General features: G+C 69.6%; 55 protein-coding genes (2 of these 55 cut by a window edge). 38 read left to right on the top strand and 17 right to left on the bottom strand.

The features are described 5' to 3' along the window. The 3 genes in view from FB475_RS33905 to FB475_RS33895 are tightly spaced (at most 25 nt apart) and all read right to left on the bottom strand, a layout consistent with a single transcriptional unit that may run on beyond the window. A protein-coding gene (locus tag FB475_RS33905) for an RNA polymerase sigma factor (protein ID WP_141862174.1) crosses the window boundary here: on the bottom strand, window positions 1-653 show its 5' portion. Its footprint begins 583 nt before the window's first position; 653 of the gene's 1,236 nt are visible here — the first part of the coding sequence; its start codon is at window positions 651-653; its stop codon lies beyond the left edge, outside the window. After that, entirely contained in the window at window positions 650-1,039 is a 390-nt protein-coding gene (locus FB475_RS33900; RefSeq protein ID WP_185759558.1) for a YciI family protein, read from the bottom strand. The genes FB475_RS33905 and FB475_RS33900 overlap by 4 nt, the downstream gene beginning before the upstream one ends. Window positions 1,040-1,064: 25 nt before the next feature. Then, complete coding sequence (locus FB475_RS33895) at window positions 1,065-1,865, bottom strand: hypothetical protein (protein WP_141862170.1); 801 nt, start codon at window positions 1,863-1,865, stop codon at window positions 1,065-1,067. A 92-nt stretch (window positions 1,866-1,957) separates the two neighbouring features. Between FB475_RS33895 and FB475_RS33890 the strand changes: the two genes are divergently transcribed. The 3 genes from FB475_RS33890 (at window position 1,958) to FB475_RS33885 (ending at window position 3,965) form a co-directional block, all read left to right on the top strand. Next, the gene (locus tag FB475_RS33890) at window positions 1,958-2,734 is read left to right on the top strand and encodes a sulfite exporter TauE/SafE family protein (protein WP_141862168.1); all 777 of its coding nucleotides are present in this window, start codon (window positions 1,958-1,960) and stop codon (window positions 2,732-2,734) included. 66 nt (window positions 2,735-2,800) lie between these two features. Continuing rightward, window positions 2,801-3,205 (top strand): hypothetical protein, encoded by a 405-nt coding sequence (locus FB475_RS37060; RefSeq protein ID WP_185759557.1) that lies wholly within the window; start codon window positions 2,801-2,803, stop codon window positions 3,203-3,205. Between the two features lie 28 nt (window positions 3,206-3,233). Further along, window positions 3,234-3,965, top strand: coding sequence for a class I SAM-dependent methyltransferase (locus FB475_RS33885; protein WP_185759556.1), 732 nt, complete (start codon window positions 3,234-3,236; stop codon window positions 3,963-3,965). On the opposite strand, the gene FB475_RS33880 is transcribed toward FB475_RS33885, so the two are convergent. Further along, window positions 3,949-5,217, bottom strand: coding sequence for a cytochrome P450 (locus tag FB475_RS33880; RefSeq protein WP_238332612.1), 1,269 nt, complete (start codon window positions 5,215-5,217; stop codon window positions 3,949-3,951). The two genes, FB475_RS33885 and FB475_RS33880, sit on opposite strands and share 17 nt — an antisense overlap. Before the next feature lie 121 nt (window positions 5,218-5,338). Between FB475_RS33880 and priA the strand changes: the two genes are divergently transcribed. The 9 genes from priA to FB475_RS33835 all read left to right on the top strand — a co-directional run bounded on the left by priA (window position 5,339) and on the right by FB475_RS33835 (window position 15,670). After that, window positions 5,339-6,076 carry a bifunctional 1-(5-phosphoribosyl)-5-((5-phosphoribosylamino)methylideneamino)imidazole-4-carboxamide isomerase/phosphoribosylanthranilate isomerase PriA gene (priA, locus tag FB475_RS33875; RefSeq protein WP_141862164.1) on the top strand — a complete coding sequence of 246 codons (738 nt, stop codon included), beginning with the start codon at window positions 5,339-5,341 and terminating at the stop codon, window positions 6,074-6,076. After that, window positions 6,073-8,361: an HAD-IB family hydrolase gene (locus tag FB475_RS33870; RefSeq protein WP_141862163.1), complete on the top strand. Its 2,289-nt coding sequence runs from the start codon at window positions 6,073-6,075 to the stop codon at window positions 8,359-8,361. Before priA ends, FB475_RS33870 begins: the two co-directional genes overlap by 4 nt. Further along, the gene (locus tag FB475_RS33865) at window positions 8,358-9,557 is read left to right on the top strand and encodes a zinc-dependent alcohol dehydrogenase (protein WP_141862161.1); all 1,200 of its coding nucleotides are present in this window, start codon (window positions 8,358-8,360) and stop codon (window positions 9,555-9,557) included. Before FB475_RS33870 ends, FB475_RS33865 begins: the two co-directional genes overlap by 4 nt. Before the next feature lie 34 nt (window positions 9,558-9,591). After that, the gene (larAH, locus tag FB475_RS33860) at window positions 9,592-11,172 is read left to right on the top strand and encodes an NPN-dependent hydroxyacid isomerase, LarAH14/15/16 family (protein ID WP_141862159.1); all 1,581 of its coding nucleotides are present in this window, start codon (window positions 9,592-9,594) and stop codon (window positions 11,170-11,172) included. Further along, entirely contained in the window at window positions 11,172-12,104 is a 933-nt protein-coding gene (locus FB475_RS33855; RefSeq protein WP_141862156.1) for a lysophospholipid acyltransferase family protein, read from the top strand. Before larAH ends, FB475_RS33855 begins: the two co-directional genes overlap by 1 nt. Before the next feature lie 99 nt (window positions 12,105-12,203). Continuing rightward, complete coding sequence (hisF, locus tag FB475_RS33850) at window positions 12,204-12,965, top strand: imidazole glycerol phosphate synthase subunit HisF (protein ID WP_141862154.1); 762 nt, start codon at window positions 12,204-12,206, stop codon at window positions 12,963-12,965. A gap of 76 nt (window positions 12,966-13,041) precedes the next feature. Beyond that, the gene (locus tag FB475_RS33845) at window positions 13,042-13,497 is read left to right on the top strand and encodes a MarR family winged helix-turn-helix transcriptional regulator (protein WP_141862152.1); all 456 of its coding nucleotides are present in this window, start codon (window positions 13,042-13,044) and stop codon (window positions 13,495-13,497) included. Window positions 13,498-13,577: 80 nt separating this feature from the next. Beyond that, complete coding sequence (locus FB475_RS33840; protein ID WP_141862151.1) at window positions 13,578-14,087, top strand: MarR family winged helix-turn-helix transcriptional regulator; 510 nt, start codon at window positions 13,578-13,580, stop codon at window positions 14,085-14,087. Then, window positions 14,087-15,670, top strand: a complete 1,584-nt coding sequence (locus FB475_RS33835; protein WP_141862149.1) for an MDR family MFS transporter — start codon at window positions 14,087-14,089, stop codon at window positions 15,668-15,670. Before FB475_RS33840 ends, FB475_RS33835 begins: the two co-directional genes overlap by 1 nt. On the opposite strand, the gene FB475_RS33830 is transcribed toward FB475_RS33835, so the two are convergent. Together FB475_RS33830 and FB475_RS33825 are read right to left on the bottom strand one after the other, a co-directional pair. After that, complete coding sequence (locus FB475_RS33830; RefSeq protein ID WP_141862147.1) at window positions 15,667-16,920, bottom strand: MFS transporter; 1,254 nt, start codon at window positions 16,918-16,920, stop codon at window positions 15,667-15,669. The genes FB475_RS33835 and FB475_RS33830 overlap by 4 nt on opposite strands. Beyond that, complete coding sequence (locus FB475_RS33825; protein WP_141862143.1) at window positions 16,917-17,510, bottom strand: winged helix-turn-helix domain-containing protein; 594 nt, start codon at window positions 17,508-17,510, stop codon at window positions 16,917-16,919. Before FB475_RS33825 ends, FB475_RS33830 begins: the two co-directional genes overlap by 4 nt. 76 nt (window positions 17,511-17,586) lie before the next feature. Between FB475_RS33825 and FB475_RS33820 the strand changes: the two genes are divergently transcribed. Beyond that, a complete protein-coding gene (locus tag FB475_RS33820; protein WP_141862141.1) occupies window positions 17,587-18,219 on the top strand; it encodes a hypothetical protein in 633 nt (210 codons plus the stop codon). Here FB475_RS33820 and FB475_RS33815 read toward each other — a convergent pair. Genes FB475_RS33815 through dacB form a run of 3 tightly spaced genes read right to left on the bottom strand, consistent with a single transcriptional unit; the run spans window position 18,182 to window position 21,630 of the window. Beyond that, window positions 18,182-19,105 (bottom strand): GNAT family N-acetyltransferase, encoded by a 924-nt coding sequence (locus FB475_RS33815; protein WP_238332611.1) that lies wholly within the window; start codon window positions 19,103-19,105, stop codon window positions 18,182-18,184. The genes FB475_RS33820 and FB475_RS33815 overlap by 38 nt on opposite strands. Next, a complete protein-coding gene (locus FB475_RS33810) occupies window positions 19,102-20,052 on the bottom strand; it encodes a GNAT family N-acetyltransferase (RefSeq protein WP_141862139.1) in 951 nt (316 codons plus the stop codon). The genes FB475_RS33815 and FB475_RS33810 overlap by 4 nt, the downstream gene beginning before the upstream one ends. Before the next feature lie 39 nt (window positions 20,053-20,091). Then, window positions 20,092-21,630: a D-alanyl-D-alanine carboxypeptidase/D-alanyl-D-alanine endopeptidase gene (dacB, locus tag FB475_RS33805; protein ID WP_238332610.1), complete on the bottom strand. Its 1,539-nt coding sequence runs from the start codon at window positions 21,628-21,630 to the stop codon at window positions 20,092-20,094. A gap of 179 nt (window positions 21,631-21,809) precedes the next feature. Between dacB and FB475_RS33800 the strand changes: the two genes are divergently transcribed. The 4 genes from FB475_RS33800 (at window position 21,810) to FB475_RS33785 (ending at window position 26,711) form a co-directional block, all read left to right on the top strand. After that, window positions 21,810-23,108 (top strand): family 43 glycosylhydrolase, encoded by a 1,299-nt coding sequence (locus tag FB475_RS33800; RefSeq protein ID WP_141862135.1) that lies wholly within the window; start codon window positions 21,810-21,812, stop codon window positions 23,106-23,108. A 70-nt stretch (window positions 23,109-23,178) separates the two neighbouring features. Further along, window positions 23,179-25,278, top strand: coding sequence for an alkaline phosphatase family protein (locus tag FB475_RS33795; RefSeq protein WP_141862133.1), 2,100 nt, complete (start codon window positions 23,179-23,181; stop codon window positions 25,276-25,278). 10 nt (window positions 25,279-25,288) lie between these two features. Beyond that, complete coding sequence (locus FB475_RS33790; RefSeq protein ID WP_238332609.1) at window positions 25,289-26,047, top strand: MBL fold metallo-hydrolase; 759 nt, start codon at window positions 25,289-25,291, stop codon at window positions 26,045-26,047. 76 nt (window positions 26,048-26,123) lie between these two features. Beyond that, window positions 26,124-26,711 (top strand): DedA family protein, encoded by a 588-nt coding sequence (locus FB475_RS33785; protein WP_141862129.1) that lies wholly within the window; start codon window positions 26,124-26,126, stop codon window positions 26,709-26,711. Here the strand turns inward: FB475_RS33785 and FB475_RS33780 are convergent. Further along, window positions 26,706-27,347: a TIGR03085 family metal-binding protein gene (locus FB475_RS33780; protein WP_141862127.1), complete on the bottom strand. Its 642-nt coding sequence runs from the start codon at window positions 27,345-27,347 to the stop codon at window positions 26,706-26,708. The two genes, FB475_RS33785 and FB475_RS33780, sit on opposite strands and share 6 nt — an antisense overlap. A 94-nt stretch (window positions 27,348-27,441) precedes the next feature. Between FB475_RS33780 and FB475_RS33775 the strand changes: the two genes are divergently transcribed. Then, window positions 27,442-29,274: an ABC transporter ATP-binding protein gene (locus FB475_RS33775; RefSeq protein ID WP_141862125.1), complete on the top strand. Its 1,833-nt coding sequence runs from the start codon at window positions 27,442-27,444 to the stop codon at window positions 29,272-29,274. Beyond that, window positions 29,271-31,067, top strand: a complete 1,797-nt coding sequence (locus FB475_RS33770; RefSeq protein ID WP_141862123.1) for an ABC transporter ATP-binding protein — start codon at window positions 29,271-29,273, stop codon at window positions 31,065-31,067. Before FB475_RS33775 ends, FB475_RS33770 begins: the two co-directional genes overlap by 4 nt. A gap of 60 nt (window positions 31,068-31,127) precedes the next feature. Here the strand turns inward: FB475_RS33770 and FB475_RS33765 are convergent, their stop codons facing one another. Next, window positions 31,128-31,442, bottom strand: coding sequence for a Fe-S cluster assembly protein HesB (locus FB475_RS33765; protein WP_141862121.1), 315 nt, complete (start codon window positions 31,440-31,442; stop codon window positions 31,128-31,130). Window positions 31,443-31,559: 117 nt separating this feature from the next. On the opposite strand from FB475_RS33765, the gene FB475_RS33760 reads away from it, so the two are divergent. After that, a complete protein-coding gene (locus FB475_RS33760; protein WP_141862119.1) occupies window positions 31,560-32,414 on the top strand; it encodes a GNAT family N-acetyltransferase in 855 nt (284 codons plus the stop codon). Here the strand turns inward: FB475_RS33760 and FB475_RS33755 are convergent. Continuing rightward, window positions 32,411-33,556: a dipeptidase gene (locus FB475_RS33755; RefSeq protein WP_141862117.1), complete on the bottom strand. Its 1,146-nt coding sequence runs from the start codon at window positions 33,554-33,556 to the stop codon at window positions 32,411-32,413. The two genes, FB475_RS33760 and FB475_RS33755, sit on opposite strands and share 4 nt — an antisense overlap. Before the next feature lie 12 nt (window positions 33,557-33,568). After that, entirely contained in the window at window positions 33,569-34,045 is a 477-nt protein-coding gene (locus FB475_RS33750) for a hypothetical protein (protein WP_141862115.1), read from the bottom strand. Here FB475_RS33750 and hisI point away from each other — a divergent pair. From hisI to FB475_RS33685, 13 genes are all read left to right on the top strand, one after another. Then, window positions 34,044-34,406 (top strand): phosphoribosyl-AMP cyclohydrolase, encoded by a 363-nt coding sequence (gene hisI / locus FB475_RS33745; RefSeq protein WP_420359240.1) that lies wholly within the window; start codon window positions 34,044-34,046, stop codon window positions 34,404-34,406. The genes FB475_RS33750 and hisI overlap by 2 nt on opposite strands. Beyond that, the gene (locus FB475_RS33740) at window positions 34,403-35,893 is read left to right on the top strand and encodes an anthranilate synthase component I (protein WP_141862114.1); all 1,491 of its coding nucleotides are present in this window, start codon (window positions 34,403-34,405) and stop codon (window positions 35,891-35,893) included. The genes hisI and FB475_RS33740 overlap by 4 nt, the downstream gene beginning before the upstream one ends. A gap of 7 nt (window positions 35,894-35,900) precedes the next feature. Further along, window positions 35,901-36,443: a Trp biosynthesis-associated membrane protein gene (locus FB475_RS33735; protein ID WP_141862112.1), complete on the top strand. Its 543-nt coding sequence runs from the start codon at window positions 35,901-35,903 to the stop codon at window positions 36,441-36,443. A 56-nt stretch (window positions 36,444-36,499) separates the two neighbouring features. Continuing rightward, window positions 36,500-36,772 (top strand): HGxxPAAW family protein, encoded by a 273-nt coding sequence (locus FB475_RS33730; RefSeq protein WP_202878675.1) that lies wholly within the window; start codon window positions 36,500-36,502, stop codon window positions 36,770-36,772. Window positions 36,773-36,785: 13 nt separating this feature from the next. Further along, a complete protein-coding gene (trpC, locus tag FB475_RS33725; RefSeq protein WP_141862110.1) occupies window positions 36,786-37,592 on the top strand; it encodes an indole-3-glycerol phosphate synthase TrpC in 807 nt (268 codons plus the stop codon). Window positions 37,593-37,670: 78 nt separating this feature from the next. Continuing rightward, the gene (gene trpB / locus FB475_RS33720; RefSeq protein WP_141862108.1) at window positions 37,671-38,879 is read left to right on the top strand and encodes a tryptophan synthase subunit beta; all 1,209 of its coding nucleotides are present in this window, start codon (window positions 37,671-37,673) and stop codon (window positions 38,877-38,879) included. Next, window positions 38,876-39,697: a tryptophan synthase subunit alpha gene (trpA, locus tag FB475_RS33715; protein ID WP_141862105.1), complete on the top strand. Its 822-nt coding sequence runs from the start codon at window positions 38,876-38,878 to the stop codon at window positions 39,695-39,697. Before trpB ends, trpA begins: the two co-directional genes overlap by 4 nt. A gap of 7 nt (window positions 39,698-39,704) precedes the next feature. Beyond that, window positions 39,705-40,361, top strand: a complete 657-nt coding sequence (locus FB475_RS33710) for an SCO family protein (RefSeq protein WP_238332608.1) — start codon at window positions 39,705-39,707, stop codon at window positions 40,359-40,361. Beyond that, complete coding sequence (locus tag FB475_RS33705) at window positions 40,358-40,828, top strand: MauE/DoxX family redox-associated membrane protein (protein ID WP_141862103.1); 471 nt, start codon at window positions 40,358-40,360, stop codon at window positions 40,826-40,828. Before FB475_RS33710 ends, FB475_RS33705 begins: the two co-directional genes overlap by 4 nt. Then, entirely contained in the window at window positions 40,825-41,514 is a 690-nt protein-coding gene (locus FB475_RS33700) for a DsbA family protein (protein WP_238332607.1), read from the top strand. Before FB475_RS33705 ends, FB475_RS33700 begins: the two co-directional genes overlap by 4 nt. Before the next feature lie 51 nt (window positions 41,515-41,565). Then, on the top strand, window positions 41,566-42,900 hold the full coding sequence (lgt, locus tag FB475_RS33695; RefSeq protein ID WP_141862099.1) for a prolipoprotein diacylglyceryl transferase: 1,335 nt from the start codon (window positions 41,566-41,568) through the stop codon (window positions 42,898-42,900). A gap of 53 nt (window positions 42,901-42,953) precedes the next feature. Beyond that, entirely contained in the window at window positions 42,954-43,622 is a 669-nt protein-coding gene (locus FB475_RS33690; RefSeq protein WP_141862097.1) for a VIT1/CCC1 transporter family protein, read from the top strand. Window positions 43,623-43,692: 70 nt separating this feature from the next. Beyond that, window positions 43,693-44,457, top strand: coding sequence for a hypothetical protein (locus FB475_RS33685; protein WP_141862095.1), 765 nt, complete (start codon window positions 43,693-43,695; stop codon window positions 44,455-44,457). On the opposite strand, the gene FB475_RS33680 is transcribed toward FB475_RS33685, so the two are convergent. Further along, complete coding sequence (locus FB475_RS33680) at window positions 44,458-45,480, bottom strand: 1-aminocyclopropane-1-carboxylate deaminase (protein ID WP_141862092.1); 1,023 nt, start codon at window positions 45,478-45,480, stop codon at window positions 44,458-44,460. 25 nt (window positions 45,481-45,505) lie between these two features. On the opposite strand from FB475_RS33680, the gene FB475_RS33675 reads away from it, so the two are divergent. After that, window positions 45,506-45,763: a hypothetical protein gene (locus FB475_RS33675; protein WP_141862090.1), complete on the top strand. Its 258-nt coding sequence runs from the start codon at window positions 45,506-45,508 to the stop codon at window positions 45,761-45,763. On the opposite strand, the gene FB475_RS33670 is transcribed toward FB475_RS33675, so the two are convergent. Both FB475_RS33670 and FB475_RS33665 read right to left on the bottom strand, forming a co-directional pair. Beyond that, window positions 45,721-46,569, bottom strand: a complete 849-nt coding sequence (locus FB475_RS33670; protein WP_185759554.1) for a phosphotransferase — start codon at window positions 46,567-46,569, stop codon at window positions 45,721-45,723. The two genes, FB475_RS33675 and FB475_RS33670, sit on opposite strands and share 43 nt — an antisense overlap. A 45-nt stretch (window positions 46,570-46,614) precedes the next feature. Further along, window positions 46,615-47,439, bottom strand: coding sequence for a phosphotransferase (locus FB475_RS33665; RefSeq protein WP_141862087.1), 825 nt, complete (start codon window positions 47,437-47,439; stop codon window positions 46,615-46,617). 242 nt (window positions 47,440-47,681) lie between these two features. On the opposite strand from FB475_RS33665, the gene gltB reads away from it, so the two are divergent. The 4 genes from gltB to pyk all read left to right on the top strand — a co-directional run bounded on the left by gltB (window position 47,682) and on the right by pyk (window position 56,849). Beyond that, on the top strand, window positions 47,682-52,205 hold the full coding sequence (gene gltB, locus FB475_RS33660) for a glutamate synthase large subunit (protein WP_141862085.1): 4,524 nt from the start codon (window positions 47,682-47,684) through the stop codon (window positions 52,203-52,205). Further along, window positions 52,205-53,671: a glutamate synthase subunit beta gene (locus FB475_RS33655; RefSeq protein WP_141862083.1), complete on the top strand. Its 1,467-nt coding sequence runs from the start codon at window positions 52,205-52,207 to the stop codon at window positions 53,669-53,671. Before gltB ends, FB475_RS33655 begins: the two co-directional genes overlap by 1 nt. Window positions 53,672-53,762: 91 nt before the next feature. Beyond that, window positions 53,763-55,298 carry a metallophosphoesterase family protein gene (locus FB475_RS33650; RefSeq protein WP_141862080.1) on the top strand — a complete coding sequence of 512 codons (1,536 nt, stop codon included), beginning with the start codon at window positions 53,763-53,765 and terminating at the stop codon, window positions 55,296-55,298. 99 nt (window positions 55,299-55,397) lie between these two features. Further along, window positions 55,398-56,849, top strand: coding sequence for a pyruvate kinase (gene pyk, locus FB475_RS33645; RefSeq protein WP_141862078.1), 1,452 nt, complete (start codon window positions 55,398-55,400; stop codon window positions 56,847-56,849). 146 nt (window positions 56,850-56,995) lie between these two features. On the opposite strand, the gene FB475_RS33640 is transcribed toward pyk, so the two are convergent. Next, window positions 56,996-57,055, bottom strand: the final stretch of a protein-coding gene (locus FB475_RS33640; protein ID WP_141862076.1) for a transcriptional regulator. The gene runs 690 nt beyond the window's last position; only the last 60 of its 750 coding nucleotides appear in the window; its start codon lies beyond the right edge, outside the window — the gene reads right to left on this strand; it ends in the stop codon at window positions 56,996-56,998.

Here is a 57,055-nt window from a genome sequence, read left to right as displayed (position 1 = left end):
TGCTCCAGCAGCCGGGTGATCCGGAGCGCTTCCGCTGCAAGATCCACCCGCTGCAGCGAGGCGCCCGCGCTGGCGGTGTGGCCTTCGTTGAAGATCAGGTAGAGAACCTGGAGGACAGCGCGCAGGCGTACGTCGTACTCCTCGGCGGTCGGTAGCTCGAAGCGGGCGCCGGCGATCATCCGCTTGGCTCGGCTGATCCGCTGCGCCACGGTCGTCTCGCTGACGAGTAACGCGGCGGCGACCTCGGCCGTGGTGAGACCGCCGACCGAGCGCAGTGTGAGAGCGATCTGCGAGGCCGGGGTCAGCGCCGGATGACAACACAGTACGAGCAGCCGGACCGTGTCGTCGGAGTCCTCGTGGTAGTCCTCCGGATCCGGATCGGCGGCGCGCAGGAAGTCGTTCAGCTCGCGCTGCCGCCGGGCGTTGTCCCGCCGCCAGCCGTCCATCAGCCGTCGCGTCGCGACGCTGATCAGCCACCCGGTCGGCTGCTCCGGTACGCCGTTCTCGCGCCATCGCACGAGCGCCTCGAGGAGTGCCTCCTGGATGGCGTCCTCGCACTGGTCGAACACGTCGTACCGCCGGACCAGCGCGGCCAGCGCCCGTGGCGCGGCGGCCCGGATGGCGGTCTCGACGTTGGTCTCGACGTCGGTCACGACTCGGTGAGCTCCGTTAGGAAGTCGTCCTGGTCGAGCCGGATCTCGCGCAGTTCGACGCGGCGGAACTGCGCCAGCGGGATCAGCGCGGCGATTTCGAGCGCCCGCTCCACCGACGCGCAGTGCAGCACCATTGCGCCGGCCAGGTACTCCTTGGTCTCGAGGAACGGCCGGTCCGAGATCACCGGCGTACCGGCGACGAGCTGGATGTCCCGCTCCTGGCCGGGCTCGTTCAGCCCGAGCACCGACACGAGTTCGCCGGTCTTCAACAGCTCGCGCGCGGTCGCGGCGACCTGCTCGCGCCCACCGGCCAGCTCCGTCAGCTCGTGCTCGCTGAGCCCTTTGAGCGCCTCGAGGTTGTTGTGGATCAGCAGTAGGAACTTCACCCGGCCCATTCTCCCGGACGAGGTGTCACGGCTTGACCCAGACCGTCCACCGCTCGACGCGCAGATAACCCAGCCGTTCGTACACGGGCTGCCCGTCGTCCGACGCGATCAGCACCGCCGGTTGGTCGTCGTACGTCGTCGTCGCTGCCCAGGTGATCGCCGCGCCGGCCCGGCGACCGCGCGCGGCGGGCATCACCGCGACGTTCTCGACCAGGGTGAGCCCGGCCGCGCTGTACGCCACCGCTGTCGCGAGCGGTACGCCGGCGTCGTACCCGACCCAGACCGCGGACCCGTCGAGGAAGGCCGGGACGTAGATGGCGCGGGGCTTGAAGGGCAGGAGCTCCGGCAGCGGATAGCCCTCGACCAGCACCCGCTCGGCGTCGGCCAGGCCGTCGGCGTCGGTCACCCGACGGATCTCGAGATCGGTCACCGGAGGAGTGGTTGCCGTCTGCGGGAGCCGGAGCATCAGCGGCGGGTGCCCGGCCAGCCCGAGCCCCGACGGGCGCAGGTCCCCGGTGGGCCACGGGCTGACGAACAGGTACGGCGCGTCGCCCGGCAGTTCACGGGCGACCTCGGCGACGACCCCGGCCGGGTCGACGGGCTGCTTCAGGACGACCCAGTTCGTCAACGCGCCGCGTTCGCCGAGGATGCCGCCGGCCCAGGCGTCACCGTCGTACCAGGGCTTGCCGGCCCGGCGGGCGGCATCGACCGCCCAGGACGCGTGCGCGAGCACGGCCTGGCGGATCAGCGAGTCGGCCGGCGCGAGGTCCGGCTCCCAGCCGGTGGCGAGTTGCTCGCCTTCCGGCGGCAGGATCGAGGACGCCATGGCCTCAGGGTGGCACCGGTTGAGTGGTTTGTCTCTCACTGGCCGGCGTAAGGGTTGAGCGGTACTGCGCCCTTACCGGATCATCGGGCTCTGTGCCTGATGTTTCATTGCTGACGTTGCTGTTCCTGGTGATCGCGGCCTTCGCGGCCGGCTGGATCGATGCCGTCGTCGGCGGTGGCGGCCTGCTGCAACTGCCGGCGATGCTGCTCGGGCTGCCGAACGCGTCGCCGGCGCAGATCCTGTCCACCAACAAGATCTCGTCGCTGTTCGGTACGACGACCAGCGCGGTCACGTTCGGTGTCAAGGTGCGTCCGGACCGTAGAACCGTGTTGCCGTTGGCGATTCTCGCCGGTCTGGGCGCGGCCGGCGGCGCGCTGGTCGCGACGAGGATCCCGATGTCGTGGTTCAAGCCGATCGTGCTGGTGCTGCTCGTCCTCGTCGCGATCTACACCGCGCTCAAGCCGTCGCTCGGAGCGCGGACCGCCCTGCGCTTCGACGGTCGCGACCACTACCTCGCGGCGAGCGGGGTCGGTGTACTGATCGGGTTCTACGACGGCGCGGTCGGTCCGGGGACGGGCTCGTTCCTGATCTTCGCGCTGGTCGGGCTGCTCGGGTACAACTTCCTGCAGGCCAGTGCGAAGGCCAAGATCGCCAACGTGGCCACGAACCTGGGCGCGATCCTGGTCTTCGCCGTGCATGGCGCGCCGCTCTGGGGACTCGGGTTGATCATGGGGGCCGCCAACATGCTCGGCGGCCTGCTCGGTGCGCGCACCGCCGTCGCCCGAGGTAGCCGGTTCGTTCGCGTCATCTTCCTGGTGGTGGTCTCGGCCCTGATCCTGCGGCTCGCGTACGACGTGTTCTTCGCCTGACAGGCTGTACAGCGCGGTCTCGGCGACCTTTACTGGCGGTAGCTGGGCCGATCAGTGGGGGGAAGCGTGCCCGATCAGCGAGGCGATGTCGCGTTGTGGTCGTTCGTCGGGTTGGTCGTGATCGGCCTGGCGGCGTTGATCGCCGTGAGTCTACGGCGGGTCCCGGCTGCCCCGGCCGCTGTGTTGCTCGCGATGTCCACGCCGCTCGCGCTCTGGGGTGGCTTCTCGACGATGGCAGAGCTGGTGAACTCGGACCCGTCGTTCGATGTCTCCGGATTCCTGCTCCAACCGGTGCCCGGTCTGCTCGTCGCCGTCGCAGCGGTTGTCGCCGCGCACGCCGTACGCGCGAGTCGTCAGTCGAACAGCCGCCGCGTCGTACTGTCGACGACTGTGCTTTCGTACGTCGCCGCTGTCCTTGCAGTCCTCGCCGCGTTGTTTTCGGTCGCGGCCATGCTCGGGCAAGGGGGATAGGGTCGGCATGGTCGACTACAACGGTCGGATGGGCAGTGTTTACGTCGCGGGCCGGGGGATCTCGGCGGCCGAGGTGGTGCGCTGGACCAAGGCGTTCGCGGAGTACGTACCGCAGCGGCGGCCGCTGGATGTGCTCGATCTGGGGAGTGGTACCGGGCGGTTGACGCCGGGGCTGGCGGCCGAGTTCCAGGGGCGGGTGTACGGCGTGGAGCCGTCGGACCGGATGCGTGCGGAGGCTCCGGCGGCGCCGGGGGTGACCTACCTGGCGGGCAGCGCGGAGGCGATTCCGTTGCCCGAGGCATCGGTTGACGTGGTGCTGATGTTCCTCACGTTCCACCACTGGACCGATCGGTTGCAGGGGCTGCGTGAGGTGCGGCGGGTGTTACGGCCCGGGGGAGTGGCGTTGCTGCGGACGCAGTTCGCGGACCTGATGCCGGACCTGTTCTGGTACGAGTACTTTCCGTCGGCGCGGGCGGTCGACGCGGGGATGTATCAGTCGGTGGCGGAGGTTCGGGAGCTGGCGATGGCGGCGGGGCTGGCGCCGGGGGCGGACGTCGTACAGCTGGTTGCTGAGGAGCCGCGGACGTTGCGGGAGCGGTACGAGCGGCTGCGTCATCGCGCTTTGTCGACGTTCGAGCATTTGCCGGCGGCTGAGCTGGACGCCGGGTTCGCGCGGTTCGCGGCTGATGCGGAAGGGGATCCGGAGCGGGTGATGCCCGTCTACTCGGCGTCGATGCTGGTGCTCACGCGTCCCAGCTGACATTGAGGGCCGGCGGCTTGCGGAAGACCAGGCCGTACGGCGGGGGTGAGTCGGGGTCGAGGTGGAGTCCGGGTAGGTCGAGGACCGCTTCGAGAGCGGCGAGTGTTTCGAGGCGGGTCAGGTGCATGCCGAGACAGATGTGTGGACCGCTCGCGAAGGCGAGGTGCCGGCGGGCGTTGGTACGGCGTACGTCGAAGGTGTCGGGGTCCTCGAACACCTCAGGGTCGCGCCCGGCGCCCGCGAGTGAGACGGTCACCATGTCGCCGCGACGGATCAGATGGCCGGCGAGCTCGACGTCGCGGGTCGCATACCGATCGACCACCGCGGCGGCCGGTTCCAGTCGCAGCGATTCCTCGACCGCGTTCGCCAGCAACTCCGGCTCGTCCCGCACGATCGCCAGCTGGTCCGGGTGGTTGAGCAGATACCAGAGCGCGTTCGTGATCATCCCCTCGGTCGTCTCGATCCCCCCGAACATCAGCACCGCCGCATTGGCCACCACCTCGTCCACCCCCAGCCCGGCGTGCGCAGCCGCCGCCAGCAACGAGTCCGACCCGTCGATGCCAGAAGCAACATGTTTGTGCAGTTCAGCGAACGCCGCACTCCCGGCCTCCGTCACCGGCAGTCCCGCCGACACCCCAGACACCGACTCGGAGATCGCCGAGTACCAACCCAGGACCGTAGGCGCCGAAGCCGGTGGCAGCCCCAACGAGTAGGCAACCACAGCAACAGCCAACGGCCCCGCCAACCCCGTCCGCAAGTCAGCCGCCCCCCGCCGCCCCCGCCCGGCCCCCGCCGCACCGCTCACCCCGGCGGCTCCGCCGCCTGCCGCGCCGACCACCCCGGCGGCTCCGCCGCCTGCCGCGCCGACCAACCCGGCGGCTCCGCTGCCCACCGCGCCGGTCTGGCCGCCTGCCGCGACGGATGGCTGGATCGCTCCTATCAACTCCGCCACTGTGTGCTGGACCGGCGCCGTGAAGCGGCGGCGGGTTTCGGCGAGGCTGAAGGGGGACTCGAAGGGATCGCGGTGGGTTTTGTGGTGGGGACCGTCGAGGGAGAGCATCGACGGGCCTACTACCTGGGCGGTGGAGAAGCGTGGGTCGTCGACGGTGAAGGTTTCCGGGTCGCGGAGGACGTGGATCGCGAGCGAACGGCTCGTGACCACCCAGCTGCTGAGGGCGTCCAGCCAGCCGATCGGACGGATGCTCGCGAGGATCGGATGAGGGTCGCTCGCGAGCTGCTCGACGGTGGTCACCGGACCAGCGTAAACACCAGACCATTCACCCTACTGGTATTGCTGAGACAGATCGATTTCAAACGACTCAGGTGGCCTCCGGGTTACAGATCTCTCAGCTGGGCCCTCTAGGGTGTGCCCCATGTCTGACCATTTGGTGCTGCTGCCTGCCGTCGACGTGGCGGACGGGCAGGCGGTTCGGCTGGTGCAGGGCGAGGCCGGGAGCGAGACGTCGTACGGTGACCCGCTGGCGGCGGCGATGGCGTGGCAGCAGGCAGGTGCGGAGTGGATCCACCTCGTCGACCTGGACGCCGCGTTCGGTCGTGGTAGCAACCGCGAACTGCTCGCCGAGGTGACCGGCAAACTCGACGTACAGGTCGAGCTGTCCGGCGGCATCCGCGACGACGACTCCCTGGAAGCCGCACTGGCCACCGGTGCCCGCCGGGTAAACATCGGCACCGCCGCGCTCGAGAACCCGCAGTGGTGCGACCGGATCATCCAGCAGTACGGAGACCGGGTCGCGATCGGCCTGGACGTCCGCGGCCGCACCCTGGCCGCCCGCGGCTGGACCAAGGAAGGCGGCGACCTGTACGAGGTGCTCGCCCGGCTCGAAGCGGCCGGCTGCGAGCGGTACGTCGTCACCGACGTCACCAAGGACGGCATGCTCCAGGGCCCGAACCTGGACCTGTACCGCGAGCTGTGCGCCCGCACCGACAAGCCGATCATCGCCTCCGGCGGCGTCTCCAGCCTCGACGACCTCGAGGCCCTGAGCACGCTCGTCCCCGACGGCGTCGAAGGAGTCATCGTCGGCAAGGCGCTGTACGCCGGTGCGTTCACCCTGACCGAGGCACTCGAGCTCACGCGTGGAGGCGACAAGTGAGTCTGGCCGACAAGCTCAAGGACAAGAAGGTCCTCGTCACCGGTGTCACCGGCTTCGTCGGTGAGGCGCTGCTGCACCGGATCCTCGGGGACCTGCCCGGCACCACGGTGGCCGCGATCATCCGGCCGAAGGGTTCGCTGACCGGTGTCGACCGGATGGCGCAGCTGCTGAAGAAGGACATCTTCAAGCCGTTCTACGGCGAGGGCACGCCGTACGCCGACGCCGAGGCGCTGACCGCGGCCCGGATCCAGGTCGTCGAGGGCGACCTGTCCGACGTACCGGAGCTGCCGAAGGATCTCGACATCGTCGTGCACTGCGCCGGTGACGTGAGCTTCGACCCGCCGATCCACGAGGCGTTCACGACCAACGTTCTCGGTACCAAGAGCCTGCTCGAGCGCATCGTCGAGACGGGCCGCCCGGTGCACTACGTCCACATCTCCACCGCGTACACGGCCGGCCGCCGGCGCGGCGCCATCCCCGAGGCCCCGGTCGAGCACTTCGTCGACTGGCGCACCGAGGCCGAGGCCGGGATGGCGATGAAGGCCCGGGTCGAGGAGCAGTCCCGGTCCGCGCCGATGCTGGCGAAGTTCCGCAAGGAGGCCGAGAAGCTGCACCGCCGCGCGGGTCACCTGACCGCGGCGGCCGACACCGAACGGCGCCGGATCGAATGGGTCGCGAAGCGGCTGGTCGAGACCGGCACCGAGCGCGCCCGCAGCCTCGGCTGGACCGACTGCTACACGTTCACGAAGGCGCTCGGCGAGCGCGTCGTCGAGGAGTTCTCGGCGAAGCTGCCGACGTCGATCGTCCGGCCGGCGATCATCGAGTCCGCGGTCCAGTCCCCGCACCCGGGCTGGATCGAGGGCTTCAAGATGGCCGAGCCGCTGATCCTGGCGTACGGCCGCGGCGAGCTGCCGGAGTTCCCGGCGTCACCGGACTCGGTGATCGAGATCATCCCGGTCGACCACGTGGTCGGCGCGATCTGCGCGGTGATGGCGACCGAGCCCGAGCTGAGCAAGCCGGAGTACTACCACATCGGCTCCGGCGCCCGGAACCCGCTGACGTTCGAGCAGCTGTACGCCGGTGTCCGCGCGTACTTCTCCAAGCACCCGTTCGACCTGGGCGAGCGTGGCGCGGTCCGGCTGCCGGTGTGGAAGTTCCCCGGCGGCGACTCGGTCGAGACGATGCTGCGGTACGGCGAGAAGGCACACAAGATCGCCGACGCCGTGATCACCCGGGTCCCGCGCGGCGAGCGGACCCGCAAGTACGCGCGCGAACTCGACGTACAGAAGCGCCGGCTGGACTTCCTCCGCCGCTACATGGACCTGTACGCCGAGTACGCACAAGCCGAGCTGCAGTTCATCGACGACAACGTGCTGGCCCTGCACAACGCGCTCGAGGGTGACGACAAGGAGAAGTTCGCCTGCGACACCGCGGTCGTCGACTGGCAGCACTACTTGCAAGAAGTGCACTGCCCGAGCGTCACCGACTCGATGCGCCGCCTCGACGTCGTCCGGAAGAAGCGGAACAAGGCGCTCGCCGCGTCGGCCGGCGTCCTCAAGAAGGTCGAGCCCTCCGAGGCGAAGGTGATCGCCGCGTTCGACATGGACGGCACGCTGCTGTCCTCGAACGTGATCGAGACCTACCTGTGGATGCGGCTGCCCGAGCTCGACGGTCCGCAGCGGGCCGGCGAGATCGGCGCGATGCTGCGCAAACTGCCGAAGCTGATCGCCGCCGAACGCAAGGACCGCGGCACGTTCCTCCGCACGATCTACCGCCGCTACGCCGGCGCGGACCTGGAGGAGCTGAACCGGATCGTCGACGAGATCCTCGCCGAGCACGTGCTCGAACGCCTCAGCGGTGCCGCCGTACGACGGATCCGCGAGCACCGCGCCGCCGGGCACAAGACGATCCTGATCACCGGCGCCGTCCGGCCGCTGACCCGCCCACTGGAGCCGCTGTTCGACGAGATCGTCGCGGCCGAGCTGGCCGTGGACGACCGCGGCCGCTGCACCGGGTTCCTGTCCGGGCCGCCGCTGGTCGGCGAGTCCCGGGCCGCGTGGATCAAACACCACGCGCGGCAGCACAACGTCGACCTGTCGAAGTCCTTCGCCTACGCCGACAGCCACTCGGACCTGCCGATGCTGACGACCGTCGGCAACCCGGTCGCGGTCTCGCCGGACGTGTCGCTGTTCCGGGCCGCCCGGGCCGCGCGCTGGCAGATCGTCGACTGGAAGACTCCGTCCACCTCGTCCCGTCTGGAGCTCCCAGGGGTGAACGCCCGATGATGCTCGCGCTGGAGATGTACCGGTCGCCGGCCAAGTACCTGGCGGCCAAGGCGGTCCGCGGCCGGATCCCCGGCATGCTGACCGGCCCGGCCGCGCCGCTGCGGCTCGTCACGATCAACGAGCCGAAGGCCGAGCGGGACGGCTGGGCGCGGATCCGCCCGATCCTGTCCGGTATCTGCGGCTCCGACCTCGGCATGGTCACCGGCTCCACCAAGCTGTACTTCTCCGCCGTCGTGTCGCTGCCGTTCGTTCCCGGTCACGAGATCGTCGGCGAGCTGCTCGACGACTGCGAGGACCTGCCGAGGGGCACGCGGGTCGTGATGGACAGCGTCCTGACCTGTGCGGCGCGTGGTGTCGAACCGTGCGACGGCTGCTCGTCCGGCAACACCAACCGCTGCGACCGGATCACCGTCGGCCACGTCGCGCCGGGTCTGCAGACCGGGTTCTGCCAGGACACCGGCGGCGGCTGGGGCAACCTGCTCGTCGCCCACCGGAGCCAGTTGTACGCCGTACCGGACGGCATGTCCGACGAGCGCGCCGTCCTCGTGGAGCCGCTCGCCGGTGCGGTCCATGCCGCGCTGCGCGCCAACGTCCAGCCCGGGCAGTCGGTGCTGGTCAGCGGTGCGGGCGCGGTCGGCCTGTTCGCGACGCTCGCGCTGCGCGAACTGACCCAGGCCGGCCGGATCACGGTCGTCGCGAAGCACGCCAAGCAGCGGGAACTCGCGCGGGCCTTCGGCGCCAGCGACGTGGTGGCACCCGACGAGGTGTTCCGCGGCGTCCGGCGCTCGACCGGGGCGTTCCGGTTGAAGCCCGAGTTCGGGGCGCCGGAGTTCCTGCTCGGTGGTGTCGACGTCGCCGTCGACGCGGTCGGCAGCAAGGACTCGATCGACACCGTGCTGCGGGTCACCAAGGCCGGCGGTCGCGTCGTACTGTCCGGGATGCCGGCCGGCGGCGCCGACCTGTCGCCGGTCTGGTTCCGCGAGCTCGAGGTGACCGGCACGTACGCCTCCGCGCGGCAGGAACCGAACGGCCTGCCGGCGTTCGAGACCGCGCTGGAGCTCGCCGGCCGCGCCCCGCTGGACGGGATCGTCGGCGCCCGGTATCCGCTCTACCGTTGGCGCGAGGCGTTGGATCACGCACATTCCGCCGGGCGGCTCGGCACAGTCAAGGTCGCATTCGATGTGAGGGCCTCATGAAGGCGCTGAACGTACGACGAGAGAGGTTCTGAACATGTCTCGGCCAGGTTTCGTGCTTGAGGTGGACGACCGCACGCCGCCGCTGCTCGTGCACAACGGCGAGGGCTTCCTGCTGGAGCGCTTCCCGCAGGGCACCCGGGTGGTGTACCCGCCGGAGGCGCTGCCCGCGGTGCGCGACGTCGACGAGGCGATCCAGAACGCGCTGCTGAACCCGATCGACTCCGAGCCGCTGCCCGAATTGCTCCGCGCGGGCATGCGGCTGACGATCGCGTTCGACGACATCTCGCTGCCGCTGCCGCCGATGAAGAAGCCGGACATCCGGCAGCGGGTGATCGAGGCCGTGCTGGAGCTGGCCGCGCAGGCCGGTGTCGACGACGTCGAGCTGATCTCGGCGAACGCCCTGCACCGCCGGCTGACCCCGAACGAGCTGCGTGAGATCGTCGGCGAGCGGGTCTTCCGGTCGTTCTTCCCCGACGGCAAGCTCTACAACTTCGACGCCGAGGACACCGCGAACCTGACCCACCTGGGGCTGACCCGGCACGGCGAGGACGTCGAGATCTCCAAGCGGGCCGCCGAGTCCGACCTGCTCGTCTACGTGAACGTGAACCTGGTCGCGATGGACGGCGGCCACAAGTCCACGTCGATCGGGCTGGCGTCGTACAAGTCGCTGAAGCACCACCACAACAGCCACACGATGATCCACTCCCGGTCGTTCATGGACCACAAGGCGTCCAAGATGCACCACTCCGCCTGGCGGATGGGCGAGGTGCTGACCCAGCACGTCAAGGTGTTCCAGATCGAGACCACGCTGAACAACGACATCTTCGGCGGGCCGCTGGAGTTCCTGCAGAAGCGTGAGTGGGAGTGGTCGATCAAGGACCAGGCCTCGATGCTCGGCACCAAGCGGGCGCTCGCCGCCGCACCGGCCAAGCTGCGGCACAAGATCTTCACCGACGTCCGCTCGAACTACGGCCTGACCGGCATCAACGCCGGCGCGATCGAGCCGGTGCACGAGAAGACCATCGAGGCGGTGCACCGTCAGCACCTGGTCGAGGTGCAGGGTCAGTCCGACGTCGCGATCATGGGCGTGCCGTTCGTCGGCCCGTACAACGTGAACTCGGTGATGAACCCGATCCTGGCCGCCTGCATGGGCCTGGGCTACTACTTCAACTCGTACCGCGGCAACCCGGTCGTCCGCAAGGACGGCGCGGTGATCCTGTACCACCCGGTCGACTACGAGTTCAGCCAGCTGCACCACCCGTCGTACGTCGACTTCTTCGAGGAAGTGCTTGCCGAGAGCACCGATCCGGCGACGATCGAGGCGAAGTTCGAGAAGCAGTACGCCGAGGACCCGTGGTACATCCACCTGTACCGGACGTCGTACGCGTACCACGGCGTGCACCCGTTCTACATGTGGTACTGGATCTCGCACGCGCTGGACCACTGCGGCGACATCGTCTGGGTCGGCGGGAACCGCAGGACCGTCGAGCGGATGGGCTTCCGGTCCGCGTCCACGCTGCAGGACGCGCTCGAGATGGTCAGCCACTCGGTCGGCCGGTCGCCCTCGATCACGTACCTGCACAACCCGCCGCACCTGCTCGCGGACGTGCGCTGATGGGTACCGGCCTGGTGAAGTTCGGCCGCGACACCGCGCGGGACGTGAAGCTGGTCGCTCGCGGGTGGCGCTGGGGCCGGCGGCCGCAGGTACCGCGGACCGCCGAGCCGTACGTGGTTCCGAAGGAGACCTCGGTCTTCCCGACCAAGTGGGCCCGGACGCCGGCCGCGATCGCTGTCCGCGACCTGATCCAGAAGGGCCCGCTGAACGCGGTGCTGAACTTCGAGGTCAGCCCGCAGGTCAGTGGCCTGGACTCGCTGCTCAAGCTCGACGGTCCGGCGATCATCGTCGCGAACCACTCGTCGCACCTCGACACCCCGTTGCTGCTGCTGTCGCTGCCGGACGCGATTCGCCGGCGGACGGCGTTCGCGGCCGCCGCCGACTACTTCTTCGACACCTGGTGGCGGGCTGCCGGGTCGGCGATCGTGTTCAACACGTTCCCGATCGAGCGGCGCGGCGGGAAGATGAGCTCCACGCCGGGCGACCTGCTCGCCGACGGATGGAATGTCGTGGTGTTCCCGGAGGGCACGCGCTCGCCCGACGGCTGGGTGCAGCGGTTCCGGATGGGGGCGGCGTACCTCGCCGTCGAGCACGACGTACCGATCATCCCGGTCGGCATCAAGGGTTCCTTCGCCGCCATGCCCCGCGGCCGCGGCTGGCCGATCCCCGGACGTCCCGCCGTCCACGTCCGGTACGGCGACCCGCTCCGCCCCGCCGCCGGCGAAAGTGCCCGCGACTTCGCGCCGCGGATCGCCGCCGCCGTCTCGGCGCTGCTCGACGAGGAATCCACCACCTGGTACGAAGCCCGCCGCCGCGCAGCCATCGGCGCCTCGCCCGAGCAGTCCGGCCCCGACGCCGCCCGCTGGCGCCGGGTCTGGGAATCCACCCGCCCGATGAAATCCACCGACAACCGCCGCCGCGCCTGGAAGTGACACCGGCTGCGGTTCGCCGGACTCCCTGCGGCACAGGGGAGTCCGGCACTCGGTCGAGATGGCGCCGGATCGCTGGTCCGTGGCCGGTAGGCTGACCGCGTGAGTCTTGCCGTGCGAGTTATTCCCTGTTTGGACGTCGACGCCGGCCGTGTGGTCAAGGGCGTGAACTTCGCCGACCTGCGCGACGCGGGCGACCCGGTCGAGATGGCGCAGGTGTACGACGCCGAGGGTGCGGACGAGCTCACCTTCCTCGACATCACCGCGTCCTCCGGTTCCCGCGAGACGACGTACGACGTGGTTCGCCGCACCGCCGAGCAGGTGTTCATCCCGCTGACCGTCGGCGGCGGCGTGCGCGAGGCGGCCGACGTGGACCGGCTGTTGCGCGCGGGCGCGGACAAGGTCGGTATCAACACCGGCGCGATCGCCCGTCCCGACGTGATCCGCGAGATCTCGCACCGCTTCGGCAACCAGGTCCTGGTGCTGTCCCTCGACGTACGGCGGTCCGCAGAGCAGCCGAGCGGGTTCGAGGTCACCACCCACGGCGGACGCCGGTCCGCGGGGCTGGACGCGATCGAGTGGGCGCAACGCGGCTGCGAGCTCGGCGCGGGCGAGATCCTGCTCAACTCGATGGACGCCGACGGGACCAAGCAGGGGTTCGACCTCGAGCTGATCAAGGCGGTCCGCGCGGTTGTCGACGTACCGCTGATCGCCAGCGGGGGAGCGGGGTCGCCGGACCATTTCCCGCCCGCGGTCCAGGCGGGTGCGGACGCCGTACTCGCGGCGAGTGTGTTCCATTTCGGCGACTTCCGGATCGCCGACGTGAAGAAGGCCCTGCGGGACGCGGGGATCGTGGTCCGATGACCGAGCGGAGCGAGGGCATCAAGACAACACAGCGCGCTCGTGCCTCATCGGCGCCCGGAGCGAAGCGAGGACGTCGATGAGCATGCAGATCGAGCGTTCGGAGGAACTCGTCGCTGCGATCGAGCAGGAGTTGTCGGCCCTGTTCCGCCGGTCGCGCTCCGCATCGCTGCGGCTGGCCCGGCGGGTACACCCCGAGATGGACGCGGCCGGCTACGCGCTGATCTCCCAGATCGAGCTCGGTACCGGAGCCGGCGTCCGCGCGTCCGATGTCGCGCAGGTGCTCGGCCTCGACAAGTCGACCGTGAGCCGCGGCATCAGCCAACTCGAGAACCTCGGCCTGATCGAACGCGTCGGCGACCCCGACGACGGCCGCGCCCGCCTGCTCCGGCTCACCGCGACCGGTGCCGAACGGTACGAGGCGATGCGCACCCAACGCCAGACCGAGTTTCGCGCCATCCTGGACCGCTGGAACCCCACCGATCTGGCCGACCTGGGCCGACTGCTGGCCCGCCTGAACGCCGACCTCGGCTGACCTTTCACAGGTAGTAACCACTTATCCACAACCTGCGCATATGGTTGTGGAAACCAACTATTCGTGTATATAGTTGGGTTATGCAACTAGCTCAGCAGCCCCTCGTCCCGGGGGTAGAGCGGGATGCGGCGGCCCAGGAACTGCTCGAAGGGGTCAGCTCTCTGGTGCGTGCCGTGCGGTGTATCGAGCACCGGCAGCTCGGCGGCGGCGACGGCGCACTGCGCCGGTCGGACGCGAGTGTGCTCAAGGTGCTGATGAAGGACGGCGAGCAGCGTGGCGGGGAGATCGCCGCGAAGCTCGGCGTCGACGCATCGGTGGTGAGCCGGCAGCTGACCGCGCTGGAGGCCGACGGACTGGTGAGCCGTCGGCCGGATCCTGCCGATGCCCGGGTCGGACTGGTGAGCCTCTCGGCCCAGGGCAAGGCCCGGCTGGAGGCCCTGTATTCCTCCTACACCCAGCAACTCAGAACCGCCTTGTCGGACCTCGACGACGATGCGCTGATCGCGGCCGCTGCCACCATGCAGCGGATCGCGGTCGCGATCACCGAGGCCAACAAGCTCGTGAGGCAAACGTCCAGGACTGGAGAGTAATGACTGTCACCGAGACCCGGCCGCAGGTGCCCGCTGCGCCGGAACTCACCCACCGCGAGATCCTCGAGATCCTGATCGGGCTGCTCGCCGCGCTGTTCACGGCGATGCTCAGCTCGACGATCGTCAGCAACGCCCTGCCGACGATCATCGCCGATCTCGAAGGCACCCAGACGCAGTACACCTGGGTGCTCACCGCGAGCCTGCTGGCCACTACGGTGTCCACCCCGATCTGGGGCAAGCTCGCGGACCTGGTGAGCAAGAAACTGCTGGTCCAGGTCGCGATCTCGGTCTTCGTGATCGGGTCCGCACTGGCCGGCCTGTCCCACAACGTGCCGTTCCTGATCGGCGCCCGAGTGCTCCAGGGCCTCGCGATGGGCGGCCTGATGGCGCTCGCGCAGGCCATCATCGGCGCCGCGATCCCGCCCCGCTCACGCGGCCGGTACTCCGGTTACATGGGTGCCGTGATGGCGGTCGCGACCGTCAGCGGCCCGCTGATCGGTGGCGTCATCGTCGACACGTCCTGGCTCGGCTGGCGCTGGTGTTTCTACGTCTGTGTGCCGCTGGCCGTGATCAGCCTGGTGATCCTGCAGAAGTACCTGCACCTGCCGCTGCTCAAGCGCAAGGTCAAGATCGACTACCTCGGCGCGGTCCTGATCAGCATCGCGGCCAGCCTGCCGCTGCTCTGGGTCACCTTCGCCGGTACGGACTTCGCCTGGATGTCGTGGCAGTCCGCGCTGTTCGTCGGCGGCACGCTGCTCGTCGGCTTCCTCGCCGTCCTCGTGGAGAGGCGGGTCGCCGAGCCGCTCGTTCCGCTGAAGGTCGTGCGCGAGCGCACCACCGCGCTGGCGATCGTGGCCAGCCTGTCGGTCGGTGTCGCGATGTTCGGCAGCGCGCTGTTCCTCGGCCAGTACTTCCAGATCGCCCGCGGGTACAGCCCGACCGAGGCCGGTCTGCTGACGATCCCGATGATGCTCGGCTCGTTCGTCGGCTCGGCCGGATCGGGTCAGCTGATCACCCGGTACGGCAAGTGGAAGCGGTACCTGGTCTCCGGCGGCGTCCTGCTGCTCGTCGGCCTGCTGATCCTCGGCACGATCGACCACAGCACGCCGTACTGGTACGTCGGACTCGGCATGCTGGCGATGGGCCTCGGCATGGGTATGACCATGCAGAACCTGGTGCTCGCCGTACAGAACACCGTCGACGTCACGCAGATCGGTGCGTCGTCCGCGACCGTCGCGTTCTTCCGCAGCCTCGGCGGTGCGGTCGGCGTCTCGGCCCTCGGAGCGGTGCTCGCCGCGCGGGTCAAGGACCTGATCGTCGCCGGCGTGCTGGCCGGTCCGAACGGTGCCGCAGCGGCCCGCAAACTGCAGGAAGGCGGCTCCGGCGGCACGAGCCTGCTGGACGTGAAGAACCTCCCGCCGCAGCTGGCTGCGCTTGTCCGGCACGCCTACGGCGACGCGACCGGACGGATCTTCCTGATCGCCGCGGCCTGCGCCGTGGTCAGTCTGATCGCCGTGATCTTCATCAAGGAAGTCCCGCTCCGCAAGACCGTCAACAAGGTCGAGGTACTCGTCGAGGACTAAGCGGGCGGCTCCAGGCCGGTCAGGTCGCGGGTCCGGATGATCGGTGAGCCGATCAGCCAGACGACCGACAGCAGCCCGCCGGCCGCGGACACCAGGAGGGTTTCCCGGACACCGATCCAGGTACCGAGGAACCCTCCTACTACTGCGCCCAGGGGCCGGATGCCGTAGTTGATGCTGCTGAAAGCGCCGGCCACCCGGCTGCGCATGTGGTCGTGGATCACCGCGGCCTGCAAGGAGTTCAGCGGTACGTCGAAGCACATCACCGCGAACGCTCCGATGAACTCCGCTCCGGCCAGGGCGACGGCCTTGAGCCACGTCGGGCCGCCGGCGAACGCCGCGAGGGCGATCGAGCCGGGGAAGATGACAGCCCCGAAGGCGATCACCGGGCCGGCGCCGAAGCGGGCGCTGAGCGGAGCGGCGGCGACCGCGCCGAGCAGGCCGCCGGAAGCGCCGACGCCGAACGCCACGCCGATCACCCCGGCCGACAGGCCGAGAATGCGGCTGGCGAACAGCACGAGCAGCGCCATCGCCATCAGGTTGAAGAAGTTCACGGTGGTCGCAGAGCCGAGGCTCCGGCTCAGGTATGGGTGCTTGAGCACGTAGCGCATCCCGGCAGCGGCGCGGCGGAGCAACGTTTCCTCGGACGGCTGCGGCGTACTCGGCTCGATCTTCAGCCGGCCGATCTGTACCGCCGAGAACACGAACGTCAGCGCGTCCACGAGGATCGCGACCGGCGCGGTCAGCAATTGCACCAGCCACCCGCCGACAGCCGGGCCGGCCATGAACGAGATCGACCGGGTCGCCGACAGCTTGCTGTTCGCCTCCATGAAGTGGTCGCGATCCACCAGCCGCACGAAGAACGACGCGTACGCCGTACCGAACACCACGTGCGCGGTACCGGCAAGGATCGCGATCGCATACAGCTGCCCGAGCGTCAGTACGTCGAACCAATACGCGACCGGCAACGACAGCAGGACGACGGTCCGCGAGAGATCGGCCGCGATCATCAGCGGGCGCTTGTCCCGGCGATGGTCCACCCAGGCGCCGATGAACAGCGACGCGATGTTCGGCAGCCAGACCGCCGCGGTCAGGAAGCCGACCTGGCTGGGGGAGGCGTCCAGCATCGTGACCGCGATCAACGGCAGCGCGAGCTCGGTGATCCGGTCGCCGAACTCCGAAACTCCCTGCGCCGACCAGAACGTCCGGAACCGCCGGTCCCGCCACAGGCTGGTGGCCGCGGCGGTGCTCACGACGCGTCCGTTGCTTCAGGCAACGTAATCCGCAGGTAGCGGACCGCGCGGGCGTCGTCCGGGGTTCCGCCCGCGTCCCTGCGCTGGACGTAGGGCGCCAGCAGTTCCTCGATCGCGGACTCGATCGCCTCGGCCTCAGCGGTCGTGATGGTGAGCGTGGTGTTGGCGGATCCCGCGAGCCTGCTCCACTCGGGCTCGAGCCTGGGCTCGGTCTCGACCAACCAGTTCTGCGCGGCTTCGAGGGCCTGGTTCATCAGCTCGGTCCGCAACAGCCGCCCGGCCGCGGCGCCGTCCGGCGTGTCCGGCATCTCGTAGCGGAACCCGCGGGACACGGCGTACCACCAGCGCTGCCGTTTGTCCGAGCCGCTGGGTGGCGGCCCGTCCTTCACCAGCCCGAACTCCGCCAGGTGCCGCAGGTGCCAACTGGTGACCGAGGGGGAGGCGCCGACGTGTTCGGACAACTGGGTGGCCGTGGCCGGACTGTTGCCCTGCAGGTAGCTGAGGGCAGCGAGCCGGACCGGGTGCGCCAGCGCGCGCATCGCCTGCGGATCGGTGATCTCGAAATCGCCGTACGGATTCCTGAGAGACATGTTTCGAGAGTAATCTCTCAGATCTCCCGGCGGCAAGCCCTGTCGCGACTCCGGGCGCGGGGCGAGACTGAATCACGTGCGGGACGAGAGCACGGTCGTCGAGTACGGCGACACGCTGACGGACGACGACGCACCCCGGGTCGAGGACCGCGAGCGGCGCCGGCGACCGTATGTCGTCACGGCCGCGGCCGTCGCGGTCGCCGCCGTGCTGATCGGGATCGCGTTCGCCGCCCGGCCGACCTATCGCCAGGCCGACCCGGAGCCGACGATCGGATTCCGGCAGCCGTCCTACGCGGTCGACGGGCCGGCGCCGTCGCGGTACAAGCTCGGATCGACCGTCATCCTGCTCCGCGGCGAGATTGCGGTGACGTCGGCACAGCTGGACCCGAACCACCTCACGGTGCTGACCGTCCGTGTCGAGCCGGACGACGTCGCGATCGAGCCGTGCCTGCCGAACACGATCGTCCGGATCCTCTCCCAGGACGGGGGGTCGGTCCGGATCGCGGCGTATCGGTACGGCATCGCCCCGGACCAGAACGAGGGTCATCAGTGCGCCAATCGCGGCCCGGCGCCGACCATGCTCCGGCTGGACCTCGGGGCACCGCTCGGCAACCGCACGGTGTACGCCGGTACGACCGGGGAGCACGTCGTACTGAAGGGCCGCGACTGCCTCAGGCCGGCCGGATCGTTCGCTGCCAGATGTCGCTGATCAGGTCGGGGCGCATGCCGACGCCGGTGTAGAGCGCGACCGCGGGTGTCGGGTTGTTCGTGTCCACGTGCAGGATCGTGCCACTCCGCCCGGCCGCGGAGTCGACCGCGAACGCGTTCCGCAGCAGGTACTTCGCCAGTCCGCGCCCGCGGGCCGAGGGTACGACGGCCAGCCGGCCGACGTACCCGCAATTGTCGGTGCTGACGAAGTTGTCGTTGCACTCGGTCATCCCGACCGCCCGGCCGTCGAGTTCCACGATCGTCACCTGCGACCAGTCGAACGTCGAGCGGCTCTCCCGCGACGCCACCCACTCGTCGTACGGCCGCGGCAACGTCCCGGGCTGCTCCGCGAACGCCTCCATCAGTACGCCGTGCGCCGCCCGCCGGCTCGCCTCGTCCGGAGCACCCCGCCGGACGACGACCCCGTCCGGCTCGAACGGCCGCGCCACCGGCCCGTCGAAGTCGATCCGCATCCGATGCACCGCCGTACCGATCACATACCCACGCGCCATCAGGACGCCCGGCAGGAGCTCGTCCTGACGGATGGCGCCGACCCGCATCACGGCACCCTCACCGCCGCGCCCTTCCGCTTGCTCGAGCAACCAGTCGAGTACGACGGGATCCGAACTCAGGATGTCGACGTTCACGTGCGACCCGCCGGTGACCGGGACCGCGGTCGCCGAGCCGACGAAGCCGTCGGGCCCGAGGACCACCCAGCCGTCGGTCTCCAGGTTCGTGCCGGGATCGCGCAGATAGTTCGCGACGTCCTCCGGACTGTGCTTGGCGAACCCGAGCAGTGCCGACGTGTAGTCGGCGGAGCGTTCGGCGATGAGCGCGGCATCCGAGAGCCGCATCGGCCGCCAGGTGTAGCCGTCCGGCAGGCTCACACGGTCACCTCGCGCCGCCAGACCTCCATCACCAGCACCGCCTGCATCCCGACGGACAGGTAGACGCCGAGCGCCGGCGTCGGGTTGTTCGTGTCGACGTGCAGGATCGTCCCGGCTCGTCCGGCAGCCGCATCCACGGCGAACTGATCCCGCAGCAGGAACTTGGCGAGCCCTTTCCCGCGCGCCTTCTCCAGCACGCCGAGCCGGCCGATGTAGCCGCAGTTCTCGTCCTCGACGAACTGGTTCGTACACGACCGCAGCGCGACGACGTCACCGTCGAGTTCCAGCAACGTCAGCTGCGACCAGTCGAAGGCCGAATGGTTCTCCTGAGCGGCGTGCCATTCCTCGAACGTCCGCGGCGAGAACCCGAACTGCCCTTCGAAGCTTTCGTTCAGTACGGCGTGCGCGGCGCGTCGGCTGTCCTCGTCGGGCGCACCGCGGCGGACCGTGACGCCGGGCGGAACCTCCGGTGCCGGCACCGGCCCGTCGTGGTCGATCCGCATCCGGTGGAACGTCGTACCGGGCCCGAATCCCCAGCCGGCCAGGCGTTCGCGGCGCTCGGCATCGGCCCGGTACGCGACGATGTCGGCCTGCACCGAGACGTGTCCGTACTCGCGGCCGAACTCGCGGGCCCGGTCGACGGCCTGCTCGAGCAGCCACTGTTCGACGACCGGGTCGAGCGACACGATGTCGAGGTCGACCTGCCGGTGGTCGCCCTTGCCGTAGATCGCGCCGAAGCCGACCAGCCGGTCGCCGTCGAACACCAGCCGGCCGTCCCGCTCCGGGTCGAACCCCGGCTCGGTGAGCTGGTCCTCGGCGTCTTCGAGCGTGAAGTCGGCGTTCCCGATCAGCGGGGTGTTGTAGGCGGCGACCAGATCGAGGACCGCCTGCGCGTCCTCCTTCGTGGGCGACCGGACGGTGTAGCCCTCGGGCAGTACGGCGGTCATCCCCACATGGTGCGGAACGACCGCCGTACTGTCACGTCATTAACAGGCCTTGTCCCACTCCGATTCACACGTCGGCGTAGCGGCCTTGAACGGCGCGACGACTGCGGCAGGCGGCGGAGCCTGGTCGGACCACGAGGCGAGGGTGACGCCGACCGCGTCCTCGATCGAGCGAGGGCTGCTCAGGTAGTTGTTGCTGATCATCGAGAAGACAAGCTTCCGTCCGTCCTTGTTCGTGACGTACCCGGACAGCGCGGTGACGCCGGTGAGCGACCCGGTCTTGCCGTGCAGGTTGTTGGCCGCCGGTGTGTTCTGCATCCGGCTGCGCAGCGTCCCGCCGACGAACCGTGCCGGGTTGCCCGCGATCGGCAGCGCGTCGTACCACTGCTTCCACCACGGCTCCTTCTGGGCGCCGATCAGTACGTCGGTGACCGAGTCCGCGGTGACGTTGACCTTGCGGGACAGGCCGGAGCCGTCGGACAGCCGGATCCGGCTGGTGTCGACGCCGAGGGTCTTCGCGTAGTTGGTCACGACGTCGAGCCCGGAGGACCAGCTGCCGTCCGCCTCGGCGACCGCGCCCATCGCCTTCACCAGTGTCTCGGCGTGCATGTTGTTCGAGAGCTTGAGGAACGGTGTCATCAGCTCGCCGACCGTCATCGACTCGTCCCGGGCCAGCCGCCCGGCGCCGGCCGGGGTGGCCGCGTTCTTGATCGTGCCGCTGACCGTGATGCCCTGCGCGGCCAGCTGCCGGCGGAACACGTCGGCGGCGTACAGTTCGGGCTCCCAGACCGTCACCCAGTCCTGCTCGACCGCGGACCCGAGCGGCATCGACCCGGTGATCCGGACCACGTTCGTGCCGTGGTCGCGGTCGACGCTGATCGTGTTCGCGGAGCCGGCCGCGCCGGTGGTCGCGGTGTTGACCAGCTTGAGTACGCCGTTCGCGGGCACCAGGTCGAGCTGCACCGGAGCGCCCGCGGCCGCACCCGGACGGGTCTCGACGATCGCCGTACCGGAGTCGTAGTCGGTGTTCGGCGCCAGTGTCAGCGCGGAGATCTGGGCGTTGTAGTAGTACGGCTCGTCGTCCCAGGCCCAGCTGTCGCCGAGCCGGATGTGGTCGAAGTACGTGTCGTCGGCGATCAGGTTGCCGGTGATCCGGCGGACACCGGCCGCCTTGAGCTGCTTCGCCAGGCCGGCGTAGTCGGACTCGAGCGCGGTCGGGTCGCCGTACCCCTTCAGGTAGAGGTCACCGTGCAGCTGTCCACCGCGGACGGGTGCGGTGGCGAGCACGTCGGTGTGGAAGCGGTACGACGGGCCGAGCGTGTGCATCGCGGCCGTCGACGTGAACAGTTTGGTGTTCGACGCGGGCAGCAGCCGCTCGGCGCCGTTCCGGTCGTACAGCGTCTCGCCGGTGGTCGCGTCGCGCACCACGAGCGCTACCTGCGAACCGTCGTACCGGCTGTCGTTCAGCAAACTGTCCAACCGTTGCTGCAGGGCCGTCTCTTGTACTGCCGTAGGCGCCGCGGCCGACTGCCCAACGAAACCGCCGGCCACCGCCGCGACCGCTGCGACCGCAGCGATCACCCCGCGTCCCGACACTCTCGGTAAATGACTCACGAGACACTCCCTTGATCCAGGCGGAAAACAACTAGCGGGAGTCAACACCCCCGATTCCCCCGGGTCCAGTGATTGAGGCCTCGCGTTTCAGGTGAATCGATGTAAAAGTTGAGTCACAGGTATCCGCCCCACCTGAGGAGTCACCCATGAGACGACTTCTGGCGGCCGCGCTGGCCGTCTTCAGCCTCTCCACCTTCCTCGCACCGGCCGTCCAGGCGGCCCCGGCCGGAGCTGTCTTCCCGACCGAGATCATCGCCGAGAACTTTCCCGATCCGGACGTCTTCCAGCAGAACGGCACCTGGTACGCGTACGCCACCAACGGCAGCCGCGGTACGGTCCCGGTCGCGACCGCGCCGAGCGCCACCGGCCCGTGGACCATCCGCGGCGACGCGATGCCAGGCGGCCCGTCCGCGGCCTGGGCGCAGCCCGGCCGCACCTGGGCGCCGGACGTCTACCCGAACCCGGACGGCACCTACACCCTGACCTACACCGCGTGGCACAAGGCGTCCGGCCGGCAGTGCATCGGCGTCGCCACCGCGACCAGTCCGCTCGGCCCGTTCCAGCCGGTCGGTACGGCGCCGTTGATCTGTCCGCTCGATCTCGGCGGCGCGATCGACCCGAACACGTTCGTGGACACCGATGGCACCCGCTACCTGGTCTGGAAGAACGACGGCAACGCGATCAGCCAACCGTCGACGCTGTGGCTGACCAAGACCTCGAACAACGGCTGGACGCTCGCCGGTGGCAACACCGCACTGCTGACGTCGAGCGGCATCATCGAGGCGCCCGACCTGGTGCACCACGGCTCGCAGTACGTGCTCTACTTCTCCGGTGGCGGGTACAGCGACTGCAACTACCTCACGTCGTACGCCACCTCGACGAGCCTCGGCGGTCCATGGACCACGGCGTACCGGCCGCTGATGACGACCGCGACGTTCGACAACCACGTGTGCGGCCCCGGTGGCGCCGACTTTGTCGGGGGCAAGGTCTTTCAGCATGGCTGGGTGAACGGCGACCGGCACCTGTACGTCGCGGACGTCGGGTACGCGAACGACTACCCGGTGGTCCGCGGCAGCCGGGTCCGGTACGAAGCTGAGCGCGGCACGCTCAACCACTGCTCGGTCCGGTCGAACGCGGCCGGCGCCTCGGAGGGGAAGGTGGTCGCCTACATCGACTACGCCGACTCCTGGGTGCAGAACACCGTGTTCGCCCCGGTGGCCGGCAGTTACACCCTGTCCGTCGGATACGCCAACGGGTCCGCGTCCACCGCGAGCCACGGTCTCGTTGTCAATGGCAACAACGTGGGCTCGGTCCGTTACCCGGTGACCGGGTGGGACAACTGGCACCAGAGCGCGGTGCCGGTGACGCTGAACGCGGGGTGGAACACGATCCGGCTGACCAAGGGCACGCTGTACACCGAGGTCGACTACCTCGAAGTGCAGTAAACCTGTCGCCGCGACCCCGTACCCTCGTACTGGACAAAAGCGCAGTACGGGGAAGCAGGCTGTTTATCGCATGGCGAAACCACCAGAACAGATCTCCCGCCGACGACGTCCGGTATGGCTGGATCTCCGCCGTACCGGACGTGGTCTGGGAGCCATGCTGTACGGCGGGCTCGCGTCGCTGATCACGCTGATCATCACGTTCTGGCTGCTGCCGCAGATCAGCAGCGACGGCCGCTTGCCGATCTTCCGGCTGGTCGTGCTGCTCGCGGTGTTCTCGGTGCTGATGCGCTGGATCCTGGCCGGTATCGCGGTGCTGATCGGTTCGATCGGCGTGCTGGTCGGCGGCCTGCTGTCGCAGTTCGCGGTGGTCTACCTCGGCATCACCGTCGACCCCGGTGTCGACCTGCACGGCGGCGTCGAGGCGCCGGTGCTGGTCTCGATCGTGATGTCGTCGGTCAGCGCGTTCGTCGGCTGGGTCGCGTACGCGGGCAGTGACGACGCGTACGTCGCCGAGGTGATGCGGCTCGTCCGCCGCCGGGCCCGGCGGATCGAGCCCGCGCCGAAGACCGGGATGCTGGTGATCCAGATCGACGGCCTGTCGGCGCCGCTGCTGAACTGGATGGTGCTGGCCGGGAACCTGCCCAACCTCGGCGGCTGGATCCGCGACGGCAAGCACTCGATGCTGGCCTGGCACACCGGTGTCCCGGCGACCACCCCCGCCAGCCAGGCCGGCATCCTGCACGGCGGCTCGCGGCACATCCCGGCCTTCCGCTGGTACGAGAAGGAGACCGGCCGGGTGATGGTCACCAACCGCGGCCGGGACGCGGCGGAGCTCGAGGCCCGGATGTCCACCGGTCGCGGCCTGCTGGCGGACGGCGGCGTCAGCATCAGCAACAACTGGTCCGGCGACGCGGACCGGTGCGAGCTGGTGTTCAGCCGGGCGGGCCTGCCGAACAGCCGCAGCAACGGGTACGTCCGGTTCTTCTCCAGCCCGCAGGGCGCCGCGCGCGGCCTGATCCTGTGCGTCGCGGAGATGATCAAGGAACTGCACCAGGCGCGTCGGCAACGCGTCCGGCGCCTGGTCCCGCGGGTGAAGCGCGGCGGTGGGTACATCTTCCTCCGCGCGATCACCAACGTCCTGCTCCGCGACCTGAACGTCTCGCTGATCACCGATGAGCTCGTGAAGGGGACTCCGGTGATCTACTGCGACTTCGTGGACTACGACGAGGTCGCGCACCACGCCGGCCCGACCCGGGCCGAGTCGCTGCAGACGCTCGAGGGCCTGGACCGGGTGCTCGGCGCGCTGCAGCGGATCATCGACATCCTCCCACACTCGTACGAGATCGTCGTGCTGTCCGACCACGGACAGAGCCAGGGTTCGACGTTCCTCCAGCGGTACGGCCGGACCCTGGGCGAGGTGGTCGACGACCTGGTCGACACCACCAAGGAGCCGGTGCAGGCGGTCGGCAAGTCCGAGGGCTGGGGCCCGGTCAACGCGTTCCTCACCGAGCTCGCGTTGCGGCGCAGCGTCGCCGGCACCGTCACCCGCAAGGCCTTCCATGTGAAGACCGGCCAGGTCGAGCTCGGGCCGAAGGACTGCGAGCCACAGATCGCGGCGGACGAACAGATGGTCGTCACCGCGTCCGGCAACCTCGCGCTGATCTACCTCGCCAACACCCCCGGCCGGGTGCCGCTGGAGGAGATCGAACTCCTGCACCCGAAGCTCATCCCCGGCCTCGCGACCCATCCCGGCATCGGGTTCGTCGTCGTCGACTCGCTCGCCGAGGGACCGGTCGCGATCGGGGCGTCCGGGGTCCACGTCCTGCGCTCCGGCCGGGTGGAGGGCGAGGACCCACTCGCGCGGTACGGCGCGTTCGCTGCCGCCTCGATGCTCCGGCAGGCCGAGATGCCGCACAACGGCGATCTCGTGGTGGTCAGCCGGCTCGACGAGTACACCCACGAAGTAGCGGCGTTCGAGGAGCTGGTCGGCTGCCACGGCGGGATCGGCGGCTGGCAGACCGACGCGGTGCTCGTCCACCCGAGCCGCTGGGTCCTGGACGAGGCTCCCGTAGGCTCGGACGCGGTCCACGACGTGCTGGTCGGCTGGCTGGAGAAGCTGGGCCAGCGCAAGGACCAGGCGGAACCGGCCGAGTCGAAGGTGGAGGCGTAAGAGCGTGCAAGTGACATGGTGGGGGCATGCCACTACCACGATCGAGGCGAACGGCACGCGGCTCCTGACCGACCCGGTGCTGACGTCGCGGATCGCACACCTGCGGCGCCGCCGCGGCCCGATGCCGGCGCCGGAGGCGGGGGAGTGCGACGCGGTGCTGATATCGCATCTGCATGCCGACCACCTGCACCTGACGTCGCTGCCGTTCATCTCGCCGGACGCCGCGCTGGTGGTGCCGCGCGGTGCGGCGAAGCTGATCCACGCCGACAGCGGTCCGCTGTACTCGGACCGCTGCATCGAGGTTGCCCCAGGCAACCAGATCAAGATCGGGTCGGTCGAGATCACCGCCGTCACCGCGCATCACGACGGGCGCCGGCTGCCGTGGTCGTCGTACTCGGCGCAGGCGCTGGGCTACCGGATCGACAGCTCACCGAGTGTCTGGTTCGCCGGCGACACCGACCTGTACGACGGTCTCGCGGCCGAGGCCGGGCAGGTCGACCTCGCGCTGGTGCCGGTCGGTGGCTGGGGACCGTCGCTCGGTCCCGGGCACCTCGATCCGGTCCGGGCCGCGGAGGCGGTGCGGCGGGTGGGCGCGGCGACCGCGGTACCGGTACATTTCGGGACGTTCTGGCCGATCGGCTGCGACTGGATCAAGCCGGAGCTGTTCCTGCCACCGGGGGAGAGGTTCAAGACCGCGATGACCGAGACCGACCCCGCGGTGAAGGTCGAGGTCCTGGTCCCCGGTCAGTCGCTCGAGGTGCCTGCGTGAACGAGCGAAGCGAGTTCACCAATCCAACGCAGCCCGCTCGTGCCTCATCCGCGCCCGGAGCGAAGCGAGGACGCGGATGAGTGGGGACACCACGTTCGACGTCTGGTACTTGTTCGCGTTGGCCGGTGCGGTCCTGATCGGGGCGGTGCTGCCTGTGTTGCCGACGGGTGCCGCCGTATCGGCGGGTGCCGTGCTCGCGTCGCACAGCAATCCGATCGGGCTGGTCGGCGTACTGATCGCAGGCGCGGCGGGAGCGTACGTCGGGGACCTGATCGTGTACGCGGGCTGCCGGTTCGGTGGTGAGCGCCTGGCCAAACGGGTCGGGTGGTTACGCGACAACGGCTCGCTCGACGCATTGCGCGAACGACTGGCCGAACACGAGATCGGCGTACTGCTCACATCGCGGTTGATCCCGGGCGGCCGGGTCCCGGTGCTGCTGGCGGCCGGTCTCGCCGGCTACCGGTGGGAGCGGTTCGCGCTCGTCGACCTGACCGCGTCGTCGCTGTGGGCGGCCGTCTACATGGCGATCGGTCTGCTCGGCTATGCGCTGTTCGACGAGCCGTGGCAGGGCGTGCTGGCTGCGATCGTGCTCGTCATCCTGACCACCGTGGTGAGCAGCCTGATCCAGCGCGCCCGCCGCAAGGCACGCCGCTCGACGTCATAGGCCGAATGACGCGTTGCGGAGCCGCTCCACAGCCTCCGCCTCACCATCCAGCTGTACGTCGGCCGCCGCCTGCCGCCCGCTGGTGAACAGTGTCAGCTCCGCGGGCTCCCCGGTGACCGTGACCGACCCAAGCGCGGTCGGTTGCTTCGCGACGACGCTCGCACCGTCGGGCCGGGCTAGCACCAGGCCCGTCGGTGACTTGCGGGCCATCGACTTCCCCGCCAGCTTGATCCCCTTCCACAGGCCCTCCTGCTGATCGGCCGGCAGCGTGCGGACCTCGTACGACGGCTGGGCGCGGCGGACGTCCTCGTGGTGGATGAAGTACTCCGCGGTGTTGATCTGCGCGCCGAGTTTCGGGACCGCGAACAGTGACGCCCGCGGCGGACCGTTCCGGACCTTGTCGACCACCTCGGCGAACCCGTACCGGTCCTTGGCCCGCTTCATCCGCCGCTGGGTGGTGTCGGCGAGCGCCGAGATCACCAACCCGGGTCCGGCCATCGGATCGGCCTCCCGGACATACAGGTGGACCGCCAAATCATAGGCGTCCCAACCATCGCAGAGCGTCGGCGCCGCGGGGCCGACCTGGTCGAACAGTTCACACAGAGCGAGTCGTTCTACCCGGCTGTAGTCGGTCACATATCCGATCGTAGTTGTCGGTGGGTAATGGCAGAATGTCAATCGTTGTCATGCCTGTGTCCCGTGTATGCACCTGACTGTCCTGGAGTGTGTCTTGCCTGTCCCGAAGGTTCCAGACAAGGGCAGCGTCACCCGGCGGGGGTTCGGGGTGCTGCGGGTCGCGATCTGGGAGGAGCCGGGCATCTTCGCGCTGTCCGTGCTCGCCAGCATGCTGTACGGCGGCATGACCGTGGCCGGCGGCTGGGCGCTGGGCTGGTCGACCGACCACGTGATCCGGCCCGCGTTCGAGCGCGGGCACACGACCGGCGGCGCGATCGCGACCCTGATCTCGCTGTTCCTCGGGATCGCGATCCTGAACGCGATCGGCGTGGTCGGGCGCCGGCTCGGGGCCGGGGTGATGCAGTTCCGGCTGCAGGCGACGTACCGCCGCCGGGTCACCCGGCAGTACCTGAAGCTGCCGCTCGAGTGGCACCACCAGCACTCGACCGGCATGCTGCTGTCGAACGCGAACGCCGACGTGGAGTCGACCTGGTTCGTGATCGCGCCGCTGCCGATGGCGATCGGCGTGATCGCGATGCTGGTGTTCGCGACCGTCGCGATGTTCGCCGCGGACGTCTGGCTGGCGCTCGTCGGTTGCCTGGTGTTCCCGCTGGTCTTCGTCGCGAACGTGATCTTCCAGCGGTACCTGCAGCCGCTCGCGACCCGGGCGCAGCAGCTCCGCGCGGACGTGTCCGAGGTCGCGCACGAGTCGTTCGACGGCGCCCTCGTCGTGAAGACGCTGGGCCGGGAGGCGGCCGAGACCGAGCGCTTCCGCGCGCCGACGTACGCGCTCCGGGACGCGAACATCGCGGTGAACAAAGCCCGCGGCATGTTCGACCCGGTGATCGACGGCCTGCCCCGGCTCGGTGTCCTCGCGGTGCTGCTGGTCGGTGTCGGACGGGTTCGCTCGGGCGGGGCGGACGCGGGTGACGTGGTCCAAGTGGCGTTCCTGTTCACGTTGATCGGGTTCCCGATCCGCGCGCTCGGCTGGGTGCTCGGTGAGCTGCCGCGCTCGGTCGTCGGCTGGGACCGGGTGCAGCGCGTGCTGACGGCCGAGGGCGGCATGGAGTACGGCGAGCAGCGGCTGACGTCGGCGAAGGCGGCCCGGCTGCAGGTGGCCGGCGTCCGGTTCGGGTACCTCCCGGAGCGCGACGTACTGGCCGGCGTCGACTTCACCGTCGAGCCCGGGCGGACCGTCGCGGTGGTCGGGCCGACCGGCGCCGGGAAGTCCACGATGACCACGCTGCTGACCCGGCTCGTCGACCCGGAGCAGGGCGCGGTGAAGATCGACGGGATCGACCTGCGCGACCTGGCCCGCGACGAGCTGGCCGGATCGGTCGCGCTGGTCGCGCAGACCGCGTTCCTGTTCGACGACACGATCCGCGGCAACATCACGCTCGGTGGCGACTACACCGACGACGACGTCTGGGACGCGCTGCGGATCGCGCAGGGCGACGGCTTCGTGAAGGCGCTGGCGGACGGGCTGGACACCAAGGTCGGCGAACGCGGTACGACGCTGTCCGGCGGCCAGCGGCAGCGGATCGCGCTGGCCCGCGCCCTGGTCCGGCGGCCGCGGTTGCTGATCCTCGACGACGCGACCAGTGCGGTCGACCCGCAGGTCGAGGCCCGGATCCTCGCCGGGCTGCGGTCCGCCGTACAGGAGGATTCCGGCGCCGCGACGACGGTGCTCGTGATCGCGTACCGGAAGGCGACGATCTCGCTCGCCGACGAGGTGCTGTTCCTGGACGAGGGCCGGATCCAGGCGCACGGCACGCACACCGAACTGCAGGCGTCGATCCCCGCGTACCGCGACCTGGTGGACGCCTACGAGAAGGACGCGGAGCGCCGTGCCGAGGAACTCGAGCTCGACGAGGAGGTGTCGGCGTGAGTGCGGCGGAAGCTAGCCGGCTTGATCACGGCGACAACGCGGGCGGACTGCAGACCCTGAAGGAGGGCCTGAAGGTTTCGCCCGAGCTGGCGCGTGGGTGGTGGCTGACCGGGATCCTCGCGCTGACGATGACCGCCGGGCGGATCGTCGTACCGATCGCGGTCCAGCAGACCATCGACAAGGGGCTGTCCGGACCGAAGGGTCCTGACATGTCGTACGTCGCCTGGATGTGCCTGGTCTGTGCGCTGGGCGTGATCCTGACCGCGGGTGCGTCGTACCTGACGACCGTGCGGCTGGCGATCAACTCGGAGCACGGTCTGGCCACGATGCGGATCAAGGCGTTCCGGCACGTGCACGACCTGCCGGTGCTGACCCAGAGCACCGAGCGCCGCGGCGCGCTGGTCAGTCGGGTCACGTCGGACGTCGACACGGTGTCGCAGTTCCTGCAGTTCGGCGGGTTCATCTTCCTGGTCAGCCTCGGCCAGATGTTCCTCGCGACGATCGTGATGTTCTTCTATTCGTGGCAGTTGGCGCTGGTCGTGCTCCTCTGCTTCATCCCGCTGTTCGCCAGCCTGAAGTACCTGCAGCGCGCGATGTCCGCCGCGTACGGGACCGTCCGCGCCAAGGTCGGCGAGATGCTGTCCGCGATCTCGGAGCCGGTCGTCGGCGCGCAGGTGGTCCGCTCGTACGCGATCGAGCAGCGCACCCAGGACCGGATCGACGCCTCGATCGAGGACTACCGCAAGACCGCGACCAAGGCGCAGGCGATCACGGGTCTGACGTTCTCGATCGGTGGTCTCGCGGCCGGTCTCGCGAACGCCGGCGTACTGACGGTCGGCGTCCTGCTCGGGGTCGACAAGCAGGCGACGCTCGGTGAGCTGCTCGCGTTCATGTTCCTGGTGTCACTGTTCTCGGACCCGGTACAGATCGCGACGCAGGTGCTCACCGACGCCCAGAGCGCGTTCGCGGGGTGGCGGCGGGTGCTCGGCGTGATCGCGACGCCGGCCGATGTCGCGGACCCGGGCGAGGCGGGGGTGAAGCAGGCGCGCGGGCCGATCACGGTCGAGTTCGAGGACGTCGATTTCGCTTACCCAGAAGGGGAATTGGTACTGCGGGACGTCGACGTACGGATCGCACCGCATCGGCGGGTCGCCGTCGTGGGGGAGACCGGGTCGGGGAAGACGACGTTCGCGAAGCTGCTCACCCGGTTGATGGACCCGACGTCCGGGGCGGTGAAGCTGGACGGGGTGGACGCGCGGGAGATCTCGTTCGAGTCGTTGCGCGAGCGGGTCGTGATGGTGCCGCAGGACGGGTACCTGTTCGACGCGTCGCTGGCCGACAACGTGCGGTTCGGGCGGCCGGAGGTGACCGACGAGCAGCTGCTGGCCGCGTTCGAGGCGCTCGGGCTCACCGACTGGCTGGAGTCGCTGCCGGACGGTCTGGACTCGCCGGTGGGCCAGCGCGGCGAGTCGCTGTCGGCGGGCGAGCGGCAGTTGGTCGCGCTGGTCCGCGCGAACATCGCGGACCCGGATCTGTTGGTACTGGACGAGGCGACGTCCGCTGTCGACCCGGGGACTGAGGTGCGGGTGAACGCGGCCCTCGAGCGGTTGATGGCCGGTCGTACGTCGGTGACCATCGCGCACCGGTTGTCGACGGCCGAGGCCGCGGACGAGGTACTCGTCTTCGACGAGGGCGAAATCGTGGAACGTGGCTCACACGCCGAGCTGGTCGGCGCGGGCGGGGTCTACACCCGACTCCACGACAGCTGGATCGCCCAGCGCAGCGCCCTCTGAGCCACCTGGACGGCAGTCCGGGCCGGCCGGGGAGTCCCGGCCGGCCCAGAAGTTGCTCGATCAGGGGGTCGGCGCCGTACCGTTGCTCGTACCCGACTGCGGTACCAGCAGGAACTCGACACCGCCCTTGTCGTCGACCGCCGCGTCCAGGATCTTGTCGTCGAGGGCGTTCGCGGCGTTCTGCTCGAGGAAGACCCGGGCACCCGCCTCCTCGACGACCTGGTCACCCGGCTGCGGAGACTCGGTCGTGGTCACCGCGAGTGCCGGATCCGCTGGGTTCTCCTGCGAGATCCGCACCCCGGCTCCGTCCGGCGCGCCCTCGACCCCGGTGATGCTCTTGATCACCAGCGTCGCGTTCTCAGTCAGGGTCAGCACAGTTCCCACTCCATCCGTCGTCGTCTCTAACCCTCGCCCCGTGCCCGACCACCGAAATCACAAACCTCAGGGGGCGTCCGGTGCGGACTGTCGGTCCGATGGTGTGTGATCTGGGGCATGGCGATTGCGTTGAGTAGTGCGGGGACCGGTGAGTTGGGTGAGGTGGTCGGGGTGCTGCGGGAGTGGACCCGGGAGGGGGTGCCGTTGCAGTTGCATCCGGGGGATCTCGGGTGGTTCTGGCGGTTCGGGGTCGAGCGGACTGCGGCGGCGACCCGGATCTGGCGGCGGGACGGGGAGATCGTGGCGGTCGGGCTGCTCGACGAGCCGGACTGGTTGCGGATGTCGATCGCGCCGGAACTCCAGCGGGACGAGGAGCTGGCGCGGCAGATCGTCGCGGACGTCTCCGGAGTCCTCGTCGACGGCAAGGTGTACGTCGAGACGCCGATGGGTGCGCTCGTCCAGGATCTGCTGTTCAAGGACGGCTGGAACGCGGACGCCCCGTGGGTGCCGGTGCGCCGCGATCTCTCCGATCCGGTACCGGACCCGGGTGCGCGGGTCGACGTGATCGGCCCGGAGGAGGCGCACGAGCGGACCGCCGTACAGCGGGCGTCGTTCGACGGGTCGACGTTCACCAACGAGCGGTGGTTCGCGATGTCGGACGGGCTGCCGTACGCCGACGCGCAGTGTCTCGTGCTGCGGAACAAGCTCGGCGAGTCGGTCGCCGCGGCAACCGTGTGGTCGGCGGGCGCGGGACGCCCCGGCTACATCGAGCCGATGGGCGTCCACAACCTGCACCGCGGGCGTGGGTACGGCACCGCGATGGTTCTGGCCTGTGCACGGGCGCTGCGGGAGCTGGGTTCGTCCAGCATCTACACGGTCACGCCGGGCACCAACGTCGGCGCGATCGCGACGTACCAGGCGGCCGGAATGCAGCCGCTGGACGAGATCCGCGCGCAGTACCGGGAGGGTTAGGCAGCCACGTCGTCCGCGGCCCGGAGCACGCGCAGGATGTTGCCTCCGGCAAGTTTGCCGAGGTCCTGGTCGCTCCAGCCGCGGTCGGCCAGCGCCTCGAACAGCACCGGGTACGACGCCACGTCGGGCAGCTCCACCGGGAACTCCGGGCAGCCGTCGTAGTCCCCACCGAGACCGATGTGATCGATACCGGCCACCTCACGCACGTGCTCGACATGCTCGACCACATCCGCCAGCGTGGTCTCGGGCTTCGGCTTGCCGTAGATCTCGGCGAGCTTCGCCTGGTTCTCCGGCTGCAGCGGTGACGGGATCGGGTTGCCCGGCTGATCCTCGGTGGTCAGGTTGTGCTCCTCGGCGGCGGCGCGGGCGCCCGCGACCCAGTCGACGTACTGCTGCGAGACGAAGTACGGGACGAAGGTGACCATGCAGACGCCGTCGTTGGTGGCGAGTGTCTCGAGGACGTCGTCGGGGGCGTTCCGCGGTACGTCGCAGACCGCCCGCGCCGACGAGTGGCTGAAGATCACCGGCGCGCTCGTCACCCGGAGCGCGTGCCGCATGGTGTCGGCGGAGACGTGTGACAGGTCGACGAGCATGCCGATCCGGTTCATCTCCCGGACCACCTCCTCGCCGAACTCGTTCAGCCCGCCGAGCACCGGCTCGTCGGTGGCCGAGTCAGCCCAGGACACGTTGTGGTTGTGCGTCAGCGTCATGTAGCGCACGCCGAGCGCGCGCATCACCCGCAGCACGCCTAGCGACTCACCGATCGAGTGGCCGCCCTCCATTCCCATTAACGAGGCGACCCTGCCCGCCTTGATCGCGGTCTCCACGTCGTCGGCGGTGTCCGTGAGCTGCAAGTCTTCCGGGAACCGCTCCACGAGCCGCCGGACGAAGTCGAGCTGCTCGAAGGTACGCCGTACCGCGTGCTCGTCCTGCGGCACCCACAACGACCAGAACTGACCCCCCACCCGCCCCGCCCGCAGCCGCGGCAGATCGGTGTTCAACGCCGGCACCGACCCCGCCAGGTCGTAGGCGTCCAGGTCGTACCCACACAGTTCGTAGAACGCGATCGGCAAGTCGTTGTGCCCGTCGATCACCGGATGCTCGGCAAGCACCGCCTGAGCCCGCGCCTCACTGGTCGTCATCCCGCCATCCTGTCAGGCCTGTTCGTAGCTCGCTGTCGGGGTTGCGAACGTGTCGACGACCAGGTGCAGGACTCCCAGCGCGTCCAGCCCGTTCAGCTGGTCGTACGCCACCGCCGTACCGGCCTTCACCACCAGGTGTTCGGCCGCCGTGGGCCAGAAGCCGAAGCCGGCGCCGCTGGTCTCCTCGGTGTACGGGTCCCGCGAGCTGAACGCACTCCGGATCGTCCCCGGCTCCGGTTTCAGGAACAATCCGGCCGCATCGGCCTCCTCCACCAGGTGCGTCAGGTCAGTGGGCAGAACGGGACCCGGACGGGTCGCCGCCCACGCCGCGGCGTCCGCGGAGAGGGTGAAACGCCAGCCGTGGGTGCGTTCGGCGAACTCGCGCTGGGCAAGGTCCGCGCGCCGGCGGTTCTCGGCGTAGTAGGCCGCCTTGTACTCGGCGTTGTTTTCGGCGTTGTTGTCGGTCAGGTCCCGGTCCGGTGCTCCCATGGTCAGGACCGTAGCCGGGATCGGGGACAATGGGCGGGTGAACATCGACGAGTTGACCTTCGACGCGGCCGGCTTGATCCCGGCGGTGGTGCAGCAGTACGACACGCGCGAGGTTCTGATGGTGGGCTGGATGAACGCCGAGGCAGTACGCCGGACCGCGGCGACCGGGCGGAGTACGTTCTGGTCGCGGAGCCGGCAGGAGTACTGGGTGAAGGGCGAGACCAGCGGCCATCGGCAGCACGTCAAGCAGGTGCTCGTCGACTGTGACGCGGACACGTTGCTGGTGCTCGTCGACCAGGAGGGGCCGGCCTGCCACACCGGCACACGGAGCTGCTTCGAGCACGGGGAGATCAAGGCGTGAACAGCCCGGAGCTGGAGACGTTCCGCGAGTACGCGAAGGACCGCCGGGTCATCCCGGTCACCCGCCGGCTGCTGGCCGACGCGGAGACCCCGATCGGCGTGTACGGCAAGCTCGCGGCCGAGCGCGAGGGCACCTTCCTGCTGGAGTCCGCGGAGAACGGCGGCGTCTGGTCGCGGTACTCGTTCATCGGCGTCCGCTCCGCCGCGACGCTGACCGAACAGGGTGGCCAGGCCGTCTGGACCGGCAACCCGCCGGTCGGCCTGCCGCAGACCGGTGACCCGCTGCAGGCGCTCCGCGAGACGCTGGAGATCCTGCACACCCCGCGGCTGCCCGACCTGCCGCCGCTGACCGGCGGCATGGTCGGCTTCCTCGGGTACGACGCCGTCCGGCGCCTGGAACGGTTGCCCGACACAACGACCGACGACCTCGGCCTGCCCGAGCTCACGTTCCTGTTCGCCACCGACCTGGCCGCCCTCGACCACGAGACCGGCGAGATCTGGCTGATCGCGAACGCGGTCAACTGGGACGACTCCGACGACCGCGTCGACGAGGCCTACGCGGACGCCGTCCGCCGCCTGGACGCGATGGAGCGCGACCTCGCCCGGCCAACCCCGTCGTACGTCGTCCGCGCCGACCGGCAGGCCCAGCCCGACCCGCACCGGCAGCGCTCGAGCGCCGAGTACCGGCAGGCCGTCGAGCACGCGAAGGAGGAGATCCGGGCCGGCGAGGCGTTCCAGATCGTCGTCTCGCAGCGGTTCGAGCTGCAGAGCACCGCGAGCGCCCTCGATATCTACCGCGTGCTCAGAAGGTCGAACCCGAGCCCCTACATGTACCTGGTCCGCCTGGACGGGTTCGACATCGTCGGCTCCAGTCCGGAGGCGCTGGTCAAGGTGACGGAGAACAAGGTGATCCTGCACCCGATCGCCGGCACCCGCCGCCGCGGTGCGACGCCGGAGGAGGACCACGCGCTGGAGGAGGAGCTGCGCGCGGACGTGAAGGAGCGTGCGGAGCACCTGATGCTGGTCGACCTCGGCCGCAACGACGTCGGCAAGGTCTGCGCCCCCGGCACGGTCGAGGTCGTCGACTTCATGGACGTCCGCCGCTACAGCCACGTGATGCACCTGGAGTCCACGGTCACCGGTCAGCTCAAGGCCGGGATGACGGCGTTCGACGCGCTCACCGCGGCGTTCCCGGCCGGAACGTTGTCCGGGGCACCCAAGCCGCGGGCGATGGAGATCATCGACAAGCTCGAGGTCACCCGGCGCGGCGTGTACGGCGGTGTGGTCGGCTACCTGGACTTCGCCGGCGACGCCGACACCGCGATCGCGATCCGTACCGCGGTGCTCCGCGGCGGGACGGCGTACGTCCAGGCCGGCGCCGGGATCGTCGCCGACTCGGACCCGGCCGCGGAGGACGCGGAGTGCCGGACGAAGGCGGCCGCCGTCCTGAACGCGATCGCGGTCGCGGGGACGTTCAGTGACATATGAGGGACGTATGAGACCCCAACGGCTGGTCGACCTGCTCGCGGTGGTGGCGCTGGTGCTGCTGGGGCTGTCCGGCTACCTGACCTGGGTGTCGGCCGATCCCGGCAACGGGCGGCCCGTGGTCGACTTCAACGGCTACACGATCACCAAGGCGCCCGTCACCCTCGCACTCGCCGCGGTCGTGGCTGTCGTGGTGATGAAGCTCGCCGGAACGGCGCTGCGGAGAGTTCTGGGCGGTCTGGTGGTGCTGCTCGGGGTCGCGGCGATCGCCGTCTCGTTGAGCGTCCGGCCCGATGGCCCTGAGTTGAGCCGGCTGCGGCCCGAGTTGAGTGATGTGCTGGCCGACAAGGTGACCCAGTCTCTCGGCGCGGCGCCCTGGTTCGCGCTGGGCGGCGGCCTGGCGCTGGTTGTGGCGGGGCTGATCACCGTGCTGACTGCCCAGCGGTGGCGGCGGGCGACGCAGCGCTACGAGCGTGATCCGGCCGCCGCGGGTTCGGATCATGGAGCCGATCAGTGGAAGGCGATCGACGCCGGGGAGGACCCGACTCTCTGATCGCGGCGGGCTACCGCCACAATAGGACGGGACACAGAGGAGGAGTGGCGCCAACTATGGACAATACGGTGGCGGACCAAGGGGCAAGCCGGGTCGAGGCTGCACAGACCGAGGATGGAGCACCGCACGATCTGCACGGCAACAGCCCGGCGGCGTGGACCGCGGTGGCGATCGTGCTGATCGCCTTCACGATCGGTGCCATCGCGATGGTGCTCGGCCCGAACTGGGTGCTGTTCTGGATCTCTGTCGGTATCGCAGTGCTCGGTGCGCTGGCCGGCAAGGTGCTGCAGCTGCTGGGCTTCGGGGTCCCGACCGACGGCCACCACTGAAGGGCGGACGGACATGACTGTGCTTGACGACATTCTCGCGGGGGTCCGGGAGGACCTCGCGGAGCGCCAGGCGCGGGTCAGCCTGGACGACCTGAAGCTCGAGGCCCAGCGCAAGCCCGACGCGAAGGACCCGATGCCGGTGTTCCGTGGCGACGGGATCGCGGTGATCGCGGAGGTGAAGCGGTCCAGCCCGTCCAAGGGCGAGTTGGCCGAGATCACCGACCCGGCCGCGCTGGCCGGGGAGTACGAGCTCGGTGGCGCCGCGGCGATCTCGGTGCTGACCGAGGAACGCCGGTTCAACGGCAGCCTGGACGACCTGCGGGCGGTCCGCGGCCGGGTCGACGTACCGGTGCTGCGCAAGGACTTCATCGTCTCGTCGTACCAGCTCTGGGAGGCGCGGGCGGCCGGCGCCGACATGGTGCTGCTGATCGCGGCGGCGCTGGAGCAGGAGGCGCTGGTCTCGCTGATCGAGCGGGCCCAGTCGATCGGGCTGTGCCCGCTGGTCGAGGTGCACGACGAGGAGGAGACGCGGCGTGCGGTGGACGCCGGCGCCCAGCTCATCGGCGTGAACAACCGGAACCTGAAGACCCTCGAGGTCGACCGGGACACCTTCGCCCGGGTCGCGCCGACGATCCCGACCGAGCTGGTCCGGGTGGCGGAGTCCGGTGTCCGCGGCCCGCATGATGTAATCGAGTTCGCGCGCGCCGGGGCCGATGTCGTCCTCGTCGGTGAAACCCTGGTGACCGGCCGCGATCCCCGCGCCTCGGTCGCCGACCTCGTCGCCGCCGGATCGCACCCCGCCATCCAGCAGCGGCACTAGTACTTCCCGTCCGGTCCAAACGGTTCGGGACAGAGACTCTCCCGCGCTGTACGGGCCGGGCTTGGAAGGTTTTGTCGGATGTCTACTGTGCTGCCCGACCAGTTCGGGCACTTCGGCCGTTTCGGCGGCAGGTTCATGCCGGAGGCGCTGATCGCGCCGCTCGACGAGCTCACCACTGCCTGGCGCGAAGCCATGGCCGATCGTGAGTTCACCGATGAGTTCGAGCGGATGCTGCGCGAGTACATCGGCGCCCCGAGCCTGCTGTACGACGCGACCCGGCTGTCGGACGTGGCCGGTGCGCGGATCCTGCTGAAGCGCGAGGACCTGAACCACACCGGCGCGCACAAGATCCGGAACGCGATCGGCCAGGCGCTGCTGACCAAGCGGATGGGCAAGCCGCGGGTGATCGCCGAGACCGGCGCCGGCCAGCACGGTGTCGCCACCGCGACCGCCTGCGCGTACCTGGGCCTCGAATGCGTGGTCTACATGGGCGAGGTCGACACCGAGCGGCAGGCCCTCAACGTGGCCCGGATGAAGCTGCTCGGCGCCGAGGTGATCGCGGTCAAGACCGGCAGCCGGACGCTCAAGGACGCGATCAACGACGCGCTCCGCGACTGGGTCGCCAGCGTCGACAAGACCCACTACATCCTCGGGACGGCGGCCGGTTCGCACCCGTTCCCGGCGATGGTGCGCGACTTCGTCCGCGGCATCGGCGACGAGGCGCGGGCCCAGACGCTCGAGCTGACCGGCAAACTGCCGGACGCCGCGGTCGCCGCCGTCGGCGGCGGATCGAACGCGATCGGTCTGTTCACCGCGTTCATCGGTGACGAGGACGTGAAGCTGTACGGCGTGGAGCCGGGCGGCGACGGGTTCGAGACCGGCCGGCACGCGGCGACGATCAGCGCCGGGCAGGTCGGCGTACTGCACGGTGCGCGGTCGTTCCTGCTGCAGGACGACGACGGGCAGACGATCGAGTCGCACTCGATCTCGGCCGGGCTGGACTATCCGGGCGTCGGGCCGGAGCACTCGTGGCTGGCCGAGACCGGCCGGGCGAAGTACTGGCCGAAGACCGACGCCGAGGCGATGGACGCTTTCCGGCTGCTGTCCCGGACCGAGGGCATCATCCCGGCGATCGAGTCAGCACACGCGGTCGCGGGCGCGCTCGACGTCGCCAAGGAACTGGGGCCGGAGGCAACCATCCTGGTGAACCTGTCGGGCCGTGGCGACAAGGACATGGACACGGCCGCGACCTGGTTCGGGCTGGCCGAGAAGGGATCCGGGGAATGAGCGAGGTTGCCCTGGGCAACGCCGGGGCCGCGATCCGGAAGGCGAACGGCGAACACCGGGCGGCCTTCGTCGGGTACCTGCCGGCCGGTTTCCCGACGTACGACGGTGCGCTCGACGGGCTGAAGGCGCTCGTCGACGGCGGCGCCGACGTGATCGAGCTCGGCCTGCCGTACAGCGACCCGGTGATGGACGGCGTGACGATCCAGCGGGCCACCGAGATCGCGCTCGCGGGCGGCCTGCGGACCCGGGACGTGCTCAGCACGGTGGAGAAGCTCGCGGCGTACTCCGACGTACCGGTGCTCGTGATGACGTACTGGAACCCGATCGAGCGGTACGGCGTGGACCGCTTCGCCGCGGACTTCGCCGCCGCCGGGGGAGCGGGCCTGATCACGCCCGACCTGATCCCGGACGAGGGTGCGGAGTGGATCGCGGCCGCCGACAAACACGAACTGGACAAGGTGTTCCTGGTCTCGCCGTCGTCGACCGACACCCGGATCGCGATGACCACGGCGAACTGCCGCGGCTTCGTCTACGCGACCGCTGTGATGGGTGTCACCGGCGCACGGGACAAGCCGTCGGACCTCGCGGCGCCGCTGGTGGCCCGGACGCACGCCACCACCGGCCTGCCGGTCGGCGTCGGCCTGGGCATCTCCAACGGTGACCAGGCGGCCGGCGTCGGCGCATTCGCGGACGCGGTGATCGTCGGCGCGGCCCTCGTCCGCGCCCTCGGCGACGACGGCCCGACCGGCGTCCGCACGCTGGCAGAAGACCTGTCCGCCGGCGTCCGCCGGGAACCCCGAACCTTCCCCGTTCGTTAGTAGCCCCGTGAGTCGAACCAGGAACGCTGCCCTGTTGATGGCGGCGGTGGCTCTGCTCGCCCTCGCGGGCTGCAGTGGCAATCAGGAGAAGGCGGACAACCCCGGCGGGGCGATCATCCGGAGCAGCCAGGATCCGAACGGGTTGCGCGGTGCCACCCTCGACCGGCCGTACTCGATGCCCGCGGCCACCTTGACCGACACCGACGGGAACCCGTTCAACCTGGTCACGTCGACCAAGAAGCCGGTCACGCTGGTGTTCTTCGGGTACACGAACTGCCCGGACGTGTGCCCGACCGTGATGGCCGACGTGGCGTCCGCGCTCACCAAGCTGGACAAGTCGGTGCAGAACCAGATCCAGATGCTGTTCATCACCACCGACCCGGCCCGGGACACCGGGCCGGTGATCCGGAAGTACCTGGACCGCTTCGACCCGTCGTTCGTCGGGCTGACCGGTTCGCTGACGTCGATCAAGGACATTGCGAAAGCGGTCGGCGTACCGGTCGAGGGGATGCAGAAGCTGCCCTCGGGCGGGTACGAGGTCGGTCACGGCGCGCAGGTGATCGGCTTCGGCAAGAACGACAAGGCGACCGTGATCTGGTTGTCGAACGCCGCGATCGGTGACCTGGTGCACGACTTCGGGAAGCTGGTCGAGGAGAACCAGTGAGGGCATGGTTCCCGTGGCTCTCACTGGGGGCGCGGCTCGTGCTCGGCGCCGTGATGCTGGTCGCCGGTGCGTTGAAGGTGACCGATCCGGAGACCGCCGCCCAGGCGGTCCGCGCGTACGAGCTGCTGCCGTCGTCGTTGGTCGAGCCGGTCGGCTGGGGCCTGCCGTTCCTGGAGATCGCGATCGGGTTGCTGTTGGTCGTCGGCTTCGGTGTCCGGGCGTCCGCGGCGGCCGCGGGTGTTTTCATGATCATGTTCATCGTGGCCGTGGCGTCCGCCTGGGCCCGCGGGCTGTCGATCGACTGCGGCTGCTTCGGTGGCGGCGGTCAGGTCGCGCCGGGACAGACGAAGTACCTGCAGGAGATCCTCCGGGATCTCGGCCTGCTGATGCTGGCCGGATGGCTCTGGCTGTACCCCGTTTCCAAGTTTGCCGTCGTACCGGAACCACAAGGAGTCACCGCGTCGTGAGCAGTACCAGTACGTTGCAGCAGAAGCGCCGGGTCGCACCGGGCATCGTCGTGGTGATCGTCCTGGTGCTGGCGCTCGGCGCCGGCGTCGGCGTGCAGTACTACCGCGGGCACTCCAAGGTCGAGGTGGCCTCGACCGGCCGCACCGAACCGGCCGTCATCACCGGTCCCGGGACCTCCGGCAAGGGCGTCACGGTCGGCAAGGCCGGCGCGAAGGTGAACATCGACCTGTACCTGGACTTCCGCTGCCCGCACTGCGCGGAGTTCGAGAAGGACAGCGGCGCGACCATCGACAAGCTCGTCGAGGACGGTACGGCCACGCTCACGTACTGGCCGCTGCAGTTCGTGAACCCTGACTCCTCGCCGCGGCTGGCGAACGCGTTCGCCGCCGCGGCCGCGAACGGCAAGGCGCTCAGCTTCGTCGACGAGCTGTACGGCGACTTCTCGAAGTCCTGGACCTCGGACCAACTGATCGAGCTCGGCAAGCAGCTCGGCGTCGGCGACGCGAAGTACCAGCAGGCGCTGCAGGACAACACCTACGCGGGCTGGCTCGAGTCCGTGAACAAGGCCGCCGACGATCGGGGAGTCACCGGTACGCCGACCGTGTACGTGGACGGCAAGCAACTGCCGACCGACCAGTTGACACCTGAAGGCCTGCAGAAGGCCGCGGCTGAGGCTGCATCGTGACCGTGCGTTTGTGGTCCTGCCCTGCCAGGTCGAGTAGCGTTCCCCCTTGCCATGTCTAGTCTGAGTCTTGCCGTGGGTGTGCCGGCGTTCATCCCCAGCCCGAGCCAGGGCGTCTGGCACGTCCTCGGCCTGCCGATCCGTGCGTACGCGCTGTGCATCCTGGCCGGCATCTTCGCCGGCTACTGGCTCGGCCGCCGTCGCTGGGTGGCCCGCGGCGGCTCGGCGCCGGTGCTCGCCGACATCATGTTCTGGGCGATCCCGTTCGGGCTGGTCGGCGCCCGGATCTACCACGTGGTCACCGACGCCGAGCTGTACTTCGGCGCCGGCAAGCACCCGATCGACGCGCTGAAAATCTGGCACGGCGGCCTGGGGATCTGGGGCGCGGTCGGGTTCGGCGCGCTCGGCGCCTGGATCGCCTGCCGGCGGGCCAAGGTGCCGTTCCTGGCGGTCGCGGACGCGATGGCGCCGGGGATCGCGCTGGCGCAGATCTTCGGCCGGTTCGGGAACTACTTCAACCAGGAGCTGTTCGGCCGGCCGACCACCAAGCCGTGGGGCCTGGAGATCTCGCCGGAGCACCGCCCGGACGGGTACGCCGACTTCGCCACCTTCCACCCGACGTTCCTGTACGAAGCCGTCTGGAACCTCGGCGTGGTCGGGCTGCTGCTGATCGTCGACCGGCGCTTCAAGCTCGGTCACGGCCGGGCGTTCTTCCTGTACGTCGCGGCGTACACCGCCGGGCGCGCCTGGATCGAGAACATGCGGATCGACACCGTGAACCACTTCCTCGGCCTCCGCCTGAACGTATGGACCGCCCTGATCCTGTTCGTCCTCGCCGTGATCGCCTTCGTCATCAGCGCCCGCACACGCCCGGGGCAGGAAGACATCAGCACCGGCGCCGCCGCCGGCGAGCCCAAGCCCGGAACCTCAGCCGCAACCACCCCGGACGCCGACAGCACGGCCGACGGCGCGGGTGACCCGACGACGGACCGCGCCGGTGACCGGGCGACGGACCGCGCCGGTGACCGGGTGATGGACCCCGCGGGTGACCTGGCGACGGACCACGCGGGTGACCGGGCAGCCGACGGCGCGGGTGACCGAGTGACGGACCGCGCGGGTGACCGGGCAGCCGACGGCGCGGGTGACCGAGTGACGGACCGCGCGGGTGACCGGGCGACGGACCCCGCGGATGACCGGGTGACGGACCACGCGGGTGACCGGGCGGCCGACGGTGGGACTGACGGCGGCGGCGACGCGCCCGCGACCTCCGGCACGGAGACTGGAGCTTCCCAGCGAACCGCCTCGGCGGAGCCGGCCGGAGGACCGGCTGCCGAGGCGCAACCGGACACTCCTGCGCCCACGCACCCCACCGGTCCGCGGTTGAAGTGAGCGAAACACCTGCAGTCTCGCCCGAGCACCACGGGGACCATACCCACCGTGATGTGAACGGCGGGTGGCTGCGGCCGGCTGTGTTCGGGGCGATGGACGGGCTGGTCTCGAACTTCGCGCTGATCGCCGGCATGGACGGCGGTACGCACTCGGGGTCGAAGCTGATCGTGCTGGCCGGGCTCGCCGGGCTGGCTGCGGGCGCGTTCTCGATGGCGGCGGGGGAGTACACCTCGGTCGCGTCCCAGCGCGAGCTCGCGCACGCCGAGATCGAGATCGAGCGCTCCGAGATCCGCAAGCACCCGATCGACGAGGAGATCGAGCTCGCCGAGACCTACCGGGCGAAGGGCCTCGACCCGGACCTGGCCAGCAAGGTCGCCAAACAGTTCCACGCCGACCCCGACCAGGCCCTCGAGGAGCACGTCCGCGAAGAGCTCGGTATCGACCCCTCCGACCTGCCGAACCCGCTGCTCGCGGCCGCCTCGTCCTTCATCTGTTTCGGGATCGGTGCCTTCATCCCGCTGGCGCCCTACCTGTTCGGCGCCGGCAGCGTCATCCCGTCGCTGATCTTTTCGCTGACGGCGCTGTTCGTCTGTGGCGCCGTGGTTTCGCGCGTCACCAGCCGCTCCTGGTGGTACTCCGGCCTCCGTCAGCTGCTCCTCGGCGCCGCCGCGGCCGGCCTCACGTACTTCGTCGGAACCCTGGTCGGACCTGGAGTCGGGTAGCGCCCGCGCTACCTCAGATATCGCCCCGGCGTGATGGTCCTGGGCCGGCCGCGCGCCTAGGTTGTGCGGCATGAAGAGGCTTGCCTTGCTGGCGGTGGGGTTGATCGTCGCGTTCGTCGTCGTACCGGGCCTCGGGGCGCCCGACGATCTGGGGAGTGAGCGGCGGCTCGCCGGTACCTTCCGCGGTGAGTTCATGGCGTACTGGAGTTCGGGGGAGCGGGCGTTCGATCCGGGGATGCAGCGGGTGGTCGACTACTGGTTCCGGTACCACATTGCGAAGGCCGCGCTCGCTGCGGCTTTGCTCGCCGTGCTCGTGGTGCTCGGGGTGATGGTCTGGCGAGAGTTCGTGCGGACACGCGGGCTTCGCGCCGCGGGGTTGGCGACGGGTGGGGTGCTCGCGACGGCGTTGGCCGTGGTCTCGCTCGCGGCCGTGCTGGCGAACATTCATGGGATGGCGGCGCCGTTCGGGTCGCTGTTGCCGATGTTGTTCGGAGCGCCGGCCGGGCCGCTGGACGCCACGCTCGGGCAGGTCAGGCAGCAGTTGGCCGCAGGGCAGCGGTCCGGGCCGCTCGACATGATCATGAGCGACTACGTGCTGTTCCACGAGGTGATGGCTGTCGAGGGCGCGATCGTGGCCGCCGGGCTCGTCGTACTGGCCGTGCTGTTGTGGCGGTGGTTCGGCCGCGCGGAGGGGCGTGCGCGGCGTGTGCTGGCCGGGTACGGAGTTTTCGTGCCGGTACTGGCGTCGGCGCTCGCCGTGGTCGTGGTTGCCAACACGACCACGGCCGCGCATCCGCTGCCCGGGCTGGAAGGGTTCTTCGCGGGCGGCTGGTGATCAGATCGGCTGCGTCTGCGTGAACAGGCTGCTGTAGGCGTTGAGGGCCGGCTGGCCGCCGAGGTGGGCGTACAGGACGGTGGAGTCCTTCGGGATGTCGCCGGTGCGGATCAGGTCGATCAGGCCGGCCATCGACTTCCCCTCGTAGACGGGGTCGATGATCATCGCCTCGAGTTGGCCGCTGACCCGGATCGCGTCGAGCGTGGACTCGACCGGTACGCCGTACTCGTCGCCGGCCCAGCCTTCGAGGACGGTGATCTCGTCGGCGCGGAGCTCCCGGTCGAGGCCGATCAGGCGCGCGGTGTTGCGGGCGATCCGTTCGATCTGGTCGCGGGTCTCCTGGAGCTTGGCGCTGGCGTCGATGCCGATCACCCGGCGGGGCCGGTCCTGGCCGGCGAACCCGGCGATCATCCCGGCGTGCGTCGAACCGGTCACCGAGCAGACCACGATCGTGTCGAAGAAGACGCCGAGCTCGCGTTCCTGCCGTGCGACCTCGTCCGCCCAGTTCGCGAACCCGAGCCCGCCGAGCGGGTGGTCGGACGCGCCGGCCGGGATCGCGTACGGCGTACCGCCGCGCGCCTCCACGTCCGCGAGCGCCTGCTTCCAGCTGTCCTTGAACCCGATCCCGAACCCGGCCGGGTCGAGCCGCACCTCGGCGCCCATGATCCGGCTGAGCAGGATGTTCCCGACCCGGTCGTTCAGCGCGTCCGGCCAGTCGACCCACTTCTCCTGGACGAGCACTGCCTTCATCCCGAGTTTCGCCGCGACCGCGGCGACCTGGCGGGTGTGGTTCGACTGGTACCCACCGATCGAGACGAGGGTGTCGGCGCCTTGCGCGATCGCGTCCGGGACGAGGTACTCCAGCTTCCGGGTCTTGTTCCCGCCGTACGCGAGGCCCGAGTTGCAGTCCTCGCGCTTCGCACAGACCTTCGCGCCGCCGAGGTACGCCGACAACCGCTCGAGCGGATGCACCGGACTCGGCCCGAACAGCAACGGATACCGCGGAAAATCGCTGAGTGCCATGGTGTTCCTCCACTAGGGTCGCGGAATGTTCCCCGGTGCGATCGACGTCCCCCCAGCCACGTACCTCGACCACCTAGGCACCATCTTCACCCGCTTCACCACCCAGGACTCCGGAAACCACTCGTACGGCGTACAAACCCCCAACACCCGGGCTCTGGTGCTGTTGCCCGGCCCGCCGCCACCCGTCGCCGAAGTGCTCGTCGAGGCCACTACAGCGCGTTTTCCGGGTTACCGGGCCTTCTACGAGGCGTGGTTGACGGCTTCTTCGATGATTGGCGTCTGAGTAGTCAGGCGTTCTAGGTGCTCGCCGGGGTCGGGCTGGGTGAGGGCCCAGGCGGCTCGGCCGACCAGCGTGACCGCTGCGGTCAGCACGGCGCCTCGTCGTACGTGTGCCGCCGACCACGCACCCTCACTGCCCTGCTGATACGCGCTGACCAGATTCTCGACAGGTTCGCGCGTGGACTGCAGCAGGTAGCCGAGGTCGAACCCCAGCGGCCGGATACCGAACTGGTCGAAGTCGACCGCGGTCACCTCGTCGCCGTCGCGCCGGATCAGGTTCGGGAGGTGGATGTCGCCGTGCACGAGCTGATGCGGCAGCCGGTCGAGCTCCCGCATCACGTTCATTCGCCGGTACCAGAGTTCCCGGCACAGTCGCCGTACGTCGGCCGGCAGCACGTCGGCGGTCGCACAGCCGGCCCATCCGCCGTGCGCCGCGTCATCCTCCAACCGGTCCCGCAGGATCCGCCGCGCGAACCAGTTCGCCGGCTCCACCCGATTCAGCCCGAACCGCCCGAGCGCCGCCGCGGCTTCTTCCACCGAGACCGGGCCCGGTTCGACGGCTTCGGTCCACACCGTGATCCCGTCCGGATCGCTCTCGACCTTCACCGTCCGCGGCGCCCGCAGCCCCTTGGTCCACTCGAGTACGCCGCTACTCGCCACCTCAGCCTGCCGCCGCCAGTACCCGTACCGCCTCGGCCGCTCGTCCCCAGGCACCAGCCGCTTCACGACAGTCCCATCCGGAGTTCGCCACACCCCACCGTGCGCCACACCCTTCGCGGCCGCCAGCAGGACCCAGTCATCCCCAGCCATCCATCGCATCGCGCAGATCTACCACTCCGGAGGATCACAGCCCCCTCACGACACGTAACGAACCGCTTCGGCCAGCACCCCACCCAGTTGCCCCAGCCCCTCCAGATGCTCCTCAGCCCCCGGTCGCCCGACTGCCCACGCCGCACGGGAGACGCCGGTGTACGCCGCAACCAGCACGGCCCCACACCGCACGGCGCCGGGTCCCGCGTATTCGGCGGTGAACGACTCCAAGAGGGCGTCCAGCGGGGCACCCGTGGCCAGCAGCAGGTAACCCAGGTCGAAGCCGACCGGCCCCAGGCCGAACTGCTCCCAGTCGATGGCGATCACGTCGTCGGCGTCGCGGCCGAGGAGGTTGACCGGGTGGGCGTCGCCGTGGGTGGGCACGCGCGGCAGACCGTGCAACACCTCCAGCGCGACACCTCGGCGGTTCCAGAGTTCGGTGATCGTCGGATCGGCCCCCAGCGACGCCCAGCCACCGCGGCGTTCTACGGTCGTCAGGCGATCTCGGAGGATGTTCCGCGCACCCCAGGCGGGTTCGACCACGGAGCATGCTGCAAACCGCCCCAGAGCCGCAGCCAAGACCTCCGGAGCCCACGCGGCTGGTGCCACCTCGGCCGTCCGCAACGTGATCCCGTCGGCATCCCGCTCGACACCCAAGCACGCCGGCGCTCGCAGCCCCGCCGTACGAGCAACAATCCCCGACTCGGCGACCAGCACCTGCCGCTCCCAGTACGCGTGATGACGCGGATCCACCACCCCGGGCACCAGCCGCTTCACCACCACCCCGGACGGTGTCCGCCACACCCCACCCGTCGCCTGGCCGGTGCCGGCGGTGAGCGGTGTCCACTCGGGATCAGGCTGCCAAGTCACCCCAACTGACCTATCAGTCTCAGCAAGTGAATTTCAGGGGTTGTGGGTGGTTGGGGAAGCGCGCGGCAGGGAAGATGGGAGGCTAGTAGTGAGCGCTTGCTTACTGAGGGTCATCAAGGCGTTGCGCGGTGGACAAAAGGTCCAACGGGCGGGCGTCATGAGGTAGTCTCGGGACACCCGGCTTGGGCCAGTGTTGTCCCGCGGCCAGTTGTATTTGACCGTAGGACGACGGGAGCTCCTGGATGTATGGTCGCCCCCCATTCCCGAGCGAGGGTCTCTACGACGGACGGCACGAGCACGATGCTTGTGGTGTTGCCTTCGTCGCGACCCTGACCGGTGAACCGAGCCACGACATCGTGGCCAAGGCCTTGACCGCCCTGCGGAACCTCGAACACCGAGGTGCGTCCGGTGCCGAACCCGACTCCGGCGACGGTGCCGGCATCCTGATCCAGGTACCGGACGCGTACTACCGCAAGGTGTGCGAGTTCGAGCTGCCCGCACCGCACAGCTACGCCACCGGTATCGCGTTCCTCCCGGCCGAGGCCGACGACGCGGCGAAGGCGGTCGCCCGGATCGAGGAGCTCGCCGCCGAGGAGCAGCTGGACGTCGTCGGCTGGCGGGACATCCCGACCACGCCGGACCTGCTCGGTGCCACCGCGCGATCGGTGATGCCGACGTTCAAGCAGCTGTTCGTGACCGCGAAGGCGGGCCGCGTACTCGGCCTGGCACTGGAGCGGATGGCCTTCCGGCTGCGCAAGCGCGCCGAGAAGGAAACCACGACGTACTTCCCGTCGTTGTCCGGCCGGACCATCACCTACAAGGGGATGCTGACCACCGACCAGCTCGACAAGTTCTTCCCCGAGCTGACCGACCCGGACCTGGCGTCCGCGATCGGTGTCGTGCACAGCCGGTTCTCGACGAACACGTTCCCGTCCTGGCCGCTGGCCCACCCGTACCGGTACATCGCCCACAACGGTGAGATCAACACCGTCCAGGGCAACCGGAACTGGATGCGCGCCCGCGAGGCGCTGCTCGCCAGCGACCTGATCCCCGGCGACCTCGAGCAGCTCTACCCGATCTGTACGCCGGGAGCCTCCGACTCCGCGTCCTTCGACGAGGTGCTGGAACTGCTGCACCTCGGTGGCCGCTCGCTGCCGCACGCGATGCTGATGATGATCCCGGAGGCGTGGGAGAACGCCACCACGATGGACCCGAAGCGGCGCGCGTTCTACGAGTTCCACTCGACGCTGATGGAGCCGTGGGACGGCCCGGCGTCGGTGGTCTTCTCCGACGGTACGAAGGTCGGCGCGGTCCTGGACCGCAACGGCCTGCGCCCCTCGCGGTACTGGGTGACCGACGACGGCCTCGTCGTCCTCGCGTCGGAAGCCGGCGTGCTGGACATCGACCCGGCAACGGTGACCGAGAAGGGCCGGCTCGAGCCCGGCCGGATCTTCCTGGTCGACGTCGACGCGCACCGGATCATCACCGACGCCGAGGTGAAGAACGCGCTCGCGAACGAGCACCCGTACGACGAATGGCTGCACGCCGGCCTGATCCGGTTCGAGGACCTGCACGAGCGCGAGCACGTCGTGCACAGCCACGCGTCGGTGACGCGGCGCCAGCAGGTCTTCGGGTACACCGAGGAAGAGCTGCGCGTCATCCTCACCCCGATGGCGAAGACCGCGGCCGAGCCGATCGGCTCGATGGGTACCGACACCCCGATCGCGGTGCTGAGCGACCGGCCGCGGCTGCTGTTCGACTACTTCGCGCAGCTCTTCGCCCAGGTCACGAACCCGCCGCTGGACGCGATCCGCGAGGAGCTGGTGACCTCGCTGTCGTCCAGCCTCGGGCCGGAGTCCAACCTGCTCAACCCGAGCCCGGCGTCCTGCCGGCAGGTGGTGATCCCGTTCCCGGTGATCACCAATGACGAGCTGGCCAAGCTGCGGCACATCAACCTCGACGGCGACATGCCCGGCCTGGCCACCACGGTGCTCCGCGGCGTGTACGACGTGGAGGGCGGCGGCGAGGCGCTGAAGGCGCGGCTGGACGAGCTGTGCGCCGAGGCGAGCGCCGCGATCACCGACGGCGCCCGGATCCTGGTGCTGTCCGACCGGCACTCCAACGCCGACAGCGCGCCGATCCCGTCGCTGCTACTGACCTCGGCGATCCACCACCACCTGGTCCGGGAGAAGACCCGGACCCAGGTCGGCCTGGTCGTCGAGGCCGGTGACGTCCGCGAGGTGCATCACGTCGCGCTCCTGATGGGGTACGGCGCGGCCGCGATCAACCCGTACCTGGCGCTGGAGTCCGTCGAGGACCTGTGCCGCCAGGGCACGTACCTGCCCGGTATCGAGCCCGAGCAGGCGATCCGCAACGTGGTGAAGTCGCTCGGCAAGGGCGTCCTCAAGGTGATGTCGAAGATGGGTGTGTCGACCGTCGCGTCGTACACGGGCGCCCAGATCTTCGAGGCGAACGGCCTGGCGCCGGAGCTCGTCGACCGGTACTTCACCGGTACGTCGTCCAAGCTCGGCGGCATCGGCCTGGACACGATCGCCGAGGAGGTACGCCGCCGGCACCTGCGCGCGTACCCGGCCGACGGGATCCTGCCCGCGCACCGCAAGCTCGAGATCGGTGGCGAGTACCAGTGGCGCCGCGAGGGCGAGCCGCACCTGTTCGACCCGGACACGGTGTTCCGGCTGCAGCACAGCACCCGCACCGGGCGGTACGACATCTTCAAGCAGTACACGTCCCGCGTCGACGAGCAGTCCGAGCGGCTGATGACGCTGCGTGGGCTGTTCGGGTTCAAGTCCGACCGGCAGCCGATCCCGATCGACGAGGTCGAGCCGGTCAGCGCGATCGTGAAGCGGTTCTCCACCGGGGCGATGAGCTACGGCTCGATCAGCGCCGAGGCGCACACCACGCTCGCGATCGCGATGAACCAGCTCGGTGGCAAGTCGAACACCGGCGAGGGCGGCGAGGACGCCGACCGGCTGTACGACCCGGCCCGGCGGAGCTCGATCAAGCAGGTCGCGTCCGGGCGCTTCGGCGTCACCGCGGAGTACCTGACGAACTCCGACGACATCCAGATCAAGATGGCGCAGGGCGCGAAGCCCGGCGAGGGCGGGCAGCTGCCCGGCCCGAAGGTGTACCCGTGGGTGGCCAGCACCCGGCACTCGACGCCCGGCGTTGGCCTGATCTCGCCACCGCCGCACCACGACATCTACTCGATCGAGGACCTGGCGCAGCTGATCCACGACCTGAAGAACGCGAACCCGCAGGCACGGATCCACGTGAAGCTGGTCTCCGAGGTCGGCGTCGGCACGATCGCCGCGGGTGTCTCCAAGGCACACGCGGACGTCGTACTGATCTCCGGCCACGACGGTGGTACCGGTGCGGCGCCGCTGACCTCGCTGAAGCACGCGGGGGGCCCGTGGGAGCTCGGCCTGGCCGAGACCCAGCAGACCCTGCTGCTGAACGGGTTGCGCGACCGGATCGTGGTCCAGACCGACGGTCAGCTGAAGACCGGCCGGGACGTGATCGTCGCGGCGCTGCTCGGCGCCGAGGAGTACGGTTTCGCGACCGCTCCGCTGGTCGTGTCGGGCTGCATCATGATGCGGGTCTGCCACCTGGACACCTGCCCGGTCGGCGTGGCCACCCAGAACCCGGTGCTCCGCGAGCGGTTCTCCGGCAAGCCCGAGTTCGTCGTGAACTTCTTCGAGTTCATCGCCGAGGAGGTCCGCGAGTACCTGGCCGAGCTCGGTTTCCGCACCCTGGACGAGGCGATCGGCCACGCCGAGGTGCTGGACATCCAGCGCGCGGTCGACCACTGGAAGGCCGACGGGCTGGACCTGTCGCCGATCCTGCACGTGCCGGCGCTGCCCGAGGGGGCCTCGCTGCACCAGACGGTCGAGCAGAACCACGGTCTCGACAAGGCGCTCGACAACGAGCTGATCCGGATCTGTCAGCCGGCGCTGGAAAGCGGCGAGCCGGTCCGGGCGCAGGTCGCGATCCGGAACGTGAACCGGACCGTCGGGACCATGCTCGGCCACGAGATCACCAAGCGGTACAAGGCAGCCGGTCTGCCCGACGGCACGATCGACCTGACCTTCACCGGGTCGGCCGGCAACTCGTTCGCCGCCTTCGTGCCGCGCGGGGTCACGCTGCGGCTCGAGGGTGACGCCAACGACTACGTCGGCAAGGGTCTGTCCGGTGGCCGGGTGGTGATCCGGCCGGACCGCCGGGCCCGGTTCGACGCCGCCGACCAGATCATCGCCGGCAACGTGATCGCGTACGGCGCGACGTCCGGCGAGCTGTTCATCAGCGGCGGCGCGGGCCAGCGGTTCTGCGTCCGGAACTCCGGGGCCACCGCGGTCGTCGAAGCGGTCGGCGACCACGCCTGCGAGTACATGACCGGTGGGCGCGTCGTCGTCCTCGGCGCCGTCGGCCGGAACTTCGCGGCGGGCATGTCGGGCGGCGTGGCCCACGTGCTCGACCTGGACCCGGCGCTGGTGAACGCGGAGCTGGTGGACCTGCACCCGCTGACCACCGACGAGTCCGAACTGCTGCACGACCTGGTCCGCAGGCATTTCGAGGAGACCGGTTCGGAACGGGCGGCCAAGCTGCTCGCCGACTGGCCCGCGGCCGCGGCCCGGTTCACCACGGTGATGCCCCGCGACTACGCCCGGGTGCTGGCGGCCAAGGCGGCCGCCGAGCGCGACGGCCTGGACGAGGACGCCACCACGCGAGCGATGATGGAGGCCATCTGATGGCTGACCCGAAGGGATTCCTGACCACCGGCCGCGAGGTCGCCGACCGGCGGCCGGTCGGCGAGCGGGTCCAGGACTGGAAAGAGGTCTACCCCGGCGGGCCGGGCAAGGCGCTGCTGCCGATCATCGGCAAGCAGGCCGGTCGCTGTATGGACTGCGGTATCCCGTTCTGCCACAACGGCTGCCCGCTGGGCAACCTGATCCCGGAGTGGAACGACCTGGTCTGGCGCGACGACTGGTCGAGCGCGATCGAGCGGCTGCACGCGACCAACAACTTCCCGGAGTTCACCGGGCGGCTGTGCCCGGCGCCGTGCGAGACCGCCTGCGTGCTCGGCATCAACCAGGACCCGGTGACGATCAAGAACGTCGAGGTCGCGATCATCGACAAGGCCTGGGAGACCGGCGACGTCAAGCCGCAGCCGCCCGAATGGCTGACCGGTAAGACGATCGCGGTCGTCGGGTCCGGTCCGGCCGGCCTGGCCGCGGCGCAGCAGCTGACCCGCGCGGGGCACACCGTCGCGGTGTACGAGCGCGCCGACGCCCCGGGCGGCCTGCTGCGGTACGGCATTCCCGAGTTCAAGATGGAGAAGCTGCAGGTCGACCGGCGGATCCAGCAGATGAAGGACGAGGGGACCGTCTTCCGCTCCGGCGTCAACGTCGGCGTGGACGTCACCGGTACGCAGCTCAAGCAGCGCTACGACGCGGTCGTGATCGCGACCGGCGCCACCGCGGCGCGCGACCTGCCGGTACCGGGCCGCGAGTACGGTGGGATCCACCAGGCGATGGAGTACCTGCCGCAGGCGAACCGGGTCGCGCTCGGCCAGACCGTCGAGAACCAGATCGTTGCTACCGGCAAGGACGTGGTGATCATCGGCGGCGGCGACACCGGTGCCGACTGCCTCGGTACGGCGCACCGCCAGGGGGCCCGCTCGGTCACCCAGCTGGAGATCATGCCGCGGCCGTCGGACGAGCGCCCGGCCGGGCAGCCGTGGCCGACGTACCCGATGATCTACCGGGTCGCCTCCGCGCACGAGGAGGGCGGCGAGCGGGTGTACGCCGTCTCCACGGTGAACTTCGAGGCCGATGCCGACGGCAACGTGTCGGCACTGAACCTGGTCGAGGTGAAGTTTGCCGACGGCAAGTTCGCGCCGGTCGAAGGGACCGAGCGGACCATCCCGGCGCAGCTGGTGCTGCTGGCGATGGGCTTCCTCGGCCCGGAGCGCGAGGGCTTCCTCGAGCAGCTCGGTGTCGAGCTCGACGAGCGCGGAAACGTCAAGCGGGACAAGCAGTACCAGACCTCGGTCGACGGCGTGTTCGCCTGCGGTGACGCCGGTCGCGGCCAGTCGCTGATCGTCTGGGCGATCGCCGAGGGCCGGTCCTGCGCCGGCGGCGTCGACGCGCACCTGACCGGTTCGTCCACGCTGCCGACGCCGATCCCGCCGACCGCACGGCCGCTCGCGGTCTGAGCACCAGAGCCCCACTTCGGGCCTCCGGCGCGGTTCGCCGGGACCGGGGTGGGGCTTCTCGGTAGGGTTGGGACCTGTGGTCAGGCGGCTGGTGACGAAAGCACGGCTCAGGGCGGTTGCGCCGTGGGCCGCGTTGAGCCTGCTCTTCGCGGTCACCTCCGTCGTGGCCGGGCTGCTGGTGTTCACGAACGACTCCGAACGGATCACGATCGGCGCGCACGCGGCGACCGTGTCGCCGACGTTCGACGGGCATGCGACGCTCGACCTCGGCGCGGTTCTGCCCCGGTTGCGGATGGCGAGCAACGATCCGTTCGGACTCGGCGTCAACATCGACGTCCAGGAGACCAACGCCAGCAACCTGACCGATCTGATCAACCGCGACGCGTTGATCGCCGCCCAGCCCGAAGGTGAGATCGCGCGGATCCGGCAGGCCGTCCAGGAGATGGCCGTCGACGACGCGCTGGCCGGTGCCGGTACCGGTCTGCTGATGGTCGTCGTGGTCGCGACGCTGTGGGCGGTGGTCGGCGCACGGCGGCGACGCGAGTTGTGGCACCTCGTCCACCGGCACGAGCGGCGGGTCGAGCACCGTGCGATCGTCGTCCTGGTCGCGATGCTGATCACGATCGCCTCGATCTTCGGGCCGGGGCGGATCCGCGGGGTGGAGGCGCCGCCGACGCAGTGGACTCCGCTCGCAACGCTCCTGCCTCAGCTCGACCTGGACAAGCAACTCCAAGGCGTCGAGGTGGCGTCAGGCTTCTCCACCACCGGTGGTGTCGGGGTGATCAAGACCGCGGTCGACACGTACCAGCGGTCGACCCGGTTCTACGGTCAGCTCAAGGACAAGGTCGGGGACGTCGCGACGCAGATCCACCAGCCCGGCAAGGACGAGAAGGTCGCGATCCAGGTCAACGACCGGCACGACAACATCGGGATGGACCCGTTCGCGGCCGAGGTGGCCAAGGTGGCCGGTGCGAAGCTGCTGATCGACGCCGGTGACGACACCTCGTCCGGGCAGGAGTGGGAGCTGTTCAGCATCAACTCGCTGCGCCAGCACTTCAAGGACTTCAAGGTGGTCGCGGTGGCCGGCAACCACGACGCCGGCGGGCACGTCGAGGCGGCGTACCGCAAGAGCGGCTTCACCGTGCTGGACAGCAAGCCGGTCGAGGTCGACGGCATCCGGTTCCTCGGCGACAGCGATCCGACCAAGACCGGGCTCGGCAGCGCGGACCAGCCGGGCGACGAGACCGTCGACCACCAGTCCAAGCGGCTCGCCGATGTCGCCTGCGCGCAGCCCGAGGACAAGCGGATCTCGACGTTCGTCGTCCACGACCCGTCGTCGTTCGCCGACACCGCCGCCCGCGGGTGCGCGACGCTGCTGCTGTCCGGGCACCTGCACCGGCAGGTCGGGCCGGAGACGAAGGTCGTCGACGGCAAGCCGGTGACGACGTACACGAACGGCACGACCGGGGGAGCGGCGTACGCGTTCGCCCTCGGGTACACGCTCCGCCGGCCGGGTGAGGTCACGCTGATCACGTACCTGAAAGGCGAGCCGGTCGGCCTGCAGACGGTCACCGCGGAGCTCACCGGCGAGGTCACCGTCGGGGCCTACACCCCGTTGTCTTCTTGACGATTCAGGCTCCGGCCGAGGAGTTCCCCGGTTGTTAACTGTCCAGTAAGGGGGGCGGACCAGCGGGCCCAGTGGTTTGCAGGAGTAGGGTTTTGTGACGTGCGTCGCGCAAAGATCGTTTGTACGCTCGGCCCGGCTACGGCCGCCCCGGAGCGCATCATGGAACTCGTCCAAGCCGGTATGGACGTCGCCAGGCTCAACCTGAGCCACGGCGCCCACGCCGAGCATGAGCGCATCTACCAGCGGATCCGTACCGCCGCTGCGGAGGCCGGGAGCAACGTCGGCATCCTCGTCGACCTCCAGGGCCCGAAGATCCGGCTCGCGGAGTTCGCCGAGGGGAAGGCGACGCTGACCTACGGCGAGCGCTTCACCATCACCACCCGGGAGGTGCCCGGCGACCAGACCATCTGCGGAACGACGTACGACGGTCTGCCCGGCGACGTGAACCCCGGTGACCAGCTGCTGATCGACGACGGCCGGATCGCGCTGGTCGCCGAAGAGGTCACCGAGACCGACGTGGTCTGCCGGGTCACCGTCGGCGGGCCGGTGTCGAACCACAAGGGCATCAACCTGCCGGGCGTGTCCGTGAGCGTGCCGGCGCTGTCGGAGAAGGACGCCGAGGACCTTCGCTGGGCGCTGCACCTGCCGGCCGACATGATCGCGCTGTCGTTCGTCCGGGACGCCGCGGACATCCAGCTCGTGCACAAGATCATGGACGAGGAGGGGCTGCGGCTCCCGGTCGTCGCGAAGATCGAGAAGCCGCAGGCGGTCGCCAACCTGGACGAGATCATCGAGGCGTTCGACGGGTTCATGGTGGCCCGTGGTGACCTCGGTGTGGAGCTCCCGCTCGAGGAGGTCCCGCTGGTCCAGAAGCTGATCATCGACCAGGCCCGGCTGAACGCGAAGCCGGTGATCGTCGCCACCCAGATGCTGGAGTCGATGATCTCCGCACCGCGGCCGACCCGGGCCGAGGCCTCCGACGTCGCGAACGCCGTCCTCGACGGCGCCGACGCGGTGATGCTGTCCGGTGAGACCAGCGTCGGGCGGTTCCCGATCGAGACCGTCAAGACGATGGCCCGGATCGTGGAGTCCACCGAGGAGCACGGCCTCAGCCGGGTCCAGGAGATCGAGTGGGAGCCGAAGACCAAGGGCGGTGTGATCGCCCGCGCGGCCGCCGACGTGGCCGAGCGGCTGGACGCGAAGTACCTGATCGCGTTCACCCAGTCCGGTGACACCGCACTCCGCCTGGCCCGCTACCGCACCGAGGTCCCGCTGCTGGCGTTCACCCCGGTGCCGTCGGTCAGCTCCTGGCTGAGCGTCGTGTGGGGCATCACCACCCACATCGTCCCGACGGTCGAGCACACCGACGAAATGGTCCGCCAGGTGGACCAGCGCCTGCTGGAACTGGGCATCGTGGAAAAGGGCGACCTGGTAGTCATCGTCGCCGGCTCCCCACCCAGCATCCCCGGCTCCACCAACGCCCTCCGAGTCCACCGCATGGGCGACGCCATAGACGGCACAGCCCCCGCCTACCGCAGCCCCAACCCCTAACAACCGCCCGCCTCACCCACATCCAAAGCAAAAGACAGCTTGAGAGAAGTGGCTGGCTTGGGTGACCGGGCGCGGGTTGGTGGGGGAGAGCGGCGCAGAGGCTTCGGAGGGCTGGCTTGGGTGGGGTCGCGTGGCCCGGTAACGGGCTAGTCCTTCGGGCCGATGAAGGCGTCCATGCGTTCGACGGCTTCTCGGCGTGCTACGGA

This window comes from Kribbella jejuensis, from assembly GCF_006715085.1.
GTDB classification, from domain to species: domain Bacteria; phylum Actinomycetota; class Actinomycetes; order Propionibacteriales; family Kribbellaceae; genus Kribbella; species Kribbella jejuensis.
Note: the sequence above shows the minus strand (reverse complement) of the source record. Positions and strands in the feature narration are given on the sequence as shown.

Coding starts and splice junctions, on each gene's coding strand:
- FB475_RS33895 (WP_141862170.1), bottom strand. CDS start 1,865: ATGGCGTCCTCGATCCTGCCGCCGGAAGGCGAGCAACTCGCCACCGGC.
- FB475_RS33885 (WP_185759556.1), top strand. CDS start 3,234: ATGGGCAGTGTTTACGTCGCGGGCCGGGGGATCTCGGCGGCCGAGGTG.
- priA (WP_141862164.1), top strand. CDS start 5,339: ATGTCTGACCATTTGGTGCTGCTGCCTGCCGTCGACGTGGCGGACGGG.
- FB475_RS33865 (WP_141862161.1), top strand. CDS start 8,358: ATGATGCTCGCGCTGGAGATGTACCGGTCGCCGGCCAAGTACCTGGCG.
- larAH (WP_141862159.1), top strand. CDS start 9,592: ATGTCTCGGCCAGGTTTCGTGCTTGAGGTGGACGACCGCACGCCGCCG.
- FB475_RS33855 (WP_141862156.1), top strand. CDS start 11,172: ATGGGTACCGGCCTGGTGAAGTTCGGCCGCGACACCGCGCGGGACGTG.
- FB475_RS33845 (WP_141862152.1), top strand. CDS start 13,042: ATGAGCATGCAGATCGAGCGTTCGGAGGAACTCGTCGCTGCGATCGAG.
- FB475_RS33840 (WP_141862151.1), top strand. CDS start 13,578: ATGCAACTAGCTCAGCAGCCCCTCGTCCCGGGGGTAGAGCGGGATGCG.
- FB475_RS33835 (WP_141862149.1), top strand. CDS start 14,087: ATGACTGTCACCGAGACCCGGCCGCAGGTGCCCGCTGCGCCGGAACTC.
- FB475_RS33825 (WP_141862143.1), bottom strand. CDS start 17,510: ATGTCTCTCAGGAATCCGTACGGCGATTTCGAGATCACCGATCCGCAG.
- FB475_RS33810 (WP_141862139.1), bottom strand. CDS start 20,052: ATGACCGCCGTACTGCCCGAGGGCTACACCGTCCGGTCGCCCACGAAG.
- FB475_RS33800 (WP_141862135.1), top strand. CDS start 21,810: ATGAGACGACTTCTGGCGGCCGCGCTGGCCGTCTTCAGCCTCTCCACC.
- FB475_RS33795 (WP_141862133.1), top strand. CDS start 23,179: ATGGCGAAACCACCAGAACAGATCTCCCGCCGACGACGTCCGGTATGG.
- FB475_RS33785 (WP_141862129.1), top strand. CDS start 26,124: ATGAGTGGGGACACCACGTTCGACGTCTGGTACTTGTTCGCGTTGGCC.
- FB475_RS33760 (WP_141862119.1), top strand. CDS start 31,560: ATGGCGATTGCGTTGAGTAGTGCGGGGACCGGTGAGTTGGGTGAGGTG.
- FB475_RS33755 (WP_141862117.1), bottom strand. CDS start 33,556: ATGACGACCAGTGAGGCGCGGGCTCAGGCGGTGCTTGCCGAGCATCCG.
- hisI (WP_420359240.1), top strand. CDS start 34,044: ATGGTCAGGACCGTAGCCGGGATCGGGGACAATGGGCGGGTGAACATC.
- FB475_RS33750 (WP_141862115.1), bottom strand. CDS start 34,045: ATGGGAGCACCGGACCGGGACCTGACCGACAACAACGCCGAAAACAAC.
- FB475_RS33735 (WP_141862112.1), top strand. CDS start 35,901: ATGAGACCCCAACGGCTGGTCGACCTGCTCGCGGTGGTGGCGCTGGTG.
- FB475_RS33730 (WP_202878675.1), top strand. CDS start 36,500: ATGGACAATACGGTGGCGGACCAAGGGGCAAGCCGGGTCGAGGCTGCA.
- trpC (WP_141862110.1), top strand. CDS start 36,786: ATGACTGTGCTTGACGACATTCTCGCGGGGGTCCGGGAGGACCTCGCG.
- trpB (WP_141862108.1), top strand. CDS start 37,671: ATGTCTACTGTGCTGCCCGACCAGTTCGGGCACTTCGGCCGTTTCGGC.
- trpA (WP_141862105.1), top strand. CDS start 38,876: ATGAGCGAGGTTGCCCTGGGCAACGCCGGGGCCGCGATCCGGAAGGCG.
- lgt (WP_141862099.1), top strand. CDS start 41,566: ATGTCTAGTCTGAGTCTTGCCGTGGGTGTGCCGGCGTTCATCCCCAGC.
- FB475_RS33685 (WP_141862095.1), top strand. CDS start 43,693: ATGAAGAGGCTTGCCTTGCTGGCGGTGGGGTTGATCGTCGCGTTCGTC.
- FB475_RS33680 (WP_141862092.1), bottom strand. CDS start 45,480: ATGGCACTCAGCGATTTTCCGCGGTATCCGTTGCTGTTCGGGCCGAGT.
- FB475_RS33675 (WP_141862090.1), top strand. CDS start 45,506: ATGTTCCCCGGTGCGATCGACGTCCCCCCAGCCACGTACCTCGACCAC.
- FB475_RS33670 (WP_185759554.1), bottom strand. CDS start 46,569: ATGGCTGGGGATGACTGGGTCCTGCTGGCGGCCGCGAAGGGTGTGGCG.
- gltB (WP_141862085.1), top strand. CDS start 47,682: ATGTATGGTCGCCCCCCATTCCCGAGCGAGGGTCTCTACGACGGACGG.
- FB475_RS33655 (WP_141862083.1), top strand. CDS start 52,205: ATGGCTGACCCGAAGGGATTCCTGACCACCGGCCGCGAGGTCGCCGAC.